A 55953-nucleotide genomic window follows, 5' to 3' on the forward strand; every position below is an offset into this window, starting at 1 on the left:
AGGGGTTGACCCGCGCGGCGGGGAAACGTTCCTGGAGCAGGGCGGCGTAGCGCCAGTGCGTCGTGACCGGGCGGCCGTCGAGCAGCCCGGCGGCGGCCAGCGCGAAGGCGCCGGAGCAGATCGAGACCAGCCGCGCGCCGCGCGCGTGCGCCCGCCGCAGCGCCGCGACGAGGGCGGGCGAGACGGGCCCGCGCACGTCCGCCACGCCGGGGACGATCACGGTGGCGGCCTCGGCCAGCACGTCGAGCCCGTGCTCGGCGCGCATGGTGAAACCGCCGACCACGCGCAGCGGCTCGGCCGTCTCCGCGCACACCGCGAGGTCGTACCAGGGGACGTCGAGCTCGGGCCGGGGCAGCCCGAACAGCTCCACCACGCAGCCCAACTCGAACGGCGCCATGCCGTCGAAGGCCAGCACGGCGACCCGGTGCGGCCGGGCCGGTTCGGGAAGGAGCATGAGCGCATGTTAGCCGGGCCCCTCCAGCGGCAGAGGAGGTATATGCATATTTCGGCGGTACAGACGGTTTTGCCGGATCACCGCTACGAGCAGGCGGAGATCACCGAGGCGTTCGCCCGCCTGACCGACTGTGACGAGGACCTCCTGCGGCACTTCCACAGCGCCACCGGCGTGACCGGCCGAAGCCTGGCGCTGCCCCTGGAGGACTACGCCAAGCTCGACTCCTTCCACCGCGCCAACGACGCCTACGTGGACGTCGCGCTCGACCTCAGCGAGCAGGCCCTGCGGGGCGCGCTCGACCAGGCGGGCGTGGAGCCGGAGAAGGTCGACCACCTGCTGTTCTGCTCGACCACCGGCCTCGCCACGCCCTCGCTGGACGCGCGGCTGGCCAAGCGGGTGGGGCTGCGGCCGGACGTCAAGCGGGTGCCGGTGTTCGGGCTCGGCTGCGCGGCGGGCGCGTCCGGTCTGTCCCGCCTGTACGACTACCTGCGCGGCTGGCCCGACCACGTCGCGGCGCTGGTGTGCGTCGAGCTGTGCTCGCTGACCATCCAGCGGGACGACACCTCGATCGCCAACCTGGTGGCGAGCGGCCTGTTCGGCGACGGCGCGGGAGCCGTCGTGGCGACCGGGCGCGGCCGGGGGCCGGAGGTGGTGGCCACCCGCAGCCGGCTGTACCCCGGCACCGAGCACCTGATGGGCTGGGAGGTCGGCGACCACGGCTTCCGCATCGTGCTCGACGCCGACCTGACCGACTTCGTGGAGCAGGTGCTGGCGGGCGACATCAGGAGCTTCCTCGCCGACTACGGCCTGACCCCCGACCAGGTGGGCACCTGGATCTGCCACCCCGGCGGCCCCAAGGTGATCGAGAAGATCGTGGAGACGCTGGACCTGGCGCCCCAGGCGGTCGAGGTGACCTGGCGGTCGCTGCGCGAGCACGGCAACCTGTCCTCGGTGTCGGTGCTCAACGTGCTCCAGCGGACGCGCGGCCGGCCGGGCTCCCCCGCCGTGCTGATGGCGCTGGGGCCGGGCTTCTCCGCCGAGCTGCTCCTGCTGCACTGGTGAGCGCGTACCTGGTGCTGATCGGGCTGGTCGTCCTGGAACGGCTGGCCGAGCTGGCCGTGGCCCGGCGCAACCTGGCGTGGGCCCGCGCGCGGGGCGGCGTGGAGCACGGCCGCGGCCACTACCCCTTCATCGTCGCCGCCCACGTCGCGCTGCTGGTCGCCGCGCCCGCCGAGGTGTGGCTGCTCGGCCGCCCCTTCGTCCCGGCGCTCGGCTGGCCGATGCTCGCCGTGGTGGTGCTCGCGCAGGCGCTGCGCTGGTGGTGCATCACGACGCTCGGCCGGCAGTGGAACACCCGGGTGGTCGTGGTGCCGGGGCTGCCGCTGGTGAGCGGCGGGCCGTACCGGTGGGTGCGGCACCCCAACTACGTGGCGGTCGTCGCGGAGGGCCTGGCGCTCCCGCTCGTGCACACTGCCTGGCTCACCGCGCTGGTCTTCACCGCCGCCAATGCGGTTCTTCTGATGATTCGGATCACGGTGGAGGACCGCGCGCTGGCATCCTGTAACCCATGAGAGATGAGTTGCTGCCGATGCTGCGCGAGGCCGCCCAGCGCACCGCCGACCTGGTCACCAGCATCCCCGAGGAGGAGTTCGGCCGGCCCACGCCGTGCGCGGAGTACGACGTCAAGGAACTCGTCAACCACCTGGAGTGGGGCGCCTCGCTCTTCGAGTCGGTCGCGGGCGGCGGCCCGTTCCTGCCGCCGAAGGAGTACACCGGCGACTTCCCCGAGCGGGCCGAGCGCATGCTGATCGCCTGGGACAAACCGGAGGCGTGGGAAGGGGTCAGCGAGGCCATGGGCGGCCTGCCGAGGACGGTCCTCGCCCACATGGCGCTGACCGACCTCGTCGCCCACGGCTGGGACCTGTCCAGGGCGACCGGGCGCGGCTACGAGGTGCCGGAGGAGATCGCGGCCAGGCTGCTCGGCTTCGCCAAGGACATGGCGCCGATCGGCCGGGCTCGGGGCGCGTTCGGCGAGGAGGTCGCGGTGCCGGAGGACGCCTCCACGCTGGAGCGGTTCCTCGGCATCATCGGGCGGGATCCGGCCTGGCGACCGTGATCCGTTCCAGGCCCTCGGGCCGCTTGCCGGGGTACAGGCCGGTCAGGAGCGTGCTGACGGTGTAGAGGTGCCAGGCCAGGGCGGGCTTCCTGACCACCGGGTCGGCGAACAGGGCGCGCACCTCGTCGGGGTTCACGATGGGGGCGAGCGCGTCGAGGCCGTCGAGCACCTGCCGGCGCAGCACGTCCGTGAGCACCGGCCCGGGGCTGGTGCGCCAGCTCCAGCCGCCACCGGTCCGCACCGTCGGCAGGTGGGCGGGCGGCACGCGGGTCCAGGGGAGGCGGCGCCGGGTCATCCCCTCCGCGAAGCGCCACGGCTTGCCCTCGATCGGCACGTCCCGCAGGCGGGGCGCGAACCGCAGGACGAGGTGGTAGATCACCTCCTCGGACAGCCGCCAGCCCTGGTCGAGGGCGAGCGCCGCGCGCACCACCCGGTTGTCCAGGAACGGCCGCACCGGGTCGCCGCGCCGCAGCGCCCCCGCCCGCGCGCTGGCCTGCCAGCGGCCGACCTTGTACCAGACGTACATGTGGTCCAGGGCCTCCAGCCGGTCGGCCCGCTCCTGCCAGGGGCGGGCCAGCTCGCGGGCGTGCTCGTTGGCCTCGGCGGTGAACAGCCTCTCGTCCTTGCAGAAGGTCGTGGTGACGCGGCGCAGCAGCGCCTGGTCGGTGAGGTCGGTCTGGAGGAGGTTGAGGCTGCCCGCGCGGAGCGTCTCGCCGCTCTGGCCGGACATGGTGGGCCGGCCCGAGTAGGGCAGGTAGCCGACGATCGACTCGTACGCCGAGGTCATGCCCTCGCAGGTGCGCAGCGTCTCCCAGGCCCGCTCCAGCGGGTGCTCCACCAGCACGGCGTCCTTGGCGGCCGTCTGCGGCGGGGCGATGACGGTGTGCTCCACCTTCAGCTCGGCGGCGATGCGCCGGGCGATGATCACGTCGGGGTGGGTGTCAAGCCCGTTCGTCGTCACCCGGAACGGGACCCGGGCGGCGTGCAGCAGCGCCGCCAGGACGCGGGTGTCGCGCCCGCCGGTGAGGGCCAGGTTGACCGGCTCGGCCAGGTCGCGCAGCGGCGCGACGGTGCCGAGCAGCGCGTCGGCCAGCTCGTCGAGGGCGGCCCGCTTGGCCCGGCGGCTCGCCGGGGCGGGGGCCGCCGCCGGCAGCGGGGTCTCGGTGATCGCGCGCCGGCCCTCGCGCATCTCGATCCGGGCGTTCGGCCGCAGCGCGGAGACCCCCTTGTACGGCGTCTCGTCCGACAGGAAGAACCCCTGCCGGACCATCGACTGCAGCGCCAGAACGTCGTGCTCGACGCGGTCGTGCGGCTGGGCCACCAGGTGCACGAGCAGGGCCCGGCTGCCGATCACGTGCAGGTCCGGCGTCTCGGCGTGGAAGACGGGGCAGACGCGGTTGACGGCGGTGCTCGCGCCCAGCTCGCCGTCGCGCGCCCACCAGGCGGAGAAGCAGCCGCCCACGTCGTCGCCGGGCAGCCGGGTCACGTCGGCGGGGTCGGCGAGGTGGCCGTTCAGCCCGAGGACGCGGCCGCCGTGCTCGGACAGCAGCGGCGGGAGCCGCAGGTCGTCGGGCTCGTTGCTCCACCCGAACAGGGACACGCCCCTGCCGTGCCACTCCCGGCCGCGGATGACCTCCGGAGGCACGGGGAAGGCGAGCTCGATGGCGGAACGGGCCCGGTCCAGGACACGGACGGGTATCTCGCCATGCGTCGCGGCCACACCGAGATAGACGCGCATACCGTTCACATCTATCGCATTCGCCCCAATTGTCACAACTGATCACGCGGTGGTCGCGGTTTGCGCTCGCTTACGTCACCGGCCCGGCGCGCGGCGGGTGCGCGCTCGTCGTAGGGGGCGGAGGTGGTTGAGAGATGAGAATTCGCCCGTCAGCCGTAGGCGCCGGGCTCGTCGCCGTCCTCGTGCTCGCCGGATGCGGGGGCTCCGGCGGCTCCGCGGGCAGCGCGGAGAACGCGCCCAAGTCCCTCACGTCGGACGCCCAGGCCCGGCCGCAGGCGTCGGCGAGCGCACCGGAGCAACAGGACGCGCAGCAACAGGACGAACAGGACACGACCACGGCCCAGATCTCCACGTTCGCCCTCGACGTGGACACCGCCTCGTACGGCTACGCCCGCCGCGCCCTCGGCGAGGGCCGCTGGCCCGAGCCAGGACGGATCCGCCCCGAGGAGTGGGTCAACGCCTTCCGCCAGGACTACGAGCAGCCCCCGGACGACGGGTTCGCCGTGCACGTGGACGGCGCCCTGCTGCCCGGCGGCCGCGACGAGGCCGTCCTGCGGGTCGGCCTGCAGACCCGCGCCTCCGACGCCGCCGCGCGCCGGCCCGTCAACCTCACCTTCGTCGTGGACGTCTCCGGCTCGATGGCCGAGGCCGGCCGCCTGGACCTGGTCAAGTCCGCGCTGGACACGCTGCTCGACCAGCTCGCGCCCGGCGACCAGGTCTCGATCGTGTCGTTCAGCGACCAGGCCGAGGTGCTGGCCTCGATGACCCCGCTCACCGCCCGCGGCGAGCTGAAGGCCGCCGTGGACCGCCTGGTCACCGAGGGCGGCACCAACCTGGAGTCCGGCCTGGTCACCGGCTACCAGGAGGCGTCCAAGGCGTTCCGCCCCGCCGCCACCAACCGCGTCATCCTGCTCTCCGACGGCCTCGCCAACCAGGGCGACACCCAGTGGCAGGGCATCCTCGGCCGGGTCAAGGAGTACGCGGCCCGCCAGGTCGCGCTGCTGACCGTCGGCGTCGGCCGCGAGTACGGCGACGCCCTCATGGAGCAGCTCGCCGACAACGGCGACGGCATGGCCGTGTACGTCAGCTCCCAGGAGGAGGCCGACAAGATCTTCACCACGCAGCTCACCACGACCATCGAGCTGCGCGCCCGCGACGCCAAGGCCCAGGTCGTCTTCAACCCGTCCGTCGTCAGGAGCTACCGGCTCATCGGCTACGAGAACCGCGCCCTGACCACCGAGGAGTTCCGCGACGACAGCCGCGACGGCGGCGAGATCGGCCCCGGCCACGCGGTGACCGCGCTCTACTCGCTCAAGCTCAAGCCGGGGGCGCGCGGGCAGCTCGCCCAGGCCACGGTCCGCTGGCAGGACCCCGACACCCGCGAGGCGTCCGAGGCCGGCAAGGCGCTGCAGTCCGGCGACCTGGCCGAGAACCTGTGGGCCACGGGGACGCCGGTCCGGCTGCAGGTGGACGTGCTGGTGGCGGCGTTCGCCGGGTACCTGCGGGACCGGCAGGGCTTCGGGCTGGACCTGCCGGAGCTGTCCGAGCACGCCGCCCGGCTCGCCTCCCTGGCGGAGGACCCGATGGTGAGCGAGCTGACCACGCTCATCGGCAAGGCGCGCTCGCTCGGCTGAATGGTTTGCGGCTCGGCGGCCGGGCCCAGCAAGGTGTCAGGCATGAACCACCCCGTCCTGATCACCCCGCCGGCCCGGCTCGGCGAGCGGCTTCTCCCTGACGGCCGCCGCCTCGGCCTGGCCGAATGGGGACCGGCCACCGGGGCGCCGGTCGTGCTCTGCCCGGGGGCGGGCACGAGCCGGTGGCTCGGCTTCGGCGCGGAGGTCCTGGACGAGCTCGGCGTCCGCCGCCCTCGGCCTGGACGACCTCCGGGTGGTCGGCTTCTCCCAGGGCGCGCCGTTCGCCCTGGCCTGCACCTTTCTCCGGTCCGTGCGCAGAGTGGCGGTCGTGTCGGGCGCCGACGAGGTCGCCGCCATGCCCGACGTCCTGCCCGACCACTTCAGGAAGCTGGTCAAGACGGTCGCCGCCGACCCGCCTACCGCCGCGCCCTGACCGAGGGTTTCGCCCAGGGCCCGGCCGGCTACGCCCGCGACAGCGTGCTCGCGCCCGCCGCCACCTGATCCCGGACGCGGGCGGCTCCCTCCTGTGGACCCACGCGGAGCCGATCCTGCGGACGCTGCTGTCGTGACGGGTGTCCGCAGTGCTCGCGAAGTCCGATACACTCGTACACGCAGCAAGGGGCTATAGCGCAGTTGGTAGCGCGCCTCCATGGCATGGAGGAGGTCTGGGGTTCGAATCCCCATAGCTCCACAATTCCGAAGGCGGTGTTCTCACGAACGCCGCCTTCGTCGTTCCTATGGGTTCCGGATCGGAAACGATGGACGACGAGGTGTTCATCCGGCCGGTGACGGCCGCTGACGAGACCGAGTTCACCGCTCTCGCCCTCGACAGCGTCGCGCTGCACCGCGGCTGGATCTCGGCCCCCACCACCGCGCCGCGTTTCGCCGGCTATCTGGCCCGGTTCGACGGCGTCACGGCGGTGGGCATGGTGGTCTGCCTGCGGAGCAGCGGCGAGATCGTGGGCCTGGTCAACCTCCGGCAGATCGGCGACGGCCGCGCGACGCTCGGCTTCGGCGCCTTCGCGCGCACCGCCGGGCGCGGCTACCTGCGGCGCGGGGTCGCGCTGGCCCTGACGCACGCCTTCGGCGAGCTGCGGCTGGAGCGGGTCGTGGCCGACGTCCAGCCCGTCAACACGCCCTGCCGGAAACTCATGGAACGGCTGGGCTTCTGCCGGCAGGACGGAATTCGGGTCACCATGGTGATCGACGGGGTCCCCCGCGCGCACGAACGCTGGTTCATCACTCCGGAATTGTTCGCCGGCGCGGTCCGGAACCATTCTCCGGTTGCCGAGGACGGGCTTCGCGGATGAAATAAGGCGGATATCCGAACTCAACCCGCGGAGGCGGATCGTGGGAGAGGAAACCGGGCCGGCCGCCACGGACGGCGGCGTGGAGTGGCCTGCGGATCTCGACGTGGACCGGCTTCTGGAGTCGGGCTGGCGTCCCACGCCGTTCCGGCAGTTCATCCTCAAGCTGCACAGCCGCTGCAACCTCGCCTGCGACTACTGCTACATGTACGAGATGGCCGACCAGGGCTGGCGCAGCCAGCCGCGCCGCATGTCCAAGGCGACCATCGACCGGGTGGCGGCCCGCGTCGAGGAGCACGCGCGGGCCCACGGCCTGGAGACGGCGGACGTCATCCTGCACGGCGGCGAGCCGTTGCTGGCCGGCGTCGAGCACGTGCGTTACGCCGTGACGGCGCTGCGCAAGGCGCTCGACGGCATCGAGCTGACCGTGCGCACGCAGACCAACGGCGTCCTGCTCAACGAGGCGTTCCTGCGCCTGTTCGCGGAGATGGACATCCGCGTCGGCGTCAGCCTCGACGGCGACGAGGAGGGCAACGACCGCCACCGCCGCCGCGCCTCGGGACAGAGCGCCTACGCCCGCGTCACGGCCGGCCTCACGCGGCTGACGCAGCCCGCCTACCGGCACCTGTTCGGCGGCCTGCTGTGCACGATCGACCTGGACAACGACCCGGTGGCCACGTTCGACGCGCTGCTGGAGTTCGAGCCGCCGATGCTGGACTTCCTGCTCCCCCACGGCAACTGGCGCACGCCGCCGCCCGGCTGGACCTCCACCGGCACGCCGTACGGCGACTGGCTCGCCGCCGTCTTCGACCGCTGGTACGCCGCCTCCCAGCGCGAGACGCAGGTGCGCCTGTTCAGCCAGATCATCCGCCTGCTGTGCGGCCTGCCCTCACGCAGCGAGAGCGTGGGCCTGTCGCCGGTGGCGATCGTGGTCGTCGAGACCGACGGCAGCATCGAGCAGGTCGACACGCTCAAGTCCGCCTACGAGGGAGCGGCCGGCACCCGGCTGCACACCTTCCGCGACTCCTTCGACGCGGCCCTGCTGCTGCCCGCCATCGCCGCCCGGCAGATCGGCCCGCTCGCCCTGTCGGACACGTGCGCCGCCTGCGACCTCGCCCGGGTGTGCGGCGGCGGCCTCTACCCGCACCGCTACCGCCCGGGCACCGGCTTCCGCAACCCGTCGGTGTACTGCCGCGACCTGTACCGGCTGATCACCCACATCAGGCGGGCGATCGGCGAGGACGTGGCCCTGCTGACCGGGCCGGCCGGCCGGCCCGCCCAGGCGGCGACGGCCGGCCAGGGCCGGGAGGGTCAGATCGGCGGCGGGTCGAAGTCGCAGTCGAGGTGCCGGTGCTCCTCGGCGACGACGGCGTCGGGGTGCTCGGCGCCCAGCGTCTCCTCGTAGATCGCCCGCGTCTCGGCGAACAGCGCCTCCGCCTCCTCGCGCTGCCCGGACGTCTCCAGGTCGGCGGCCAGGTTGGCGGCGGCGGCCAGCGTGGTCGGGTGCCGCTCGCCGAGCAGGTGGCGCAGGCGCTGGTAGGTGTCCTGGCCCAGCTTGCAGGCCGCCTTGAGGTCGCCGAGCTCGACCAGGTCGGTGGCCAGGTTGACGGCGACCAGCAGCGCGTAGTGGTGGTCGCGGCCGAGCCGCCGCTCGATGCCCTCCAGGGCGCGCTCGTTCAGCTCGCGGGCGGCCTGCGGGTTGCCGCGCACCCGGTGCAGGAGCGCGACGTTGCTGGCGCAGCCGTAGTTGTAGGGGTGGTCGGGGCCGTACATGCCGGGGTAGCGGTCCATGGTGTCGCTGGCCAGACTGAAGGCCTCCTCGATCTCGCCGTTGGCGCGCAGGCAGTTGGCCAGGCAGGTGGCGGCCGCGAGCGTGCCCGGGTTGTCCAGGCCGTACAGGCGGTAGTAGCGGGCGTGCACGTCTCTGGCCAGCTCGAGGGCGTCGGCGCCCTCGCCGGACCGCAGCAGCGCGATGGCCTGGTCCTTCATGGCCAGCAGGATGCGCGGATGGTCGGCGTCGAGGTGCTCGCGGCCGTAGGCCAGCGCGTCCTCGCCGACGTCGCACGCCTCCTGGTAGTCGCCGCACAGCCGGACCGCCCGGCCGAGCCCGGTCCACAGGTTGAGCACGGTGCCGCGGCCCGCCGCGGCGCCCGCGGCCTGCGCCGCGCGCAGCGCCTCCTCCAGCAGGGCGCGCGACCCGCGGTAGTCGCTGGTCAGGCCGTAGTCGAGGGCCAGGTTGTTGACGGCCCGCAGGGTGTAGACGTGCGTGGGGCCGAGGACGTCGCGGTGCAGCCGGACCGACTCCTCGTCGTGCTCGCGCGCCTCCCGGAACAGGCCCTGGGCGCGCAGGTCGGCGCCGATGCCGTTGAGCTGGATCAGGGTGTCGGGGTGCCGGTCGCCGGCGGCGGCGCGCAGGGTGCGCAGCGTCTCCTGGTCGAGCTCGTAGGCGTTCTGGTACTCGCCGAGGTCGCGCAGCAGGTTGCCCTTGATGCGCTGCGCCCGCAGCACGTGCAGGTTGCCGGGGCCGGAGGCGGCCGTCCAGCGGCTGACGAACGTGTCGACCAGGCTGCGCGTGGCCCGGTGGTTGCCGGAGGTGCGGAGGTAGGACAGGATGTCGATGGCGAAGTCGCGGACGTCCTCGCGGGTGCTCTCGGCCACCCTGGCCGAGCCGACGTGGCCGAGCAGCGCGTCGTAGCGCGGCCAGTTGGCCGGCTCGTCCGGCGGCTGCGGCGCGGCCCCGATCAGCAGGGTGTGCACCTCCGAGCGGATCTCCTCCTGCGTCGCGCGGTCCAGCTCCTCGCGCAGCAGCGCCTGGATGAGCCGGTGGACCTGGAGGGTGCGCTCGCCGCTCTCGGCCTCGATGCGGACCAGGGCGTACTTGCCCAGCCGGGCGATGGCCCTGCTCAGCCTGATCGGGTCGGCGAGCAGCTCGGCGATCACCGGGCGGAGGGGGCCCTCGACCGGGTAGAAGACGGCCCGGGGAATGGGCTCGGGGCCGAAGAACGCGCAGGTGCGCAGCAGCTCCATGGCCTCGGGCAGGTTCTCCTTGAGCTTGGAGACCGAAAGGCCCCACGCGGCCGTCATCGACAGCGGGTATTCGCTCGGCTTGCCCTCGCTGAGCAGCCGGCCGGTGCGCTCGTTGAGCAGCTTGAGGTAGTCCTCCGGGGTCATCCCGGTCTCGGTCTGCAGCGCGGCGGCCTGCTCCAGGGCGAGCGGCAGGTCGCCCAGCGCCTCCGCCAGCCGGTCGGCGAGCCGGTCGTCGATGGCGCGGCGCGCCATCCGCCGCCGGAAGAACTGGATGCTCTCCTCGCGGGGGAACACGTCGACCGCCACCGTGTCGACCACGCTCTCCCAGCGGTGGTTGCGGGAGGTGATGAGCACGTGGCCGGGGCCGGGCGGCACGATGTCGGCGAGGTCCTCGGGCTCGTCGGCGTTGTCGAAGATCAGTAACCACCGGCGGTACGGCTGGCCGCGCCGCAGCGCCTCCAGCACGGCGGCCGCGGCGTCGTCGATGCCGGTCGTGGTCGGGCCGGGCACGCCCAGCTTGGACGCCAGCTGCGCCAGGGTGGAGCGCACCAGGCCGGGCTGGTCGGCGGGGATCCACCAGACGAGGTCGTACTCGTCGCGGTAGCGGTAGGCGTACTCGATGGCCATCTGGGTCTTGCCGACGCCGCCGAGGCCGTGCAGGGCGTGCGGGACGACCGCCGTGGGCTGGCCGACGATGCCGCTGCGCAGCCTGCTGAGCAGGCCCTCGCGTCCGGTGAAGTTCTTGTTGCGGGGAGGCACTCTCCACACGTCGGGGAAGTCTCCCGCCGACCGCCCCGTGGCGGGCCGCCGTGGCTCGGTCACGCGTTCCGCCCTCCTGTCCGAGAATTCATCGAGGATGGATTGCGCCCTCGGAAAATGGTGGGGAAATGACAGTCGTCATGCTAGCGGCCGGATTCAGGGGGTGGCACCACCCGTCATTTACGGACTTCCCGCTCTCCTGGTTTATCGCGCACCATAAAGGGAGCGCCGTTCAGAGGGTAGGCGCGGGAGCGTGAATGTGATACATGCCTTTTGAGCCCCGTCCGACGAGGGAGTGGCCCCATGCGACCGCAGTGCGACCCAGTCGACCTCTCCGTTCTCCAGCGCCTCCGTCCTGATGACCTCGGCGGGTCCGTGCTCGCCGCCGAGCTGCGCGATATGTTGCGCGATCTGGGCGAGGAAGGAGTTTATGCCGGATTTGACAACGATTGCGCGTTGCCTCGCGAACGCGCTCGGGCGTAACCGTTCTGCCATACCGGTGGAAGTGGACCCGTCGCCGCCGAGAAGGCATGTCCTATCATGAAGGAACCATGCCGAGAGGTGCGACGCGGTGACGGAGGACGAGCTCCTTCCGGTGCGGGGCGAAAAGGCAAGTGACGCCCCGCTCCTACGCGCGTCTCAAGGTGGACCATTGATTCCGGCTCGCCTGTCACCCGGTTTCGACCCGAACGTGAAACGTGGTCATCCACCATGAGCGAGGTCTAGCCCATGGCAGCTTCCCATCCGCTGACCGGCCCCTTCGTCGGAGCCCGCCCCTTCGACGAGCGCGATGAGGCGCTGTTCTTCGGACGACTCGACGAGGCCGCCGAGTTGGCCGGCCTCTGGCAGCGCAACCGGCTGACGATCCTGCACGCCGACCCGGCCTCGGGCAAGACGTCCCTGCTGCGGGCCGGCGTGATCCCCCGGCTGCGGGCGGAGCGCGCCCGCGTGCTGCCCATGGGGCGCGTCCTCGGCGAGCGCGTCTGGCCCGTCGCGGCCCTGCCCGAGCACAACCCGTACGTGCTCGGGCTGCTGTCCTCGTGGGCCGGCCTGCCCCCCACCGCGGTGGCCGGCCTGTCCGTCGAGGACTTCCTGCGCAAACGGCAGGGCTTCGACCGTTTCGGCGCGCCGGCCCCGACGCTGGCGGTGATCGACCAGGCCGAGCGGTTCCTGCGCCAGTCCCCCGCCGACGAGCACGCCCGGCTCTGCTTCCTCGACGAGCTGTTCGAGGCCGTCGCCCAGCGCCCCGACCTGCACCTGCTGCTGTCGGTGCGCACCGACTACCTCGACGACCTGCTGCGCGTCGTCAAGGGCTACGACGGGCCCGCCTACACCGAGTTCGGGCTGCGGCCCCTCAGCCCGAAGGCCGCCGCCGACGTGGTGCGCCGCTCGATCCAGGCCACCGGCCACCCCACCGACGACGACCGGATCGAGGAGCTGGTCGAGGAGGTGCGCACGGTCAGGGACGACACGGGCCGCGTACGTGAGCGCACCGACGACGTCGACCCCCTCCTGCTGCAGATCGCCGGCCGGGGCTTATGGGGCGACCCGCCCGACCCGCGGCGTTTCGCCGAGGCGTCCCTGCGCGACGAGACCGACCAGGCGCTGCGCGACTTCTGCGGCGCGCGGCTGGCGGAGATCGCCGAGGAGCACGAGCTGCCGCCCGCGCGCTTCGCGGCCTGGATGCGGCGCGCGATCCTGCTCGACCCCGGGGCGCGGCAGGCCGTGCCCGCCCCCGTGACCGCCGCCGCGCTGTACGCGCTGGAGGACGACCACCTCATCGCGGCCCCGCAGCACAACGGCCTGCGCCTGCACCGGCCACGCCACCCGCGGCTGATGGCCCCGCTGCGGCAGCTCGACCCGGCGTTCTGGCCGCGCGAGCCCGCCGGCGCCGCCGCCCACCTGCGGGCGGCGGTGCGGGCCTGCCAGGAGGGTGACACCGGCCGGGCGCTCAGGAGCACCCGCAAGGCCGCCGACGCGTGCCCGCCCACGGCGCTGCGCCTGCGCGGCGACATCGAGACGATGTTCGGCAACATCGCGGCGACGTCGGCCGCGACCGCCCACGAGCGGACGCCCCCGGAGCAGGCGCCGCTGGAGGACGCGGCGCTGCGGGACACGCCGCCGCAGGACGCGCTGGAGAAGGCGCCGCTGCAGGACGCGCCGCTGGAGGAGGCCGTCGCGCACTACCGCGAGGCCGCGCGCATCCACGAGGCGCTGGGCGACAACGCCGCGGTCGGCTGGCTGCTGACCGCGATCGGCCGCATCGCGCTGGACCGGGGCCGGCCCGCCCAGGCCGTGGAGGAGCTGCGCTCGGCCGTCGGCCGGGTGCCCGGCGACCCCATCGTGCAGACGGCGCTCGGGCAGGCGCTGTGGCAGGCCGGGCAGCCGGACGCGGCACTCGCCGTGCTGAGCGACGTGCTCCGCCGGGAGGCCGACACGCCCGAGGCGCGCCGCACGCGCGGCGAGTTCCTGGCCGACCTGGGCGACGCCGAGTCGGCGCTGCGGGACATCGGGCGCCTGCGCAGCCGGCGCGCCGCCCTTCCACCCGCGCGGCCCGCGCGCTGGCGCTGGCCAGCCTGTCGCGGCCCGAGCCGGCGGGCGGCGAGCTGGCCGCGGCCGTGGCGGACGCCGAGGACAACGGGCCGGTGCTGCTGCGGGCCGCCCGCGTGCACGAGCTCAGCGGCGACGTCCACGCGGCGGCCGAACTGGCCGACCGGGCGATCTCCGCGCGGCATCCGCCGCTGCCCGAGCACCAGCGGCGGGCGGCCAGGCAGATCCTGGAGAACGGTTGATCGCCGACACCGCGATGGTGGCGATCATCACCGGCGGGGCGGCCATCGTGGCCGCGCTCTCGGGCGCGGGCTGGACCATGGCGACCGAGCGGCTGAAGGCCCGGCAGGCCGCCAGGGCCGCCGCCGAGCAGCGCGAGGAGGCCCGGGCGGAGAGCCGTGACGCCGCGTTGCGGGCCGCGTTCGCCGACGGCCAGTCGGCGGTGCTGAAGCTCGGGCTCACGGTCGGCATCTCGCTCGACATGCGGCGCGACAGCACCGCCCGGCTCGACGGCGAGGACCTGCCCGCCCAGTTCCGGCAGGCGCGCTCGGACTACTTCGCGGCCAAGGTCGCGCTCGAACGCCTGTGGCCGCTGTGCCCGCAGGAGGCGCACCCCCGGCTGGCCGAGCTGAGCGACGCCGTCACCGCGGCGTTCAGTTACGCCCGATCTGTAGCAGGTCCGCACGCGCGGCCCGAGGACGTGGAGGGCTCGCTGCAGCGGAGCCTGCGCGCGCTGAGCGACCAGATCTTCCCGCCCGTGCCACCGCCCACCACCGGACCGCCCGCCACCGGACCGCCCGCCAACGGGCCGGCGGCTGGGGAAGGCGGCGACCGGCCGGCCTCATCATGAACGACACCATGACGGCGAGCGCCCCGATGACCACGGCGATCAGCGAGACCGCGTCCTCGGTGCCGAGCCGGGCGATGAGGTAGCCGCTGGCCAGGGCGCCGAGCGGCACCGCGCCGCCGGAGAAGAAGCGGCTCGCGCCGGTCACCCGGCCCTGGAGCTCCTTCGGCACCTCGTCGGCCTGGTAGACGGCGAGCGCCACGTTGATGTGCGCGCCGGTGAAGCCGATGCCGCCCCAGGCCAGCGGGAGCACGACGGCGACGTACAGCAGGCCGCCGTGGTCGAGCACGGCCAGCGCGAGGGTCATGGCCAGCCACGACCAGACGCACACCACGATCACCCGGCGGGCGCTCGACGTGCGCTGCAGCCGGGAGGCCGTGACGGAGCCGAGCACGCCGCCGCAGCCGGTGGCCGCGATCAGGCAGCCGATCACCAGGCTCGGCAGGTGCTGCTGGTGGGCCAGCAGCACCAGGACGAGGCCGAGCGTCTGGAAGAAGAAGTTGGCCAGCGCGCAGACCAGCAGCACCCGGATCAGGAAGCGGTCGCGGCGCAGGAACGCGAAGCCGGCGCGCAGCTCGCGCAGCAGCGTGGCGGCCTGCAGCGCGGGCCTGGCCGTGTGGGGCTGCACCCAGTCCTTGCCCATCCTGAGCAGCGCGGTGACCGACAGGGCCGAGACCAGCGCGTCCACGGCGAACGACAGCGAGCGGTGCAGGTCGAACAGGAACCCGCCGAGCGGCCGGCCCAGCAGCGCGGCCACGTGCACGCGGACCTCGTTCCTGCCCATCGCGCCGGGCAGCTCCTCGCGCGGGACGATCCGCGGCACCACGGTCGTCTGGGCCGTGGTGAAGAAGACCAGGCAGACGCCCTGGGCGGCGACGACCAGGGGCAGCAGGACCGTCACGCCGCCCATGGCGAAGACGCCGACGGTCAGCAGCGCGGCCAGCGCCGCCCGCGTCGCGAGGCTGACGATCATGACGCGGCGCCGGTCGAGGTAGTCGACCAGCACGCCCACGGGCAGCGACAGCAGGATGCGCGGCAGGGTGGCCGCCGCGGTGACCCAGCCGGCGAACACCGGCGAGCCCGTCAGCGACAGGGCCAGCAGCGGAGCGGCGAGCAGAGCGTTGACCGACCCGAACTGCGTAGCGGCGGACGCGCTCCACAGCAGGTTGAAATCGCGTCTCCAGGGTGCGCGCCCGCGTGCGGCGGGCGGCCCGCTCTCCGTGCTGCCGGTCACCTCTATCGTTGCTCCCAAGGCGCCCAAGCAGTGTGCGCTGGCCAGGATGGATCGTCGGTGTGCCCTCTCAGGGAACACCCCGGCGCGGGCACCTGGCAGTGCCCATGGACGGTGATCGTACAGGTATTTGGTCCTTGGCACATCGGTGTCTCAGCTCTTGCCGGGTCAAGGTTCTGCCTGGCCGTCGGAGCGGGGCGGCGCCCGTTCCCATGCCCATGACCTGCGCGATCAGTCCTGCCGTCGGCCTCGGCCAGGAACGCCCGTGTAGTCGAAGGTGTAGGAGTGGCCGCCGTCGGGCCCGATGACGATGGACATCTCGCCGCGCAGCCCGGCCAGCTCCCCGGTCGCCGAGTCCGGCACCACCGACACGCGGAGCGACTGCTCGCCCCGGTCGCTGACCGCGTTGTGCTGCACCACGAAGCTGCCCGGCCGGCCGTCCAGGGTGCCCTCGATCCGCTCCAGCGCCACGTACGAGCGCGACTCCTCCACCGGTGTGGAGGCCACCATGAGGGTGACGAGGCTGGTGCCGGTCAGGTCTCCGTGGAAGGTCTTGGTCATGGTCACGAGGCCGAGCGAGACGCCGTCGCGGTCCTCGTAGGGGGCTTTGGCGTCCCAGTTCGCGGTGTCGAAGGTTCCTTTGGCGGTCATGGTGACCATGGTGCGGGAGGTACCTGTCAGATCCCGTCAGGTTCCGGCGAGGAGTTCCACGACCGGCGCGAACGCCTCCAGGTACTGGGCGTTGACCGACACGTACGACACGCCGAGCCGGTCCCGGCGGCGGCGCAGCGTGTCGGCCATCTCGGCGGGCGTGCCGCGCAGCAGGCCGGTGGCGTCGGGGCCGAGCGGGCCGAGCCAGGCGGGCGGCTCGCCGCCGGCGGACACCAGGTTCATGGCCAGCTCCAGGCCGTGGAAGCGGTCGCCGGCCAGCTCGTACAGCTCGTCGAGGCGGGCCGCCACCTGCTCCTCGGTGAAGTGCGGCGGGACGCCGAGCGCGATCGTGGCGGCCTTGGCGGCGGCCAGCCGCAGCAGCCGGGTGCCGGAGGCGGCGATGAGGACCGGCACGTCCTTGGCCGCGGCGGCGACGGCGTCCACGGTGTCCTCCAGCCGCCTGATCCGCTCGCCTGGGGTGCCGAAGGGCAGGCCCAGCTCGGTGGCGTCGTGCTCGGCGTCCGGGCGGCCGGCGCCGAGGCCCAGCTCGAAGCGCCCGCCGGAGAGGGCGTCGAGGGTGGCGGTCTCCCACGCGACGGCGCGCGGCGTGCGGTTGGCGACGCTCAGCACGTACGTCCCGACGCGCAGCCGGGTGGTGGCCGCGGCGGCGGCCGCCGCGGCGCTGAACGGCGAGAACGTGCCGAGCGTGTCCGGCACCAGCAGCGTGGCGTAGCCCAGGGCCTCGGCCCGCCGGGCCAGGCCGCACCAGTCGGGGGCTCGTCCGGCGACCGCGCCGAACCTGAACGGGTGATCGGTCATGCCCCAACGATCGCCGACGGGCGGCCCCGGCACATCGTCCCGGGGACCGGTGACCGGCTACGCCCGCGGACGCAGCCCCGGCCCGCCCCGCTACTCCCCCAGCAGTACGCGGGTGAAGTCGTTGCCGAACTTGCCCGCCGGGTCCAGCCGCCGGACGAGCGATCGGAACCGTTCCGGGCAGGCCGGCCACCGGGTGAACAGCTTGCCCCAGTGCGGCCGCGGCTCGAACGGCGCCAGCGTCTCCTCCACCAGCTCCAGCACCGGCCGCACGGCCTCGGGGTCCTTGACCCAGGTGAAGTGGATGCCGACGCTGTCGCGCCCGTGGAAGGGGCTGAGCCACAGGTCGTCGGCGGCGATCGTGCGCACCTCGGAGATCTGGAGCACCGGCCGGATGCGCTCGCCGATCGCGTACAGCTCGCGCAGCGCCTTGACGGCGTGCTCGCGCGGCAGGATCAGCTCCGACTGCAGTTCGTTCCCCGCGCCGCTGGGCTCGAAGTCGGCGCGGAAGTGCGGCAGCCGCTCGTGCCAGGGGCCGGGCACGCCGAGCTGCTGGGTGCAGGGGTCGGCGGGCATGGTCGGCAGCGGGTGGCGGGGCCGGTCGGCAGGGCGGGTGCCGTACCAGTCGGCCTCGTCCAGCGCGTCGGCGCGCTTGAGCCAGACGCGGGTCTCGCGCCAGTCGGTGAAGAGGCTGACGCTGTGGCCGGCGGCCATGATCTCGTCGAAGTGCGCCAGCGCCTCGACCGGCAGCCCCTCGCGGACGTACTGGCGCAGCTCGAAGGCGGGCACCAGGTCGAGCGTGAGCGAGGTGACGACGCCGAGCGCGCCGAGCGCCACCACCGCGCCCGGGAAGTCGGCGTCGCCGCGCGCGAGGGTGAGGGTCGAGCCGTCGGCGGTGACGAGGTCGAGCGCGGACACGGCGGCGGCGAGGCCCGGGATGCGGTCGCCGGAGCCGTGGGTGCCGGTCGCGACCGAGCCGGCCACGGAGATGTGCGGCAGCGAGGCCATGTTCGCCAGCGCGAAGCCGTGCTCGTTCAGGTGGGCGGCGAGCCGCGCGTACGTCGTGCGCGCCGGCACCCGCACCCGGGCGGCGGCGCTGTCGATCTCGACGGCGTCCGGCATGCGGTCGAGGATCACGAGGTCGCCGGTGGTGTCGGCGACGTCGTTGAAGGAGTGGCCGCTCCCCAGCGCCCGCACCCGGGTGCCGGCGGCGACGAGCCGCCGCAGCTCGTCGAGCGAGGAGGGGTGATGAACAGCACTTGCCCGGAATGCGGTGTTTCCTGCCCAGTTGGTCAGCGTCACGGCCTTACCTTCCCACAGATCACGCTTGTCAGCCCGGCCGGGTGCCGCTAGTTTCGTCTGGCCGCTGACGGAGGTCCGCCATGCTGTACCTGTACGAGGCCATCAGCCTCATCACGCTCGTGCTCTGGCTCTACTGCCTCTTCGACGTGATCACCACGCCCGAGCCGCTGTGCCGCAACCTGCCCAAGATGCTCTGGCTGGTGATCGTGTTCCTGGCGCCGCTGGTGGGCTCGCTCGTGTGGCTGGCCGCCGGCCGCCCCGAGCGGCGCCCGCAGGAGCGGCCCAGCGCCTTCCCCGAGTACGACCGCCCGGGCCGCTTCGCCGCCGCCAACCCCGACGACGACGAGGAGTTCCTGCGCCGCTGCCGCGAACGCGCGGAGGAGCAGCGCAGGAACGCCCCGAAGAGGCCCGCCGAGGAGGGTTAGAAGCCCTGGGCCAGGCGGTAGTACGCCTGGTTCCAGCGCAGCTCCTTGGTGAAGCGCTCGGTGGTGGTCTCGGCGTCGATGACGACCAGCTCCACGCCCAGCATCTCGGCCAGGTCGGTCAGCTCCTCGCGGCTGACGGCCATGGTGAGCACGGTGTGGTGCGGCGCGCCCGCCGTGAGCCACGACTCGGTGGACGTGCGCAGGTTGGGGCGGGGGCTCCAGACCGCGCGGGCCACCGGCAGCTTCGGCAGCGGCTGGGGCGGCGCCACGACGTCGATCTCGTTGGCCACCAGGCGGAACCGGTCGCCCATGTCGGCCAGGCCCACCACGATGCCGGGGCCGGGGGCCGCGTCGAACACCAGCCGCACCGGGTCCTCCCGGCCGCCGATGCCGAGCGGGTGGATCTCGCAGGACGGCGTGTCCGCGGCGATCGACGGGCAGACCTCCAGCATGTGCGCGCCGAGGATCAGCTCGTTGCCGGGCGTCAGGTCGTAGGTGTAGTCCTCCATGAACGACGTGCCGCCCGGCGACATCGACTTGAGCGTGCGCAGCAGCACGGAGGTCTTCCAGTCGCCCTCGCCGCCGAAGCCGTAGCCGTCGGCCATGAGCCGCTGCACGGCCAGGCCGGGGAGCTGGCGCAGGCCGCCGAGGTCCTCGAAGTTCGTGGTGAACGCCCGGTAGCCGCCGGCCTCCAGGAAGCCGCGCAGGCCCAGCTCGATGCGGGCCGCGTAACGCAGCGACTCGGTGCGCTCGCCGAGCAGCTCGGGGGCCACCCGGTACTGCTCCTCGTACTCCTTGACCAGCGCGGAGACGTCCGCGTCGGCCACCTCGTCCACGGCGGCGACCAGGTCGTTGACGCCGTAGGTGTTGACCGAGACGCCGAAGCGGAGCTGCGCCTCGACCTTGTCGCCCTCGGTGACGGCCACGTCGCGCATGTTGTCGCCGAAGCGCACCAGCTTGAGCTGCCGGACCTCGGCCAGGCCCTGGGCGGCGCGCGTCCAGGACAGGATCCGCTCGCCCACCACCGGGTCGCTGACGTGCCCGGCGACGGTCTTGCGCGGCACGCCGAGCCGGGTCTGCACGAACCCGAACTCGCGGTCGCCGTGCGCGGCCTGGTTGAGGTTCATGAAGTCCATGTCGATGGTCGCCCACGGCAGCTCGACGTTGGCCTGCGTGTGCAGGTGCAGCAGCGGCTTGCGCAGCGCGTCGAGGCCGGCGATCCACATCTTGGCCGGGGAGAAGGTGTGCATCCAGGCGATCATGCCGGCGCACGAGTCGTCCGCGTTGGCCTCCAGCATCACGCGCCGGATCGCGGCGGCGTCCGTGAGCACGGGCTTCCACTCGACCGGGACGGGAAGCTGCTCGGCGATGCGCTGGGACTGCTCGGCCACCTGGCGGAGCGTGTCCTCGCCGTACAGCCCCTGGCTGCCGGTCAGAAACCAGATCTTCAACGCGGGCTCCTCTGTCCGTAGACGTTCTGGTAACGGTCGTACAGGCGGTCGATGTCGTCCTGCGCGATGGGCAGCGGCTCGCCGAGCTGGCGGGCCACGTGGACGGTGCGGGCCACGTCCTCGCACATGACGGCGGCCTTCACCGCGGCCTTGGCGTCCTTGCCGATGGTGAACACGCCGTGGTTGCGCATGAGGACCGCCTTGGAGCGGTGTCCCTTGAGCGTCTCGACGATGCCCTGGCCGATCGAGTCGTCGCCGATGAGCGCGAACGGCCCGACCGGGATCTCGCCGCCGAACTCGTCGGCCATCGCGGTCAGCACGCAGGGGATCGCCTCGCCGCGGGCGGCCCAGGCCGAGGCGTACGTCGAGTGGGTGTGCACGACGCCGCCGACCTCGGGCATGTTGCGGTAGACGTAGGCGTGCGCCGCGGTGTCGCTGGACGGGGCGTGCTCGCCCTCCACGAGGTTGCCGTCGAGGTCGCACACCACCATGTTCTCGGGCGTCAGCTCGTCGTAGGAGACGCCGGAGGGCTTGATGACGAACAGGTCCTCGCCGGGGACGCGGCCGGAGACGTTGCCGGCGGTCCACACCACCAGGTTGTAACGCACCAGCTCGGCGTGCAGAGCGGCGACGTGTTCTCTGATGTTCACGCGTGGGCCTCGTTCCTGATCGCGCGGAGGGTGTGCAGCATGCGGCCGTCGCCGAAGAAGTCGTGCAGCCTGCGGTACTCGGCGTAGAGCCGGTCGTAGGCGTCGGCGCGCTCCGGGTCCGGCGTGTACGCCGCCTCGGTGCGCTTGCCCATCGCCGCCGCGGCCTGCTCGATGCCGTCGTAGGCGCCGGCGGCGACCGCCGCGTGGATGGCCGAGCCGAGCGCGGGCCCCTGGTCGGAGCCGATGACCGACAGCGGGCGGCGCAGCACGTCGGCGTAGATCTGCATGAGGAAGGGGTTCTTGAGCAGCCCGCCGGCCACGATGAACTCCTCGACCGGCACGCCGGCCTGCTCGAACGTCTCGACGATCATGCGGGCGCCGTACGCGGTGGACTCGATGAGCGCGCGGTAGACGTCCTCGGGCCTGGTGGCCAGGGTCTGGCCGACGATCACCCCGGAGAGGTTGTGGTCCACCAGCACCGAGCGGTTGCCGCCGAACCAGTCGAGCGCGACCAGGCCGTGCTGGCCGACGGCCTGCTTCTCGGCCAGGGCGGTCAGCTCCTCGTGGCCGCGGCCGCAGGACTCGACGTACCAGGCGAAGATGTCGCCGACCGCCGACTGCCCCGCCTCGTAGCCCCACAGGCCGGGGACGATGCCGTCGCGGACGACGCCGCACATGCCGGGCACCTCGGCGAGCCGGTCGCTGGGCATGATGTGGCAGGTGGAGGTGCCCATGATGGCGACCATCTGGCCGGGCCGGACGGCGTCCGCGGCGGCGGCGGTGACGTGCGCGTCCACGTTGCCGACGGCGACCGCGATGCCCTCGGGCAGGCCGGTCCACTTGGCGGCCTCGGCGCTCAGCCGGCCGGCCAGGCCGCCGAGCGGGGCCAGCGTGACACCGCCGGTGTCGTCGCCGACCCGCCCGGTGGCGAGCTTGTCGACGAAGTCGGCGAAGCCGGGGTTGAGCTCGGCGAGGAACTCCTTCGACGGGTAGGAGCCGTCCTGGAAGACGCCCTTGTAGCCGACGGTGCAGATGTTGCGGCTCTCGACGCCGGTGAGCCGCCAGATGATCCAGTCGGCGGCCTCGATCCAGCGCTCGGCGCGCGCGTAGACGTCGGGGGCCTCCTCCAGCACCTGGAGGGCCTTGGCGAACTCCCACTCGGAGGAGATCTTGCCGCCGTAGCGGGGCAGCCAGCTCTCGCCGCGGCGGGCGGCCAGCTCGTTGATGCGGTCGGCGTGCGGCTGGGCGGCGTGGTGCTTCCACAGCTTGGGCCAGGCGTGCGGCAGCTCGGGCGTCTCGTCCGACAGGGGCGTGCCGTCGGCGGTGGTCGGCATGACGGTGCAGGCGGTGAAGTCGGTGCCGATGCCGACGACCTGCTCGGCCGGGACGCCGGCGGCGGCGAGCGCGGCGGGCACGGCCCTCTTCAGCACCTCCAGCCAGTCCTGCGGCGACTGCAGCGCCCAGTCCGGGCCGAGCCGCACGCCGGAGCCGGGCAGCTCGTGCTCGATGACGCGGTGGGCGTACTCGTGGACGGCGCTGCCCAGCTCGGCGCCGTCGCTGACGCGGACGACGACCGCGCGGCCGGACAGCGTGCCGAAGTCGACGCCGACCACGTAATTGTTAGCGTTCACATTGCTCTCCAGGGGAATTCCGGGGGCATGCCCATCATCTACCGGCGGGGCGTCCAGGGAAGGGGGCAGGGGCGGGGACACGGGCAGAGACGCGGGCAGAGTCACGGGCCGAGTCACGGGCAGGGTCGCGCGCGGGCGCGCTGCTGGACCGCACCACGAAGCCCGGCGGCACGACCAGGCGCTGGTACCCGCCGCGTCCCGAGTCGATCTGCCGCAGCAGCACCTCGATGCAGTGCCGCCCCACCGCGTCGAAGTCCTGCCGGACCGTCGTGAGGGGCGGCGAGAAGAACTCCGACTCGGGGATGTCGTCGAAGCCCACCACGCTGATCTGCTCCGGCACCCGCACGCCCGCCTCGCTGAGCGCCCGCAGCACGCCGAGCGCCATCTGGTCGTTGGCCGCGAAGACGGCGGTGACGCCCTCCATCGCGGCCAGGCTCCGGCCCGCCTCGTAGCCGGCCCGCGGGCTCCAGTCGCCGGCCAGCGGCTCGGGCACGGGCCGGCCCGCCTCCTCCAGCGCGGCGCGCCAGCCCTCGATCCGGCCCTCGGTCTCCATCCAGTCGGACGGCCCGGCCACGTGCCAGACCGTCTCGTGCCCCAGCTCCAGCAGGTGGCGCGTGGCGAGCCGGGCGCCCACGGCCTGGTCGATGCAGACCACCGAGACGCCGGGCCGGTGGTAGGTGCCCTCGACGGCGACCGCCGGCATGCCTGCCGGCAGGCTCTCCAGGGCGCGGGCGGCCGAGCGCTGCGGCGCGACCACCACGACCCCGTCCACGCCCTGCTCGGTCAGGTAGTCGATGGCGTCGCGCACGCTGTCGGCGTCGATCGACTTGAGGCTGACGATGCTGACGAAGTAGCCCGCCGTCCTGGCCGCCTGCTCGATGCCGTACACCGTGCTGGCCGGCCCGTACAGGGTGGTGTCGAAGCTCACCACGCCGAGGGTGCGCGACCGCTTGGTGACCAGGGCGCGGGCGACCAGGTTGCGCCGGTAGCCCAGCCGGGTGATCGCCGCCTCCACCCGGGCCCGGGTGTCGGCCCGGACGTTCGGATGGTCGTTGAGCACCCGGGAGACCGTCTGGTGCGACACGCCCGCCTCCTTGGCCACGTCGGCCATGACCGGAAGGCGGCGCTTCGGCGTCGTCACAGGCGTCTCTCCTCTCGCTGGGCTCCGATGATGATATTCAGCGGGTGGCGCCGGCCCGTCGCTTGGTCCAGACGTCGAACGCGACCGCGGCGAGGAGCACCGCGCCCTTGACGAGCATGACCCGCTCGCTGGGCGAGCCGATCAGGGACATGCCGTTGTTGATGACCGCCATGATCAGGCCACCGGTGATGGCGCCCGCCACCTTGCCGACGCCGCCCTGGACGGCCGCGCCGCCGATGAAGGCCGCCGCGATGGCGTCCAGCTCGAAGCTGTTGCCCGCGGTGGGGCCGGCCTGGTTGAGCCGGCCGGCGAAGATGATGCCGGCGATCGCCGACAGCACGCCCATGTTGACGAAGATCCAGAAGACGACCGACTTGACCTTGACGCCCGACATGATGGCCGCCTGGAGGTTGCCGCCGATGGCGTAGATCTGCCGGCCGAAGACCGTGCGGCCGGCCAGCATCGAGTAGCCGAGCACCAGCACCGCGAGCAGCACGAGCACCCACGGCAGGTTCTTGAACCGGGCGAGCTGCACCACCAGGAAGAGGATCAGCGCCGCGCCGGCCGCCATCTTGAGCACGAACAGGCCCATCGGCTCGACGGCCTGGCCGTAGCCCTTGCGCGCGTTCCTGGTGCGCCACTGCGCGGTCACCATGCCGGCGATCGCGACCAGGCCGATGAGCAGGCTGAACAGGTCGGCGCCGCCGAGCGGGCCGAGGCCGACGTTGCCGAGGTAGCCGTCGGTGAAGCCGTTGGCCAGGGTGCGGACCTGGTCGGGGAACGGGCCGATGCCCTGGTTGCCGAGCACGGTCAGGGTCAGCGCCCGGAACAGCAGCATGCCGGCCAGCGTCACGATGAACGCCGGGATCCCGAAGTAGGCGATCCAGTACCCCTGCCAGGCGCCGATGAGCGCGCCCGCGATCAGCGTGATCAGCAGGGCCAGCGGCCACGGCACGCCCATGTTGACCATGAGCACGGCGGCGAGCGCTCCCGTCACCGCCACCACCGAGCCGACCGACAGGTCGATGTGCCCGGCGATGATGATGAGGATCATCCCGATCGCGAGGATCAGGACGTAGGAGTTCTGGACGATGATGTTCGAGATGTTCTGCGGCTGCAGCAGCGCGCCGTCGGTGAGCACCGAGAACAGCACGATGATCAGCGCGAAGGCGATGTAGATGCCGCTGGAGCGCAGGTTGAGCGACAGGCCGCCGAGCGACACCCTGCCCGGCTGCCGTGGCGCCTCCCCGTCGCCGCCCTTGGCGCCGACCTCCACGTCGGCAGGCGTGATGCTGCTCATGAGAGCTTCTCCTGTCCCTTGGTCATGAGGTACATGAGCCGTTCCTGGGTGGCGTCCTCGCGCGCCACCTCGCCGGTGATGCGACCCTCGGAAAGCGTGTAGATGCGGTCGCACAGGCCCAGCAGCTCAGGCAACTCACTGGAGATCACCAGCACGGCCTTGCCCTGGTCGGCGAGGCTGTTGATGATCGTGTAGATCTCGTACTTGGCGCCGACGTCGATGCCGCGGGTGGGCTCGTCGAGGATGAGCACGTCCGGCTCGGTGAGGATCCACTTCGACAGCACGACCTTCTGCTGGTTCCCGCCGCTCAGCTTCCCGACGATGCTGTTGACGGTGGGCGCCTTGATGTTCATGCTCTTGTGGAAGCCCTCGGCGACCTTGTACTCCTCGTTCTCGTTCACCCAGCCGCGCCTGGCCAGGCCCTTGAGCCCGGCCGCGCTGATGTTGCGCTTGATGTCCTCGATGAGGTTGAGGCCGTACCGCTTGCGGTCCTCGGTGGCGTAGGCGATGCCGTGCCTGATCGCGTCCTGCACGTTGCGGATCTCGATCGGCTTGCCGTCCTTGAAGACCTTGCCGGAGATGTGCACGCCGTACGTGCGCCCGAACACGCTCATCGCGAGCTCGGTGCGGCCCGCGCCCATGAGGCCGGCCAGGCCGACGATCTCGCCGCGGCGCAGGGTGAGCGCGGCGCCGTCGACGACCTTGCGGCCGGGCTGGCTCGGGCTGTAGACCGTCCAGTCCTCGATGCGCAGCACCTCCTCGCCGATCGTCGGCTCGTGCGGCGGGAAGCGGTTGTCCAGCGCGCGGCCGACCATGCCGGAGATGATGCGGTCCTCGGTCACGTGGTCGTTCGCCATGTCGAGGGTCTCGATCGTGCGCCCGTCGCGGATGATCGTGACGGAGTCGGCGATCGCGGTGACCTCGTTGAGCTTGTGGGAGATGATCACGCAGGTGATGCCCTCGTCCCGCAGGCCGCGCAGCAGGTCCAGCAGGTGGGCCGAGTCGTCGTCGTTGAGCGCCGCGGTCGGCTCGTCGAGAATGAGGAGCTTGACCTCCTTCGACAGCGCCTTGGCGATCTCCACGAGCTGCTGCTTGCCCACGCCGATGTCGGCGATCGGAGTGGTCGGGTTCTCCCGCAGGCCGACGCGCTTCATCAGCTCGGCGGCCTCGTAGTTGGTGCGGTTCCAGTCGATGACGCCGCGCTTGGCCCGTTCGTTGCCGAGGAAGATGTTCTCCGCGATCGACAGCTGCGGGGAGAGCGCCAGCTCCTGGTGGATGATGACGATGCCGGCGTGCTCGCTGTCGCGGATACCGCCGAACTCGACCCGCTTGCCCTCGAAGACGATCTCGCCTTCGTAAGTGCCGTGGGGGTAGACCCCGGACAGCACCTTCATCAGCGTCGACTTGCCGGCGCCGTTCTCGCCGCAGATGGCGTGGATCTCGCCCCGCCGGACGGACAGGTTGACGTCCTGCAGCGCCTTGACGCCGGGGAACGTCTTGGTGATCCCGATCATCCGCAAGATGTGCTCGGTCATATGCCCCTCGCTCAGCTCAGGGAAGCCCCCGGGGACCGCGCGGGTCCCCGGGGGCGAAGCCCTTACTTGAGCTGGTCCTCGGTGTAGTAGTTGCCGCCGATGATGATCTCCTTGTAGTTCGACTTGTCGACGATCACCGGGTCGAGCAGGTACGACGGGACGACCTTGTTGCCGTTGTCGTAGTCCTTGGTGTTGTTGACCTCCGGCTGGCCGCCCTTCAGCACGGCGTCGGCCATCTTCACCGTCTGGTCGGCGAGCTTGCGGGTGTCCTTGAAGATCGTGGAGTACTGCTCACCGGCGATGATCGACTTGACCGAGGCGAGCTCGGCGTCCTGGCCGGTCACGATCGGGTAGGGCTGGCCGCTGGTGCCGTAGCCGGAGCTCTTCAGCGCCGACAGGATGCCGATGGACAGGCCGTCGTACGGGGAGAGCACGCCGTCGACCTTGGCGCTGCCGTAGGTGCTGGTGAGGATGTCCTCCATGCGCTTCTGGGCCGTCGCGGGGTCCCAGCGCAGGATGGCGGCCTGCTTGAAGTCGGTCTGCTTGCTCTTGACGACGATGGTGCCGTCGTCGATCTTCGGCTTCAGCACCGACATGGCGCCGTTCCAGAAGAACGTGGCGTTGTTGTCGTCGGGCGAGCCGCCGAACAGCTCGACGTTGAACGGGCCCTTCTTGCCGTCCTCGACGCCGAGGCCCTTGAGCAGCGAGGTGGCCTGCTGGACGCCGACCTTGAAGTTGTCGAAGGTGGCGTAGTAGTCCACGTTCGGGCTGTTGCGGATCAGCCGGTCGTAGGCGATGACCGGGATCTTGTTGTCGGCGGCCTGCTGGAGCTGCGAGGTGATCGCGGTGCCGTCGATCGAGGCGATGATCAGGAGCTTGGCGCCCTTGGTGATCTGGTTCTCGATCTGGTTGGCCTGGGTGGGGATGTCGTTCTCCGCGTACTGGAGGTCGACCTTGTAACCCAGCTTCTCCAGAGCCGACTTGACGTTGTCGCCGTCGTGGATCCAGCGCTCCGACGACTTGGTCGGCATCGTCACGCCGATCAGCGCGCCGGCGTTGCCGGCGGCGGAGGACGCGGAGGCTTCGGTGTCGACCGTCTTCTGACTGGAGCCGCAGGCCGTCATGGTCGCGGCGAGCGCGATGGCCGAGACCACGCCACCGATTCGTCCCAACCTCATGTCATCTCCTTGCGATGGGGGTCGCGGCAGCGCTGGACGCGGCGGCTGCCGATGTAGCGACAGATTCGATCACTGAACGTGACGAATCAGAACAAAGTTCGCGTTCGTATCCGCCGATTGTTATCGCTAACAAAGACTATGTCAACGGCGGGGGATAACCTGTCGGAAACTTTCAGGTAACTTTCATCCAGGGTATCTCCCCTAGTCAGCGCCTCGAACGGGCCGAGAACAGGCGCTGCAGGAGGATGAAGACGAAGAGCAACAGTCCAATAAAGATCTTGGTCCACCAGGAGCTGAGCGTCCCCTCGAAGCTGATGACCGTCTGGATCAGGCCGAGCACCAGAACCCCGAGGACGGTGCCGAGCAGGAAGCCGGTGCCGCCGGTGAGCAGCGTGCCGCCGATCACCACCGCCGCGATCGCGTCCAGCTCCATGCCCACGGCGTGCAGCCCGTAGCCGGAGAGCATGTAGAACGACAGCAGCACGCCGCCGAGCGCCGAGCAGAAGCCGCTCACCGTGTAGACGGTGATCTTCGTCCGGGCCACGGGCAGCCCCATCAGCAGCGCCGACTGCTCGCTGCCGCCGGTCGCGTACACCGACCGGCCGAAGCGGGTGTAGTGCAGCACGTACGCCGCCACCGCCACGACCACCACGGCGATGATCACGCTCGGCGAGATCCACAGATCCGCGAACAGGTCGATCCTGGTCTGCGCGAAGGCCACGAACGTCGGGTCGTCGATCGGGATCGAGTCGGTCCCGATCGTGTAGCACAGCCCGCGCGCCAGGAACATGCCCGCCAGCGTCACGATGAACGGCTGGATGTCGAAGGCCTGGATGATCCAGCCCATCACCAGCCCGAGCCCCGACCCGATGAGCAGCACCAGCGGCACCACCACGTACGGCGGCCACCCCGGCCCCTCCATCAGGCTCGCCGCGATCATCGTCGACAGCGCCACCACCGACCCCACCGACAGGTCGATGCCCCCGGTCAGGATCACGAACGTCATCCCCACGGCCACGACCAGCAGGAACGCGTTGTCGATGAACACGTTGAGAATGATCTGCCCGCTCGCGAAGCCCTCGTAGCGGAACCCGCCCGCCACGAACATCGCCACGAACAGGACCCCCGTCACCAGGACAGGCAGGTACTTGGCCGGCACGGAGGCCCGGCCGACGGTCAGCGCCGTCACGCTGTCACCCGCACTTTCTCCTCCGGAGCAGGGCTCGGAGGCGTGGTCCGGCCACGGCGGCGGAACGCCTTGGCCCGGAAGGACGGCGACTGGATGAGGCAGACCGCCGTCACGACCAGCGCCTTGAACAGCAGCGTCGTCTCCGGCGGCACGCCGATCGAGTAGATCGTGGTGGTCAGCGTCTGGATGATCAGCGCGCCGAGCACCGTGCCCGACAGCGAGAACCGGCCCCCGGCCAGCGAGGTGCCGCCGATCACCACGGCCAGGATGGCGTCCAGCTCGATCCACAGGCCGGCGTTGTTGCCGTCGGCGCTGGAGACGTTCGAGCTGATCATCAGCCCGGCCACGCCCGCGCACAGGGCGGCGAAGGCGTAGACCATGATGACGATCCCGCGCGACCGGATGCCGGCCAGCCGGCTCGCCTCGGCGTTGCCGCCCACCGACTCGATGAGCATGCCGAGCGCCAGCCGCCGGGTCAGGAACGCGGTGATCGCCAGCACCGCGAGCACCACGAGGATGCCGAACGGCACCGTCAGCCAGTAGCCGCCGCCGATCACCTTGTACGCCGGGCTGTTGACCGTGATGATCTGCCCGTCGGTGATGAGCTGCGCCAGACCGCGCCCGGCCACCATGAGGATGAGCGTGGCGATGATCGGCTGGATGCCGACGGCGGCCACCAGGAACCCGTTCCAGGCCCCCAGCACCAGGCACAGCCCCAGCGCCGCCGCCACGGCGGTGAACAGCCCGGCGTCCTCGCTGATCTGCAGGCAGGCGAGCGCGCCCGAGATCGCCACCACCGAGCCGACCGACAGGTCGATGCCGCCGGTGGCGATGACCAGGGTCATGCCGATCGAGACCAGGATGAGCGGCGCGCCGAAGCGCAGGATGTCGATCAGGCTGCCGTACAGGTGACCGTCCCTGACCTGGACGGAGAAGAAGCTCGGGGTGAAGAACAGGTTGAGTGCCAGCAGCAGCACGAGGACCACCACCGGCCACAGCAGGCGTCTCATGACTCACGGCCTCCGCTGGCGATCGTCTCCATCAGCACGTCGGTGGTCAAGCTCTCGTCGTTGGGCAGCTCGGCCACCAGGCGGCGGTCGCGCAGCACCTCGACCTTGTGGCTGAGCCGCAGCACCTCCTCCAGCTCGGCGGAGATGAACAGCACCGCCATGCCGCCGTCGGACAGCTCGGCCACCAGCCGCTGGATCTCGGTCTTGGCCCCGACGTCGATGCCGCGGGTGGGCTCGTCCAGGATGAGCAGCCGGGGCTCGAGGATGAGCCAGCGGGCCAGCACCACCTTCTGCTGGTTGCCGCCGCTGAGGTTGCGCACCGGGATCTCGGGGTCGGGCGGGCTGATCCGCAGCGCCTTGACGTACCTGCCGACCAGGTCGTCCTGCTGCTCGCGGGGCACCGGGCGGGTCCAGCCGCGGACCGCCTGGAGCGCCAGCACGATGTTCTCGCGGACCGTGAGGTCGGGGATGAGCCCGTCCTCCTTGCGGTTCTCCGAGCAGAAGGCGATCTTGTGCGTCATGGCCGCGCGCGGGGTGCGCAGCGACACGGGCGCGCCGCCGATCGTGATCTCCCCGCTCCCGGCGTGGTCGGCGCCGAACAGCAGCCGGGCGACCTCGGTGCGGCCCGAGCCGAGCAGCCCCGCCAGGCCCACCACCTCACCCTCGTGGATCGTCAGGCTGAACGGCTCGATCGCCCCCGCCCGGCCGAGCCCGCGCGCCTCGACCAGGGGGCGGTCGAAGACCTTGTGCTCGCCCTGGAGGCGTTCCAGCGCGGCCAGCTCCTGGCCGATCATCTTGGCCACGAGCTGGACCTGGCTGAGCTCGCGGGTGAGGTACTCGCCGACCAGGCGGCCGTTGCGCAGGATCGTCATGCGGTCGGAGATCTCGTAGATCTGGTCGAGGAAGTGCGAGACGAACAGGATCGCGATGCCCTCCTCCTTCAGCCGCCGCATGACCCGGAAGAGCTGCTCGACCTCGCCGGCGTCCAGGCTGGAGGTGGGCTCGTCGAGGATGAGCACGCGCGCCTCGACGTCCACGGCCCGCGCGATCGCCACCATCTGCTGGATCGCCAGCGAGTACGCCGACAGCGGCGCCGACACGTCGAGCGCGATGTCCAGCCGGGCCAGCACCTCCCGCGCCCGCGCCCGCATGCGCTTCCAGTGGATGCGGCCCCGGCGGCGCGGCTCGCGGCCGAGCAGGATGTTCTCGGCCACCGAGAGGTTCGTGCAGAGGTTGACCTCCTGGTAGACCGTGCTGATGCCGGCCTGCTGCGCCTCCAGCGGGCTGGCGAACGCGACGGGCCGGCCGTCCAGCTCGATCGTGCCCGCGTCGGCGGGGTGGACGCCGGTCAGCACCTTGATCAGGGTGGACTTGCCCGCGCCGTTCTCGCCCATGAGCGCGTGCACCTCGCCGGGGAGCAGCCGCAGGTCCACGCCGTCCAGGGCCCTCACCCCCGGGAACAGTTTGCCGATCCCGCTCATCGTCAGGACCGGCGCGGGTGTTGCCATGAAGCCTCCATCAGGGCAGGCCGGGCCGGCGCGGAGCCGGCCCGGCGACTGCGGGTCGTGCGTCGATCAGTACTGCGTCGATCAGTACCGGGTCGATCAGTACCGGGTCGATCAGTACTGGCGGCTGGAGAGGGCCTGCTTGGCCTGCTCCTGCGTGAACGTGGTCTCCTCGGTGACCACGCGAGGGGGCACCTGCTCGCCCTTGACGACCTTCTTGGCCAGGTCCATGAGCTGCGGGCCGAGCAGCGGCGAGCACTCCACGATGTAGTTGATCTTGCCGTCGGCGAGGGCCTGCATGCCGTCCTTCACCGCGTCCACGGTGATGATCTTGATGTCCTTGCCCGGCACCTTGCCCGCGCCCTCGATCGCCTCGATGGCGCCGAGGCCCATGTCGTCGTTGTGCGCGTACAGCACGTCGATGTCCGGCTGCGCCTTGAGGAAGGCCTCCATGACCTCCTTGCCCTTGGCCCGGGTGAAGTCACCGGTCTGCGAGGCGATGATCTGGAACTTCGAGTCCGCGCTGATGACCTGCTGGAAGCCGGCCTTGCGGTCGTTGGCCGGGGCCGAGCCGGTGGTGCCCTGGAGCTCGACGATCTTCACCGGGTCCTTGCTGTCCTTGTACTCCTCGACCAGCCACTGGCCGGCCTTCTTGCCCTCCTCCACGAAGTCCGAGCCGAGGAACGTCTTGTACAGGGAGGTGTCCTTGGAGTCCACCGCGCGGTCGGTCAGGATGACCGGGATCTTGGCGTTCTTCGCCTCGTTCAGCACCGGGTCCCAGCCCGACTCCACCACCGGCGAGAAGGCGATCACGTCCACCTTCTGCTGGATGTAGGAGCGGATGGCCTTGATCTGGTTCTCCTGCTTCTGCTGGGCGTCGGAGAACTTCAGCGTGATGCCCGCGTTCTTCGCCGCGTCCTGGATGGACTTGGTGTTCGCGGTGCGCCAGCCGCTCTCCGCGCCGACCTGGGCGAAGCCCATGGTGATCGAGTCGCCGCCGCCACCGCCGGTGCCGGCGCTGGTGGTGCCGCCGCCGCTGCCGCCGCAGGCCGTCACCGACATCGCGGTGAGCCCGGCGAGGACCAAGGCCGAGATCCTCTTGAACACTTGGGGGGTTCCCTTCTGATGTGAACGCTAACAACCCTGGTCGGAGCCCAGGGTCCGCGGCCGACCTGGACGGCCGCTAGCGACCTTCCGGAGGCCGGGCCGTACTGGCCCGGAGCACGAACTCCGGCGGCACCACAAGCCGCTCCCGCTCCTCGGGACCGTCTTCCAGCAGCCGTACCAGCACCTCGATGCTGTGTCTGCCGACCGCGTCGAAGTTCTGCCTGATGGTCGTGAGCGGCGGCGAGAAGAACTCCGACTCGGGGATGTCGTCGAAACCGACGACGCTCACCTGGCCGGGCACCCTCACCCCCTGCTCGGTGAACGCCCGCAGCACCCCGAGCGCCATCTGGTCGTTGGCGACGAAGACCGCGGTCACGTCCGTCATGCGCGCCAGGCTGCGGCCCGCCTCGTATCCCGAGCGCGGGCTCCAGTCCCCGGCGAGCGGTTGCGGGGCCTCGCGGCCCGCCTGCTCCAGCGCGGCCCGCCACCCGGCCACGCGCCCTTCCGCCTCCAGCCAGTCGGAGGGACCGCTGATGTGCCAGACCGTCTCGTGTCCCAGGGAGAGCAGGTGCTCGGTGGCGAGCCTGCCCCCCGCGAACTGGTCCACGCTGACCACCGACACCTCGCCCGCCTCGCCGCCCTCGACGGCGACGGTGGGGATGCCGGGCGGCAGCTCGGCCAGGGCCTGCGCGGCCGAGCGCTGCGGCGCGACCACCACGGCCCCGTCCACGCCCTGGTCGGCGAGGTAGTCGAGAGCGTCGCGGACGCCCCCCGTGTCGATGGACTTCAGGCTGACGATGCTGACGAAGTAGCCGGCCGACCTGGCGGCCTGCTCGATGCCGTACACCGTGCTGGCCGGCCCGTACAGCGTGGTGTCGAAGCTCACCACGCCGAGCGTGCGCGACCGCTTGGTCACCAGGGCGCGGGCGACGAGGTTACGGCGGTAGCCGAGCTTGTCGATCGCCTGGAGCACCCGGGCGCGGGTCTCGCTGCGCACGTTCGGGTGATCATTGAGGACGCGGGACACGGTCTGGTGCGACACGCCGGCCTCTCTGGCCACGTCGGCCATGACCGGCAGGCGGCGCCCCAGGCTGGGTCCCACAGCCGTGCTCCTTCCTTGGCTTGGCACCGACTGTGAGCGCTAACAAGGGTCGCCGTCAAGAGGTGACGGGATTACGGTCGGGTCACGCGAGAAGGCCCTTGACGGGCAGCTCAGGTGGACTTAACGTGACGCGGATCGTAGTTGTTAGCGCTCACCTACCTGTTAGCGCTAACACAACGTGAGGAGCCCCCGTCGTCCATGACACGCATCGCCCTGTCGGCCCTGCTGACGCCCGTTCCACGGCCGGCTGGTTCTTCGCCGAGCTCACGAAGCGGTGACCACCCGGTAGTGCGTGGTCATCCGGCCCTCGTCGTCGAGCACGTGGAAGGCGAACGACGGGGGCAGCGCGTAGTCGACGCAGGTCTCCCACGTGGTGCCGCCCTCCCACGGCAGCAGGGCCGTGGAGACCACGCCGGGGGCGACCAGAAGCGGCCGGCCGGCGAACGTGGTGGCGGCGGCCGTGTGCGCGTGGCCCACCAGCACCGCCGCGACATTCGGATGCCCGGCCACCAGCTCCTCCAGGCGGGCGCTGGCGCGCAGCCGGATGCCGTCCACCAGCGGGACGTGCAGCGTCACCGGCGGATGATGGAAGGCCACGAACACCGGGCGGTCGCTGCCCGCCAGCACGCCCTCCAGCCAGTCGAGGGTCTCCTCGTCGAGGTGGCCGGGGTTCTGGCGGGGCGGGATCGAGGAGTCGCACATCGCGTAGATCGCGGAGGGGGTGCGCAGCACCTGGTTGACCGGGCCTGGGCCGGGGTCCTCGTCGCCGAGCAGGACGCGGCGGAACTCCTCGCGCACGTCGTGGTTGCCGGGGCCGATCAGCACCGGGTGGCGGGAGGTGAGCAGCTTGCGGGCCTCCTCGTACTCCTCGGCGGTGCCGTGGTCGGCGATGTCGCCGGTCACCAGCACGGCGTCGAGGTCGGCGGGCAGCGCGTCGAGGTGGCGCATGACGGCCCGGGTGCGGCCGGCGCTCTCGGGCGTGGCGCCGAGGTGCACGTCGCTCAGGTGCGCGATCACGATCATGCCGGGGTCCTTTCCTGGTGGCGGTCCCCTCACCGTATCCGGGGGGACCGGACCAGCCGTAAGATCCGGTCACGTGCGCGAACATTGGGCCGGTCGCGGAGTCGACCTGCTGCTGGAGGTGCCCGCGCGGGGCGGGCGGCGGCGGGCGCTGGAGGAGGCGCTGCGCGCGGCCGTCCGTGACGGGCGGCTGCCGCCCGGGGCGCGGGTGCCCTCGACCCGGGCGCTCGCCGCCGAGCTGGGCCTGGCCCGCGGCACGGTCGCCGCCGCCTACGACCAGCTCGTCGAGGAGGGCTACCTCACCGCTCACCCCGGCGCCCACACCCAGGTCGCCCCCCAGCCCCCGCCGCCTGCCGGTCCCACCCTCGGCCCCGCCCTCGGCCCCACCCTCGGCCCCACCCTCGGCCCCACCGCCGCGACGACCGCCGCCGCCGAACCCGCCCCCTTCGAGCCCGCGACCCCCGAACCCACCGCCCCCGAGCCCACCGGCCCTTACGGCCCCGGGACGGGGGTGGCCGCCGGCTACGGAAGCGCGGCCGGGGCGGACGCGGACGTGCCGCGGCACGATCTGCGGCCCGGGCGGCCGGACCTGGCGGCGTTCCCCGCGCGGGCCTGGCTGCGCGCCGTGCGGCACGTGTTCGCCACCGCGCCCGCCCACGTCCTCGGCTCGTGCGACCCGCGCGGCCGGATCGAGCTGCGCGCCGCCCTGGCCGCCTACCTGGGCCGCACCCGAGGCGTGCGCACCACGCCGGAGCAGGTGATCGTGACGACGGGCTTCGCGCAGACCCTCGGCCTCCTCGCCGCCGTGCTCCCTCCTGGCCCGTTCGCCATGGAGGACCCCGGCCACGACTTCTACCGCGAGGTCGTGCGCCGGGCCGGCCGCGCGGTCGTGCCGCTGCCGGTGGACGAGCTCGGCGCCCGCGTCGACACGCTCACCCCGGACGTGGCCGCCGCCGTTGTCACCCCCGCCCACCAGTACCCGACCGGCGTCCCCCTCGACCCCGCCCGCCGCCGGGCCCTGCGCGCCTGGGCGGCGGCCCACGACCGGCTGGTCGTGGAGGACGACTACGACGGCGAGTTCCGCTACGACCGCCGCCCGATCGGCGCGCTCCAGGCCACCGCCCCCGGCCACGTGCTCTACGCCGGCACCACGTCCGAGTCGCTGGCCCCCGGCCTGCGCCTGGCCTGGGCGGCGGTGCCCCCGGCCTGGCTGGGCCCGCTGGCGGAGGCCAAGCTGTACGCCGACGCGCACACCGAGGTGCCCGGCCAGCTCGCGCTGGCCCGGATGATCGAGGCCCACGACTACGACCGGCACGTCCGCGCCGCCCGCCTGCGCTACCGCCGCCGCCGCGACCTCCTGGTGGCCCGGCTGGCCGGCCCCGGCCGGCCGCTCCCCGGCCTCACCCTGCCCGGCGTGCCGGCCGGGCTCCGCGCCCTGCTCCTCCTGCCCGGCGACGGGTTCAGCGGCGGGCCCAGCGGCGGGCCGGGCGACGGGCCGGGCGAGGCCGAGGCGCTGGCGGCGTGCGCGCGCCGGGGCGTCGCGCTGCGGCCCGCGTCGCCGCTGTGGCATTCGCCCGGCCGCGCGGCGGGCCTGCTGATCGGTTACGCCGCCCCGTCCGAACGCGGCTACCCGCCCGCCCTGGACGCCCTCTGCGCGGCACTGGCGGAACTCCGCCGTCCCCCCGCTCGTTCAACCGGCTGAACACCGGAGGAGGAACCTTGGGCTGGCAGTACCACAAGTCGATCAAAGTAGGACCGTTCCGGATCAACCTCTCGCGGCACGGCGTCAGCCACAGCTTCGGCAACCGGCGCTTCCACGTCAGCACCACCCCCGACGGCCGCCGGCACGTCTCCGTACGCCTGCCCGGCGGCTTCCACGTCGGCAAGACGTTCGGTGGCCGCCGATACCACGGACATTACTGAACCCTGATACAACACGCGCTTTGCGGGTAGTTGACGGTCCTCGCGATCTCAATGGAGGAGTTCGATGGGCTGGAGCTACCGTAAGTCGATCAAAGTGGGCCCCTTACGGCTGAACCTGTCCCGCGGCGGTGTCGGGCACAGCTGGGGCAACCGGATGTTCCGGGTGACGAAGACGGCGGACGGACGCCGCACGCTGTCGGTCAACCTGCCCGGCGGCTTCCACTGGCGCAAGACCCTCAGCGGTCGCTGACCGCTTCGCCATAGCACGGACCGGAGGCCGGCGGCCTCCGGTCCGTGCTCTTTCCGGCGCCGCCCGCGCTTGCCAGAGTGGGCGGATGAGCGCTCACATGAGCCCGGAGGAGTTCCGCCGGCACGGCAGGCAGGTCGTCGACTGGATCGCGGACTACCTGGCCGAGGTCGAGTCCCACCCGGTCAGGTCGCGGGCCGAGCCGGGCGAGGTCCGGCGCGCGCTGCCGGACGCCGCGCCCGAGCACGGCGAGCCGTTCGAGGCGGTGCTCGCGGACGTGGAGCGGATCATCCTGCCCGGCCTCACCCACTGGCAGCATCCCTCCTTCTTCGGCTACTTCCCGGCCAACACCAGCGGCCCGGCCATCCTCGGCGACCTGCTGTCCGCCGGGCTCGGCGTGCAGGGCATGATGTGGGTGACCAGCCCGGCCTGCACCGAGCTGGAGACCGTCGTGGTCGACTGGCTGGCGGGCCTGCTGGGCCTGCCCGGCCGCTTCCGCACCGACGGCCCCGGCGGCGGCGTGATCCAGGATTCCGCGTCGAGCGCGAGCCTGATCGCTCTCCTGGCCGCGCTGCACCGGGCGAGCGGCGGCCGGGTGGCGGCGGAGGGCCTGCGCGGGCGGCACACGTTGTACGTGTCGTCGCAGACGCACTCGGCGCTGGAGAAGGCGGCGCGCATCGCGGGGCTGGGCAGCGCGAACGTCCGGGTGGTGGACGTCGATCCCGGCACGCTCGCCATGGACCCGGCCGCCCTGCGCGCGCTGCTGGCCCGCGACCGCGCGGAGGGCGCGGTCCCCGCGATGGTGTGCGCCACGGTCGGCACCACCGCGACCACGGCCGTCGACCCGGTGGCGGCGATCGGCGAGGTGTGCCGCGAGCACGGGGTGTGGCTGCACGTGGACGCCGCCTACGCGGGCGTGGCCGCGATCTGCCCCGAGTTGCGTGGGCTGAACGACGGCGTCGCCGAGTACGCCGACTCCTACGCCACGAACCCGCACAAGTGGCTGCTCACCACCTTCGACTGCGGCCTGCTGTGGGTCGGCGACCGGGCCCCGCTGCTCGGCGCGCTGTCGGTCCTGCCGGAGTTCCTGCGGAACGCGGCCTCGGCCGGCGGCTCGGTCGTGGACTACCGCGACTGGCAGGTGCCGCTCGGCCGGCGCTTCCGCGCGCTGAAACTGTGGGCGGTGCTGCGCTGGTACGGCGCGGAGGGGCTGCGCGCGCACATCCGCGCGGGCGTGGCGCTGGCCGCGGAGCTGGCGGACCGCGTCGCGGCCGACCCGGAGTTCGTCCTGTTCGAACGCCCGCGCCTCGGTCTGGTGTGCTTCCGCCCGGCCTGGCCCGGCCTGCCCGCCGAGGACGCCGACCGGGCCACGCTGCGGCTCATGGAGACGCTGAACGCCGGCGGCGCGCTGTTCCTGACGCACGCGCGCGCCGGCGGCCGGGTGGTGCTGCGGATGGCGATCGGTGGGACGGCCACCGAGCGGCGGCACGTGGAGCAGGCGTGGGATCACGTCCGCCGCGAGCACTCCGCGCTGAAAGTGCTCATGAGATGAGCACTTTGCCGAGCAGAATCCTTGGTGTCCGCAGGAACGAGAAGGGACCGGACATGCTGCGAGGATTCGCCACGCTCACCCTGTACGCCGCCGACCTGGAGGCCGCCGAGCGCTGGTACGCCGACCTGCTCGGCGTCGAGCCGTACTACGAGATCCCGGGGGCCTACGCCGAGTTCCGGGTGGGCGACTACCGGCACGAGCTGGGCCTCATCGACGCCTGCTTCGCCCCGGGCGGCGCGCCCGGCGGCCCCGGCGGCGCGATCATGTACTGGCACGTGGACGACCTGCGGGCCACGGTGGACCGGCTGCTCGCCATGGGGGCGCGCGAGCACGAGCCGATCACCGCGCGCGGCGAGGGCACCGGGTTCGTCACCGCCTCCGTGGTGGACCCGTTCGGCAACGTGCTCGGCGTCATGAGCAACCCGCACTACCTGGAGGTGCTGACGGGGAAAGATCGGGCATAGGGTACGCGTCCGGAACGCGGGAGCGGGAGGGGTCGTGGGCGAGGGACGCGCGCTGGAGGTGCTGCGGCGGCTGCGCGCCGGGCGGGAGGCGTTCACTCCGGGCCCGGCGCTGCCCATCGTGGACCAGGTGGTCGCGACGGTCCTGTCCCAGGCCACCTCCGACGTCAACTCCGGCCGCGCCTTCGCCCGGCTGAAGGAGCGCTTCCCGGTGTGGGAGCAGGTGGCGGACGCGCCGCCCGAGGAGGTGGCCGACGCCATCCGCTGCGGCGGCATCGCCGACATCAAGGCCCGCCGCATCCAGGACATCCTGACCGCCGTGGAGGAGCGCGAGGGCGCGATCGACCTTGACCGGCTGAACGGGCTCGACGACGAGGCGGCGGAGGCGTACCTGACCTCGCTGCCCGGCGTCGGCCCGAAGACGGCCGCCTGCGTGCTGGTCTTCTCCATGGGCCGGGCGGCCTTCCCCGTGGACACCCACGTGCACCGCGTCACCACCCGGCTCGGCTGGATCCCGCCGGGCACCTCGGCCGCCGAGGCCCACCGCCTGCTCGCGCCGATGGTGCCGCCGGAGCTCCGGCACGAGCTGCACGTCGCGCTGATCAGGCACGGGCGCGCGGTCTGCCAGGCGCGGCGGCCGCGCTGCGAGGAGTGCGTGCTGCGCGAGGTCTGCGCGTACGGGAGCGCGATCGCGGGCGACGTCAGCCGAAGAAGCGGCCGACGGTGAACCGGCGCACCCGCAGCGGCACGGCGTACCGGCCGACCACCTTGATCTTCCTGATCCACGTCCTGTGGTCCATCGTGACCCGCACGCACCGCAGCAGCACGTCGTGGTCGCCGGGCAGCGCGTAGTACGAGACGGACACGGCGTCGCGGCCGAGGCCGCGGTCGGAGAGCGAGACCCCGACCTCGCGGTAGAGCCGCCGCGACCCCTTGAGCGCGAAGGCGGTGGAGCCGACGATCGCGTGGTTCGCCGCGGGCGGGCAGTGCACGAAGAGGCGCACGAAGTCGTTCTGCCGGGGCCGGTCGGGCACCACGCGCAGGGACGTGCGGTGTTTCCAGGCAGGCGGGATGTGGTCGCCGCCGAAGGCCGGTGCGGCCACGGCGACCTGCCCGATCACGAGAGCGGTGATCGCTCCCGCGCTGATGGCGGCACGCACGTCCGCCACGTTAGGCGGAGGTGGCGGGGAGCGGCGGAAGCCACGCCGGGTGGCTCGCGGAGAGGGGTGGAGCTATGGGGATTCGAACCCCAGACCTCCTCCATGCCATGGAGGCGCGCTACCAACTGCGCTATAGCCCCTTGCGATCAGCAAGTGTATCGGACTTCAGGGGCGCGCGCGTCACACCAGACCTTTGTGCTACGTCTATACGTCATGTCCACTTTCGAGGAGCACCGCGCCCTGCTGCTGGGCGTCGCCTACCGCATCCTGGGCACCGTGGCGGACGCCGAGGACGTCGTGCAGGAGGCGTGGCTGCGCTGGTCCGGGGTGGACGAGGCCACCGTGGCGGACCCGAAGGCGTACCTGATCAGGGTGACCTCGCGGCTGGCCATCGACCGGCTGCGCTGGGCGAAGTCGCGGCGCGAGGCGTACGTGGGGCCGTGGCTGCCCGAGCCGCTGAGCACCGAGCCGGACGTCGCCGAGCGGGCCGAGCTGGCCGACACGGTGGAGCTGGCGCTGCTGGTGGTGCTGGAGACGTTGTCGCCGCTGGAGCGGGCGGTGTTCGTGCTGCGGGAGGCGTTCGACCTGCCGTTCGCGGAGATCGGCGAGATCGTCGGGCGCAGCGAGGCCGCCGCCAGGCAGCTCGCCCGGCGCGCCCGCGACCACGTGCGCGACCGGCGGCCCCGCTTCGACGTGGACCGCGCCGAGCGCCGCCGGATCACCGAGCGCTTCGCCGAGGCCGCGATGAAGGGCGACCTGGACGGGCTGATCGAGCTGCTGTCGGCCGAGGTCGAGCTGGTCAGCGACGGCGGCGGCAAGGCCAGGGCGCCGCTGCGGGTGCTCACCGGCGCCGCCGACGTCAGCCGGTTCCTCACCTCGATCGCCACCCCGGCGAACATCGCCAAGTTCCTGGTCTCGGTCGGCCAGGCGGGGACGGCGGGCCTGTCGGTCGGGCTGGCGGAGCTGAACAACGCGCCCGCCATGGTGATCTCGGCGGAGGGCCGGGTGGTCAGCGTGGCCTCCCTGCTCGTCGCCGACGGCCGGATCCAGGCCGTCTACCTGATGGCGAACCCGGACAAGCTGGCCCGCCTGACCCCGGCCTGACCCGCGCGCGGGCGCGGGTCAGGCGCGCTCGTCCTCCAGGTAGCGCTCGCGGCCGGCGTACAGGCCGGTGGCGAGCTGGGCGGCGAGCACGACGAAGATCAGCGCGTACGGCAGCGACCAGCCGCCCGAGACGTCCCGCAGCACGCCGACCAGCAGCGGCCCGCCGCCGGCGATGAGGTAGCCGGCGCTCTGCCCGAAGGCCGACAGCCCGGCGGTCACCTCCGGCGTGCGGGTGCGCAGGCCCAGCATCATCAGCGCCAGCGGGAACGAGCCCATCCCGACGGCGATGAGCGTCACCCACACCAGCGCCCAGGACGCCGGCCCGATCCAGAGGCCGGCGAAGCCGACGGCGTAGAAGGCGACCAGGCCGACCACGACGGGCCGCTGGTCGCGGAAGCGCGCGGCGATGATCGGGACGGCGACCGAGACCGGGATGTTCAGCGCGGTGAACACGCCGAGGAGCAGCCCGGCCTCGGAGGTGCTGTAGCCCCCGTCGGTGAGGATGGTGGCGAGCCAGCCGAACATGATGTACGCGATCATCGACTGGGTGCCGAAGTAGATCGCGATCATCCAGGCCAGGCGGCTGCCCAGCAGGCGGCGGATGCCCGCGTCCCGGCCTCCCGTGTCCCGCTCCGGCTCACTGCGCAGCAGCGCAAGCCACGGAATGGCGGCCACGGCGGCCAGGGCCGCCCACACGCCGAGCGCGACGTGCCAGTCCCCCGAGGCGCGCTCGATCGGCACGGTCGCGGCGGCGGCCAGCATCGTGCCCGCCGCCAGGGCCGTGGTGTAGACGGTGGTCATGATCCCGGTCCTGGCCGGGAAGTGCCGCTTGATCAGCGTCGGGATCAGCACGTTGCCCACGGCGCCGCCGGACAGCGCGACCGCGCTGCTCAGCAGGAACACGGGGGCCGAGCCGACCAGCGACCGGACCAGCAGGCCGACGCCCAGCGTGACCAGGGCCAGCAGGAGCAGCCGGTGTTCGCCGACGCGCCGGGCGAGTGTCGGCGTGATCGCGCCGACGCCGGCGAAGGCCAGCACCGGGAGGGTGGTGAGCAGGCCGGTGCCGACGCTCGACATGCCGAGGGCCGCGGCGAGCTGGTCGAGGAGGGGGCCGACGCTGGTGACGGCGGTACGGAGGTTGAGTGCGGCGAGGACGATTCCCAGCACGAGGAGCCAGGCGAGGGGGGTCGTTCTGCCTCTGGACTCTGAAGCCAGCACGCTCATGCCGGGTCGGGCCTCCACTCATCAAATCATGGGACGAATCACCACCTTAACAGGACCGAAATGCCGCTTTATTCCGGCCACTACTCCCCGGACGCGCGACAGCGGCCACCCTCATGGGCGGCCGCTGTCGCGCTGAAACGGATCCGGTCGGGGGTCAGAGGACCGGACGGGGACCCTGCGGGGGCTCGTCCGGAGGGGGCAGCGGGCCGCCGGGCGGGACCGCGCCGGGCGCGGGCAGGCCGCCGGCCGGCGGCAGGGTGGGGTCGTTGCCGCCGATCGTGCCGGGCGGGACCTGCTGGGCGCCGCCGTAGGTGGAGCCGTGCTCGTGCGTGCCGGTGCCGACCGTGTCGTCGCGCTGGTGGGGGCCGGGCACCTCGCCGCGCCAGCCGCCGGTCTCGGCGCCGCGTGACTCGATGAACTCCTTGAAGCGGCCGAGGTCGCCGTTGACCCGCAGCCGGACGATCTGGAGCCAGTCGCCCACGGTCTCGACGAAGCCCTCGGGGTCGTACTCCATCTGGAGCGTGACCTTGGTGCGGTCGTTGTCGATGCGGTGGAAGGTGACGACGCCCGCCTGGTTCGGCTTGTCCAGGCTGCGCCAGGCGACCCGCTCGTCCGGGTGCTGCTCGGTGATCTCGGCGTCGAACTCGCGCTTGACCCCGGCGATCTCCGTCACCCAATGGGTGCGGGTGTCGGTGACCTGCTTGACCGACTCCACGCCCTCCATGAACTCGGGGAAGCTCTCGAACTGCGTCCACTGGTTGTAGGCCACCCGGATGGGGACCTCGACGTCTACAGAGTGCTCGATCGTGCTCATGGGTTCAGCCACTTCCCGGGCGGGCCGGAGGTTAACGCCTCCGCCGGAGCAGCCAGTAGAGGCCGACGAAGGGAAGCACGAGCGGGATGAACAGATATCCCCTGCCGTAGGCGGACCACACGGTCTCGTCGGGGAAGGCCGCCGGGTCGACGACGCTGGCGGTGCCGACGATCAGCACGCCGGCCAGTTCGACGCCGAGCGCGACCAGCGCGAGCCGCCGCGCGCCGCGCCACAGCGCGACCGTGAGCAGGATGTAGACGGCCGCCGCGAACGCCGACAGCGCGTACGCCAGCGGCGCCTCGGCGAACCTCGTGGCGATCTGCACCCCGGCCCGCGCGCCCGCGGCCAGCGAGAACAGGCCGTACACGGCGATCAGCGCCCGCCCCGGCCCGCTGCCGATGGCGCGGGAGGCGTCGCCGCTCATGCCCCGCCCTGCCAGATCTGCAGCAGCCGGGCGTTCATGACGGCGATCGCGAACCCGGCGAGGACCAGGATCGCCGACCCCCACCGGGACCGCTCGGCCAGCGCGAGGAACACCCCCGCGGGCGGGATGACGACCTCGCCGGCGAGGTAGCCCCACAGCGTCGCCTTCTCCTGCGGCCCCGCGCCCCCGGACAGCGCCGCGATGACGAAGCCGACCTGCACCAGGATCGCGACCTCCAGCGCGGCGAAGCCGATCAGCAGCACCATGCCCATGGGCCGGTCGCGGAACGCGTTGACCAGGCTCGCCAGCATGAGCAGCAGCGCGCCGGTGATGACGATCGCGGAGACGGTGGTGTTCATCGGGGGTAAGGCTATCGCCCGGGTGCGGCGCCCCCTACTCCGGCGACAGCTCCCGCTCGATGCCGTCGAACAACCAGCGCAGGCCCTGCTCGAAGGTGTCGCCCGCGCCGGCCACCCCCTGCTCCAGCAGGGGCGCGAGGTGCGGCAGCGCGCCCTCGCCGATCAGCTCCCTGACGTACGGCTCGGCCAGCGCGGCCCGCTCGGCGTCGCTGACCCCCTCGTGCCGGGGCGCGCCCCGCTCCTGCGCCTCGCGCACCAGGAACCCGGTCATGTAGTCGGTGTAGGCGGCCAGCACCCGCCAGGCGGCCTCCGGCGCGGCGCCGAGCCGGGCGAGGACGGCGAGCTTGCGCTCCACGTGGCGCAGCGCGTTGGGCCCGACGGCGACGCCCTGCGAGAGGAGGTCCACCCGCCACGGGTGGCGGCGGACGAGGTCGCGCTCGCGGCGGGCGATGTCGAGCAGCGCCTCGCGCCAGTCGTCCGGCGGGGGCCCGGCCGGGCGCAGCTCGCCGGCGATCTCGTCGAGCATGAGCGCGAGCAGGTCCTCCTTGCGCTCGATGTAGGAGTAGAGCGTCATCGTGCGGGCGCCGAGCTCGGCGGCCACGCGCCTGATGGAGACGGCGGCCAGGCCCTCGGCGTCGGCGAGCGCGATGGCCGCGGCCACGATGGCCTCCCTGGTCAGGGCCGGGCGGCGGGGCGGCGCGGGCCGCGACCAGACGGAACTGCTCACGCCTCCGATCCTAAGGCAGCCGCTACACCGTACGAGGGTGATACGGTGTACGACATGCGATACGCCGTACGAACCCCGCTCGCGGCCACCGGCCTGGTGGTCCTGCTCGGCGGCGTCATGACGATGCTCGACTCGACGATCGTCAACGTGGCGCTCACCACGCTCGCCCACGACTTCCACACCACCCCCGCCACCGTCCAGCAGGCGGTCACCGGCTACCTGCTGGCCATGTCGATGACGGTCCCGGTCACCGGCTGGGCGGTCGGCCGCTTCGGCGCGCGCCGGGTCTGGCTGGTCTCGCTCGCGCTGTTCGCGGCCGGCTCGGCGCTCTGCGCCGTCGCCTGGTCGGCCGGCAGCCTGGTCGCCTTCCGCGCCGCGCAGGGCCTCGGCGGCGGCCTGCTCATGCCGGTCGGCCAGGCGATGCTGGCCCAGGCGGCGGGCAAGGAGCGCATGGGCCGGGCGATGGCGCTGATCTCGGTGCCCGCCATGCTGGTGCCGGTGCTCGGGCCGCCGCTCGGCGGGGTGATCGTGCAGACCCTCGGCTGGCGCTGGCTGTTCCTGGTCAACCTGCCCCTCAGCGTGGTGGCGCTGGCCGCGGCGGTCCTGCTGCTGCCGCGCGCGGCGGCCGGCGGGACGGCCCGGCAGCCGCTCGACGTGCTCGGCCTGGCGCTGCTCTCCCCCGGGCTGGGCGCGCTGGTGCACGGCCTGTCGGCGGTCGGCGACGGCGCCTCGCCGCTGCACCCGGCGCTCTGGATCGGGCTCGCGCTGGTCGCGGCGTTCGTGGTGCGGGCGCTGCGGATGCCGGGGGCGCTGGTGGACCTGCGGCTGTTCGGCGACCGCGTGTTCGCCGTGTCCGTGGGGGCGATGATCTGCTACTCGGCGGCCATGCTCGGCTTCACCGTGCTGGTGCCGCTCTACAGCCAGCTCGCCCGGGGCGGCAGCCCGCTGGACGCCGGCCTGCTGCTGGCCCCGCTGGGGATCGGCGCGGCGCTCACGCTGCCGATCGCGGGCCGGCTCACCGACAGCCGGGGCGCCCGCGGGGTCGCCGCGGCCGGCGTGACGGGCGTGGTGGCGGGCATGGCGGCGTTCGCGGCCTTCCCCGGGCCGCTGCCCGTCCTCGTGGTCGGGCTCGGGCACGGGCTGGTGTCCACGTCGGTGCTGGCGGCGGCGTACGCGACGCTGGAGCGCGCGGCCATCCCGGCGGCGACCACGCTGAGCACGATCTCGCTGCGGCTGGGCTCGTCGTTCGGCGTGGCGGTGCTCGCGGTGCTGCTGCAACTGGTCACCGCGGCGGGCGCGGCGCGGCCCTTCACCGTCGTCTTCTGCTGCGCGGTCGGGCTGGCCGCCGTCACGCTGGTGCCGGTCGCGCTCCTAGGATCGAAGGCGTGGAGAAGATCCTCGTCAGCGCCTGCCTGATGGGCCGCCGGGTCCGCTTCGACGGCGGCGCGAAGACCAGCCAGTCCGCCCTGCTCGCCGGGTGGCGCGAGGAGGGGCGGCTGGTGCCGTTCTGTCCCGAGGTGAGCGGCGGGCTGCCGGTGCCGCGCCCGGCCGCCGAGATCGAGGGCGGCGCGGGCGGGGCCGCGGTGCTCGCGGGCGAGGCCCGGGTGGTCACCGCCGACGGCTCCGACGTGACCGAGGCGTTCGTGGAGGGGGCGCGGGCGGCGCTGGAGGCGGCCCGGTCGGCCGGGGTCCGGCTGGCCGTGCTCAAGGAGGGCAGCCCGTCGTGCGGCTCGCTCGCCGTCCACGACGGCGGCTTCCAGGGCCGCCGGGTGCCCGGCCAGGGCGTCACCACGGCGCTGCTGGAGCGGCACGGCATCCGCGTGTTCAGCGAGGAGCGCCTCGCCGAGGCGGCCGGCTACCTCCGCACCCTGGAGACGTAGAAGGCCGCGGCCAGCCCGGCGGCGAGGAAGGCCGCGATCGTGCCGTGGTACCACACGAGCCCCGTCCCTGCCGGCGCCCCCGGCACGAACGCCACCGCCAGGATCCCGAGCAGCACCCCGGACAGCGCGCCGGCGTGCGTGTAGATCAGCCCGTCCCAGGCCCAGGGGCGGGCGCTCAGCGCGCCGTACGCGCCGGCCAGCATCGCCGCGCAGCACAGCGACTCCACGACCACGGCCGGCACCGTCACCGGCTGGCGCAGCGGGCCGAGCACGACCCCGGCGTGCAGCAGGCAGGCCACCAGGAAGACCAGCGCGTACAGCAGGGAGAGCCCGCCCAGGGCTCTGCGGAGTGCGTCGTCCATGCGCCCACGGTCTCACCGGAGCGGCCGCGGGCCATCGTCCCCCGGGAGGCCGTCAGCGTACGTCCTGGGCGGTAGTGCCGGTCAGCATGCGGCGCACCAGGCGGATCACCTCGTCGATGGTCTCCTTGGCCTCCTCCTCCGACTCGCACACCGCGACCTCGCGGCCCGCCTCGCCCATCATCGTCGTGAGCAGGAGCACGAGCACGTGGCTCGCCCGGGTGTCGGCGAGGCCGAGCAGCTTCTTGTTGCCGCCGATCCAGTCCCAGCCGCGCTGCCTGCGCAGCGCGGTGAACTCGGCCGGGCCGTCGCTCTCCAGGAACAGCCTGGCCACCTCGCGCTGCTCCCACGAGCCCTCCAGGTAGGCGCGCGCCCCGGCGAGGAACCGCTCGGGCGCGCCCGCGGCGACCGCCTTGGCCGCGCGCGAGGTGCGTTCCTCCTGACCGCGCATGAACTGCTCCCACAACGCCAGGAACAGCCCCGGTTTGCCGCCGAAGTGGTGGTACAGGCTGCCGACGCTGATGCCGGAGGCCCCGACGAGGTCGGCGACCGTGGCCTCGGCGTACCCCTTGGCGAGGAACACCTCGCGGGCGGCGCGCAGCAGCGCGTCCCTGGTGTCGCCCGACCTTCCCCAACGGCGGCTCTTCACTCAGTGCTCCCAGGTGTCGGCGCGCTGCTCGTGGGCAATTATGTACGGCCGACGCTGACGGGAAACTTTCTCCGCCTCCCAGGAGTCCTAGACATGGGGGCTCGGAACTTCATTTCCGACGGGGAAAGGGACTCGGCCATGCCAGTCGACCTGAACAACGCACGACCCCTGGCCTGGGACTCGGCCACGCTCGACGCGGACACCAAGGCGATGCTGGACAACCTCCAGCCGAACATCCTGCGCGCGCACGTACGCGAGCACCTGTCCGTCCTGTTCGTCCGGTTCAACGACGCGGCCGAGGGCAAGGCGTTCCTCCGGCACGTGGCGACGACGCACATGAAGTCGGCGCGCAAGCACCTGGAGGAGGTGCGCGACTTCGCCACGCGGGGCCGGCGCGGCACGCCGTACGTGGGGATCGGCATCAGCAAGGCCGGCTACCGCGACCTCGGGCACACCGTCCAGGACGTGCGCAAGTTCGGCGACCAGGTGTTCCGCGACGGCATGAAGCAGCGCGTCGCCGAGGTCGACGACCCGCCCGTCGACCAGTGGGACCGCACCTACCAGCGGGAGATCCACGCGGTCGTCCTGATCGGCGACGACCGGCCCGAGCCGGTGGCGAAGCTGCGCCAGGAGATCCGCGCCGCGCTGCCGGCCAGCGCCAGGGTGCTCGGCGAGGAGACCGGCCAGGGCATGCGCAACCCGGCCGGCGACGGCATCGAGCACTTCGGCTACGTGGACGGCCGCAGCCAGCCGCTGTTCCTCAAGGACGAGGTGGACCGCGAGCCGAAGAAGCGCTGGGACCCGGCCTTCCCGCTGTCCAACGTGCTCGTGCCGGACCCCTTCGCGCCCGACCCGCGCCGGCACCACGGCAGCTACCTGGTCTTCAGGAAGCTGGAGCAGAACGTGCGGGCGTTCAAGGAGATCGAGCAGCACCTGGCCGACGCGTTAGGGCTCAAGGGCGCCGACCGCGACCGGGCGGGCGCGATGCTCATCGGCCGCTTCAAGGACGGCACGCCGCTGACCAGCAAGGGCAAGGCGGGCGGCGGCCCGGTCTCCAACGACTTCACCTTCGACGGCGACGAGGGCGGCAAGTGCCCCTTCAGCGGGCACGTCCGCAAGACCAACCCGCGCTCGTTCGGGCGCGAGGTGCTCATGGCCCGGCGCGGGCAGACCTACGGGCGGCGCACCGACCACCCGTGGGACGACGCGCCGCCCGAGACGCGGCCCAGCGGCGAGGTCGGGCTGCTGTTCATGGCGTTCAACGCCAGCCTGGAGAACCAGTTCGAGTTCACCCAGCGCACCTGGGCGAACAACGAGGACTTCCAGAACCCGGCGACCGGCCACGACCCGGTGATCGGCCAGGGCCGGCGCGAGATCAAGGTGACCTTCCCCAAGGTGTGGGGCAAGCCCGAGCTCTCGCCCCCGCAGGCCCAGGTGGCGCAGACGATCACGATGAGGGGCGGCGAGTACTTCTTCGCGCCCTCCCTCGCCTACCTGCGTGGCCTCTAGCGGGCCGGCCGGCCTGCATCGAAGGATGTACGCCTGATTCGGCCCGGTGGAGGAGGCGGCGAGCCGCCGCTGACCAGCAGGATCGTCCTATGACGCTCGCTCTGGCGCTCACGCTCGCCGCCCTCGCGCTGGTCGACAGCACCAGCTTCGGGACACTGGTGATCCCCGTGTACCTGCTGCTGTCCGGCGGCCGGTCCAGGACGTCCGGGCTGCTCGTCTACCTGGCCACGATCGCGGCGTTCTACTTCCTCGTCGGGGTCGCGCTCATGCTGGGCCTGTCGGCGGCCCTGGACGGCTTCGGCGAGGCGCTGAGCAGCCCGGCGGCGTACTGGACGCAGCTCGTGCTGGGCGCGGGCCTGTTCGCGCTGAGCTTCCCGCTCGGCAGGAGGCCGCCGCGCCGCTCCGCGCCCCGCACCGGCGGCCCGGGGACGATGGTGCTGCTCGGGCTCACCGCCGGGGCCGTCGAGGTGGCCACGATGGTGCCCTACCTCGCGGCCGTCGGCCTGATGACCACCTCCGGGCTGCCGGCCGCGCAGTGGCTGCCGCTGCTGGCCGGGTACGTGCTCGTCATGATCGCGCCGCCGCTGGCGCTCATGGCGCTGCGCGGCGTCGCCGGCGCCTGGCTGGAGCCCCGGCTGGAGCGGCTGCGGGCCTGGCTGACCCGGCACTCGGCGTCGATGGTGAGCTGGGCGGTCGGCATCATCGGGTTCCTGCTCGCCCGCGACGCGGCGGCCCACCTGTTCTTCGGGGCCTGAGCCTTCCCCGCCTCCCGCGCGTCCCGGACGCCCCTCTAGGATCGGAGTCTCCGCGGGGGAGGAGTTCCGGACCGATGTTGCGTGCCTTCTTCAGGACCGAGGCAGGCAGTACCAGCGTGTTGCTGGTCGCCACCGCCGTGGCCCTGCTGTGGGCGAACTCGCCCTGGGGCGGCGCCTACGAGGCGTTCTGGCACACGCCCATGGGCCTGTCGTTCGGCTCCGCCGACTTCTCGCTCGACCTGCGGCACTGGGTCAACGACGGGCTGATGACGGTGTTCTTCTTCGTCATCGGCCTGGAGGTCTCCTACGAGGTGCGGCTCGGGCAGCTCCGCGACCGGCGGCTGATCGCGGTGCCCGCGGTCGCGGCGTTCGGCGGCATGCTGGTGCCCGCCGGCATCTACCTGCTGCTCAACGCGGGCGGGCCGGGCGCGGCCGGGTGGGGCGTGCCGATCGCCACCGACACCGCGTTCGTGCTCGGCGTGCTCGCGATCGTCGGCGCGCGGTGCCCCGACCCGCTGCGGGCGTTCCTGCTGACGCTGGCGATCGTCGACGACGTCCTCGCGATCATCATCATCGCCCTGTTCTACACCGCCGAGCTGTCGGTGCCCGCGCTCGTCACGGCGGCGCTGCTGCTGGCGGCCATCGCGACGTTGCGGCGGCTGCGGATCTGGCGGGCGCCGGCGTACATCGTGCTGGGGTTCGCGCTGTGGGTGGCCACGCTGGAGAGCGGCATCCACCCCACGCTGATCGGCATCGCGCTCGGCGTGCTGGTCTTCGTCTACGCCCCCTCCGACCAGAAGCTGCTGCTGGCCGGCGAGGCCGTGCAGGAGTTCACCCAGGAGCCGAGCGCCCGCGCCGCCCGCGAGGCCACCCGGCGGCTCCAGCACGCCGTGTCCGTCAACGAGCGGCTGCAGCTCCGCCTGCACCCGTGGAGCAGCTACGTCATCGTGCCGGTGTTCGCGCTGGCCAACGCGGGGGTGCGGCTGGACGGCGAGACCCTGCGGGCCGCGCTCACCTCGCCCGTGTCGATCGGGGTGGCGGCGGGCCTGCTGGCCGGCAAGTTCATCGGCATCTCGCTCGGCACGTGGCTGCCGCTCCGCCTGAAGTGGGGCATCCTGCCCGGCAACCTGGTGTGGGGTCAGCTGCTCGGCGGCGCGGCGGTGTCCGGCATCGGGTTCACGGTGGCGCTGTTCATCGTCGACCTCGCCTTCCCCGACCCGGCGGTGCGCGCCGAGGCGAAGATCGGCATCCTGGCCGGGTCGCTGCTGGCCGCCGCGCTGGGCTGGGTGGTCTTCCGGCTGGCGTGGGACCGGGGCGGCGTCTGCGCCCCGCCCGAGGCCGAGCCGGACGAGGAGCTGCCCGAGCTGCTGTCGGTGCCCGTGGGGCCGGACGACCACGTGCGCGGCCCGGCCGGCGCCCCGATCACCATCGTCGAGTACGGCGACTTCGAGTGCCCGTACTGCGGCCGCCTGCACCCCGTGCTGGAGGAACTGCTCAGGAAGAACCCGGACGTCCGGCTCGTCTTCCGCCACTACCCGCTGCGCACCCTGCACCCGCGCGCCGCCCCCGCCGCGATCGTCGCCGAGGCCGCGGCCGACCGGGGCCGCTTCTGGGAGATGCACGACGTCCTCTACGACAACCAGCGCTTCCTCACCGACGCCGACCTGGAGCACTACGCCGCCCAGCTCGACGTGCCGCCGTGGGACGACGTCCCCCGGCACGTCTCCAGGATCGCCCTGGACGAGGCGTCCGGACGCGACAGCGGCGTGCGCGGCACCCCCACCCTGTTCCTGAACGGCGTCCGCTACCAGGGGCGGCTCGACCAGGAGTCGATCAGCCGGGCGATAGCGGATCTCCGCCGATCCCCGTAGCCTTCTTGACCAATGTCCGTCAACCCCGCCGGAGTCCTGCCTTGGTAAGCAGCTCGCTCACCGTCATCAGCCTGATCACCGCGTTCCTGAACGTCATCCTCCTGATCGGCGGCGTCGTCCTCATCGCGATGCGCCGGCGCGAGCAGGGGCGCGGCGCCGTGCTCGGGATCTCCGGCTGCGTCGTGCTCCTGCTCGGGGCGGTCTTCAGCCTGCTGCAGGGTTTCCTGCAGTCGGCCCTGGTCGACGTGCTGGGCATCGGCGGCGCGGTCGGCCTGTCGGTCCTGGTCTCCTCGATCTTCCACCTGATCGGCGTGGCCCTGCTGATCGGCGGCGTGGTCGCCCGGCGTGACCCGCCGCGGCCCGCCGGTCCGCAGGGCTGGCCGCAACAGCAGCCGCCGGCGGCGCCGTGGGAGCAGCAGCAGGGCTGGAACCAGCCGCCGCAGCAGCCGCCGTACCCGCAGCAGCAGCCGGGCTGGCAGAACCCGCCGCAGCCCCCCTTCGGCCAGGGCCCGCAAGCCTGACGCGCGTCGACCGGGACCCGCGCACCTGAACCGGCCTTCGACCAGCGCCCGCGCCTGACGCCCGCGTCTTCGCTACTCGCCGCGCAGGTACCGCGCCCACGTGATCTCGCCGGCCGGCTCGGCGGTCGTGACCAGGCCGCCGGCGCGGCAGGCGCGGCCGAGCCCGCCCGGCACCCGCAGCCGCAGCACCGGCCGGCGCAGCCCGCGCGCCCGCAGCCACGTCCCGGCGGCCTCGGCCATGGTCAGCACCTCGGGCCCGCCGAGCTCCACGATCTCCTGCCGGGGCCCGTCCTCGATCAGGTCCGTCAGGCGGCGGGCGACGTCCCTGACGTCCACGGTCTGCACCGTGATGCCCGGATCGGCCACCACCGCGCCGAGCCGGGCCATGCCGCGCAGCGCCAGCTCGACGAACTCGTGGAACTGCGTGGCGCGCAGCACCGTCCACGGCACCCCGCCGTCCCGGACCAGCCGCTCGGCCCGCGTCTTGAGGCGGAAGTAGCCCCAGGGCACCCGGTCCGCGCCGACGATCGAGACGTACACCAGGTGTCCCACGCCGGCCGCCCGGGCCGCCGCGAGCAGCGCCGCCGTGCCGTCCAGCTCCACCCGGCGGCTGTAGCGGCCCCGGTACGGCGCGGTGGCCAGGTGGACGACCGCGTCCACGCCGGCCACCGCCTCCTCCAGGCCGCGCCCGGTGGCCAGGTCCGCGGCGAACCAGCGCACGCCGTCCGTGGAGGGGCGGGCGGAGCGGCTGGTCGCCCGCGCCTCGTACCCCTCGTCCGCCAGCCTCTCCAGCAGCGCGCGGCCGGCCCGGCCGCTGCCTCCCGTCACCAGTACACGTGTCATGCGATCTGGACGGGGCAGCAGGCGTAAGTGTGACAATGTCGGCGGAAAACCCCGACACTCCGCAGCGCCGCCACGAGGGACCCATGACTTCGCACCACTCCGGACGCCAGGAACCGGACCCCGAGCAGACCGTCCAGCACCGTTCACCCCACCCTCGCCCGTCCACCGACCCACCGGTGACGCGGCGGCTGGAGTACACCCCTGACATGCTCCCCGACGTGCAGCTCTACGAGGCCAAGCCGGCCCGGTCGGGCTGGTGGTGGGTGATCCTGGTGGGCGGGCTGGTGCTGCTGATCGCCGCGCTGGCGGTGGCCGCCGTCCTGTGGGTGCGGAGCACGCAGTCCACGGCGAAGGCCCTGCCCGTCCCGGCCTCGGCGGTCGTCACGCCCGGGTGAGCTCCATGACCCAGTTCGTCTCCCAGTCCTCCTCGCGCTCCCCCGCGCCCGCCTCGGCGAACGCCTGCTCCCACCGGGCGCGGCCGGGGCCGGGCACCGTCCAGACGAACCGGCAGCGGACCGTCCGCCCCTCCACCGTCTCCTCCCCGTAGAACAGCCCCCGGTCCCCCTCGAAGGCGCCCACCATGGGCCGGGTGTCGAGCTCGCCGCGCGCGCTGCTGGCCCAGTAGATGGACCACTGGCGGGTGCCGGGGTGGTAGACGCGCACGGTGAGGCCGTTCCAGCCCTTGGTCGGGAACGTGATCTCGTCGACGCTGGCCGCCCCGTCGAAGTGGCGGGTGGCGACCGAGCGGCCGGGGAACTCCTCCCATTCGGCGGCGCCGGACAGGGGCCCGGACAGAGGCCCGGACAGAGGCCCGGACAGTGGCTCGGTCAGCCGGCGGTTGGCGACGTTCCAGTGACCGGCGAGAAAGTCGAAGTCGTTCATGCGCGAGAACCTACGGCCGGGTCACTGACAGGTAGTGTCAGTGGTCGTGCGCGCCTCCCGCCTGGTCTCGATCCTGTTGCTGCTCCAGACCCGGGGCCGGATGACCGCGCGCGAGCTGGCCGGCCGTCTGGAGGTCTCGGTCCGCACGATCTACCGCGACGTCGAGTCGCTGCACGCCGCCGGCATCCCCCTGTACGGCGACGCCGGCCCGCGCGGCGGCTACCAGCTCCTCGACGGCTACCGCACCCGGCTGACCGGCCTGACCCAGGACGAGGCCGAGTCGCTGTTCCTCGCCGGGCTGCCCGGCCCGGCGGCCGAGCTGGGCCTCGGCGCCGTGGTGACGGCGGCGCAGCTCAAGCTCATGGCCGCGCTGCCGGCCGAGCTGCGCGACCGCGCCGGGCGGCTCCAGGAGCGTTTCCACCTCGACGCGCCGACCTGGTACCGGGACCGGGAGCCGGTGCCGTACCTGCCGGACGTGGCCGACGCCGTGTGGAACGAGCGGCGGGTCCAGGTCACCTACCGGCGGTGGAAGGAGCCGCAGGAGGTGGAGCGGCTGCTGGATCCGTACGGGCTGGTGGTCAAGGCGGGCCGCTGGTACCTGGTGGCCGGCGCGGACGGCGGCGCGCGGACCTACCGGGTCTCGCAGATCCTCGCCCTGCGTGTGCTGGAGGAGGGGTTCGCCCGGCCCGAGGGGTTCGACCTGGCGGCGTACTGGGCGGAGCACCTGGCCGCGTTCGAGGCCGGGCTGAGGAGGGGCGAGGCGGTGGTGCGGCTGTCGCCGCGCGGGCTGGAGCGGCTGCCCGACCTGATGACGCCGGGCGTGGTGGAGGCGGCCAGGCGGACGGCCGGGCCGCCGGACGCGGAGGGCTGGACGCGGGTCACGGTGCCGATCGAGTCGGTCGAGCACGCGCTGGCCGAGTTCCTGCGGCTCGGGGTGGACGCCGAGGTGGTGTCGCCGTCCGAGCTGCGGGCCCGCCTCGCCGCCACCGTCACCGCCCTGGCCGCCCGCTACTCCGAAAGTTTCACGGAGCCGTCGCCCTAGTACACGCTTGTTCCCAGCTCAAAGCACTCGGTCTTGACCCGATCAACCTGGCCCATTGCAGGGCTGAAACTTTCTCAACACACTCGCAATGTTTCAGGCGATCGAGAGGAGCCCGGATGAAAGTGACAGCTCGCCTAGCCAGTGCCGCGGTCGCCGCGGTGACGCTCGTCGTCGCGATGCTGATCTCGGCGCCCCCTGCCGCCTCGGCCCAGCTGACCGAGGTGACCGGCTTCGGCACGAACCCCACCAACCTGCGCATGCACCTCTACGTGCCCGACGGCGTCGGCTCCCGCCCGGCGCTGCTCGTGGCCGTCCACTACTGCACCGGCTCGGGCCCGGCGTTCTACTCCGGCACCGAGTTCGCCTCGCTGGCCGACCGGTACAAGTTCATCGTCATCTACCCGTCGGCGACGCGGAGCGGCTCCTGCTTCGACGTCTCCTCGCCGCAGGCGCTGCGCCACGACGGCGGCAGCGATCCGGTCGGCATCGTGTCCATGGTCCGGTACGTGCAGCAACGCTACGCCGCCGATCCTGATCGCACGTACGTCACCGGCGCCTCCTCGGGCGCGATGATGACGAACGTGCTGCTCGGCGACTACCCCGACGTGTTCAAGGCGGGGGCGGCGTTCATGGGCGTGCCGTTCGGCTGCTTCGCCACCACCGACGGGTCGAGCTGGAACAGCACCTGCGCCAACGGCCAGCTCATCAAGACCCCGCAGCAGTGGGGCGACCTGGTGCGCGGCGCCTACCCCGGCTACAGCGGCCCGCGTCCGCGCATGCAGGTGTGGCACGGCACCGAGGACACGACGCTGCGCTACCCGAACTTCGGCGAGGAGATCAAGCAGTGGACGAACGTCCACGGCCTGAGCCAGACGCCGACCACCACCGACCAGCCCCGCTCGGGCTGGACCCGGACCCGTTACGGCGGCACCGGCACGACCGTCGCGGTCGAGGGCATCAGCATCCAGGGC

The 55953-nt window shown here is 72.6% G+C and carries 55 protein-coding genes and 2 tRNA genes (2 of these 57 running past the window's edge); 26 read left to right on the plus strand and 31 right to left on the minus strand.

The window, feature by feature from the left end; all coding sequences use genetic code 11:
* Positions 1-454: the 5' end (the start) of a helix-turn-helix domain-containing protein gene (locus MF672_RS29165; protein ID WP_242374438.1), read on the minus strand. 533 nt of this gene lie to the left of the window's left edge; the window shows 454 of its 987 coding nt (coding positions 1-454); the start codon lies at positions 452-454; its stop codon lies beyond the left edge, outside the window.
* A gap of 42 nt (positions 455-496) precedes the next feature.
* Between MF672_RS29165 and MF672_RS29170 the strand changes: the two genes are divergently transcribed.
* Genes MF672_RS29170 through MF672_RS29180 form a run of 3 tightly spaced genes read left to right on the plus strand, consistent with a single transcriptional unit; the run spans position 497 to position 2570 of the window.
* Complete coding sequence (locus MF672_RS29170) at positions 497-1516, plus strand: type III polyketide synthase (RefSeq protein WP_242374439.1); 1020 nt, start codon at positions 497-499, stop codon at positions 1514-1516.
* Positions 1513-2025, plus strand: a complete 513-nt coding sequence (locus tag MF672_RS29175) for an isoprenylcysteine carboxyl methyltransferase family protein (RefSeq protein WP_242374440.1) — start codon at positions 1513-1515, stop codon at positions 2023-2025. Before MF672_RS29170 ends, MF672_RS29175 begins: the two co-directional genes overlap by 4 nt.
* Positions 2022-2570: a TIGR03086 family metal-binding protein gene (locus tag MF672_RS29180; RefSeq protein WP_242374441.1), complete on the plus strand. Its 549-nt coding sequence runs from the start codon at positions 2022-2024 to the stop codon at positions 2568-2570. Before MF672_RS29175 ends, MF672_RS29180 begins: the two co-directional genes overlap by 4 nt.
* On the opposite strand, the gene MF672_RS29185 is transcribed toward MF672_RS29180, so the two are convergent.
* The gene (locus MF672_RS29185) at positions 2539-4308 is read right to left on the minus strand and encodes an asparagine synthase-related protein (RefSeq protein WP_242374442.1); all 1770 of its coding nucleotides are present in this window, start codon (positions 4306-4308) and stop codon (positions 2539-2541) included. The genes MF672_RS29180 and MF672_RS29185 overlap by 32 nt on opposite strands.
* 134 nt (positions 4309-4442) lie before the next feature.
* Here MF672_RS29185 and MF672_RS29190 point away from each other — a divergent pair, with 134 nt between their 5' ends.
* The 5 genes from MF672_RS29190 to MF672_RS29205 all read left to right on the plus strand — a co-directional run bounded on the left by MF672_RS29190 (position 4443) and on the right by MF672_RS29205 (position 8654).
* The gene (locus MF672_RS29190) at positions 4443-5942 is read left to right on the plus strand and encodes a vWA domain-containing protein (protein ID WP_242374443.1); all 1500 of its coding nucleotides are present in this window, start codon (positions 4443-4445) and stop codon (positions 5940-5942) included.
* A 310-nt stretch (positions 5943-6252) separates the two neighbouring features.
* On the plus strand, positions 6253-6375 hold the full coding sequence (locus MF672_RS51510) for a hypothetical protein (protein WP_302893274.1): 123 nt from the start codon (positions 6253-6255) through the stop codon (positions 6373-6375).
* A 185-nt stretch (positions 6376-6560) separates the two neighbouring features.
* A tRNA-Ala gene (locus MF672_RS29195) sits at positions 6561-6633 on the plus strand.
* A gap of 67 nt (positions 6634-6700) precedes the next feature.
* Complete coding sequence (locus MF672_RS29200; protein ID WP_242374444.1) at positions 6701-7252, plus strand: GNAT family N-acetyltransferase; 552 nt, start codon at positions 6701-6703, stop codon at positions 7250-7252.
* Between the two features lie 40 nt (positions 7253-7292).
* Positions 7293-8654, plus strand: a complete 1362-nt coding sequence (locus MF672_RS29205; protein WP_242374445.1) for an FxsB family cyclophane-forming radical SAM/SPASM peptide maturase — start codon at positions 7293-7295, stop codon at positions 8652-8654.
* Here MF672_RS29205 and fxsT read toward each other — a convergent pair.
* Positions 8561-11098 carry an FxSxx-COOH system tetratricopeptide repeat protein gene (gene fxsT, locus MF672_RS29210; protein WP_242374446.1) on the minus strand — a complete coding sequence of 846 codons (2538 nt, stop codon included), beginning with the start codon at positions 11096-11098 and terminating at the stop codon, positions 8561-8563. The genes MF672_RS29205 and fxsT overlap by 94 nt on opposite strands.
* A 666-nt stretch (positions 11099-11764) precedes the next feature.
* Between fxsT and MF672_RS29215 the strand changes: the two genes are divergently transcribed.
* Positions 11765-13987, plus strand: coding sequence for an nSTAND1 domain-containing NTPase (locus MF672_RS29215; protein ID WP_247815476.1), 2223 nt, complete (start codon positions 11765-11767; stop codon positions 13985-13987).
* Between the two features lie 251 nt (positions 13988-14238).
* Here the strand turns inward: MF672_RS29215 and MF672_RS29220 are convergent, their stop codons facing one another.
* The 4 genes from MF672_RS29220 to MF672_RS29235 all read right to left on the minus strand — a co-directional run bounded on the left by MF672_RS29220 (position 14239) and on the right by MF672_RS29235 (position 18432).
* Positions 14239-15666 carry an MFS transporter gene (locus MF672_RS29220; protein ID WP_242377014.1) on the minus strand — a complete coding sequence of 476 codons (1428 nt, stop codon included), beginning with the start codon at positions 15664-15666 and terminating at the stop codon, positions 14239-14241.
* Positions 15667-15894: 228 nt separating this feature from the next.
* A complete protein-coding gene (locus MF672_RS29225) occupies positions 15895-16314 on the minus strand; it encodes a DUF3224 domain-containing protein (RefSeq protein WP_242377012.1) in 420 nt (139 codons plus the stop codon).
* A 36-nt stretch (positions 16315-16350) separates the two neighbouring features.
* Positions 16351-17133 carry an LLM class flavin-dependent oxidoreductase gene (locus MF672_RS29230; RefSeq protein WP_242377010.1) on the minus strand — a complete coding sequence of 261 codons (783 nt, stop codon included), beginning with the start codon at positions 17131-17133 and terminating at the stop codon, positions 16351-16353.
* A gap of 90 nt (positions 17134-17223) precedes the next feature.
* Positions 17224-18432 carry an FAD-binding protein gene (locus tag MF672_RS29235; protein WP_242377008.1) on the minus strand — a complete coding sequence of 403 codons (1209 nt, stop codon included), beginning with the start codon at positions 18430-18432 and terminating at the stop codon, positions 17224-17226.
* 80 nt (positions 18433-18512) lie between these two features.
* Here MF672_RS29235 and MF672_RS29240 point away from each other — a divergent pair, with 80 nt between their 5' ends.
* Positions 18513-18857 carry a PLDc N-terminal domain-containing protein gene (locus MF672_RS29240; RefSeq protein WP_242377005.1) on the plus strand — a complete coding sequence of 115 codons (345 nt, stop codon included), beginning with the start codon at positions 18513-18515 and terminating at the stop codon, positions 18855-18857.
* Here MF672_RS29240 and araA read toward each other — a convergent pair.
* The 13 genes from araA to MF672_RS29305 all read right to left on the minus strand — a co-directional run bounded on the left by araA (position 18854) and on the right by MF672_RS29305 (position 34679).
* Positions 18854-20308, minus strand: coding sequence for an L-arabinose isomerase (gene araA, locus MF672_RS29245; RefSeq protein ID WP_242377002.1), 1455 nt, complete (start codon positions 20306-20308; stop codon positions 18854-18856). The two genes, MF672_RS29240 and araA, sit on opposite strands and share 4 nt — an antisense overlap.
* Positions 20305-20952: an L-ribulose-5-phosphate 4-epimerase gene (locus tag MF672_RS29250; RefSeq protein WP_242377026.1), complete on the minus strand. Its 648-nt coding sequence runs from the start codon at positions 20950-20952 to the stop codon at positions 20305-20307. Before MF672_RS29250 ends, araA begins: the two co-directional genes overlap by 4 nt.
* Before the next feature lie 2 nt (positions 20953-20954).
* Positions 20955-22571 (minus strand): ribulokinase, encoded by a 1617-nt coding sequence (araB, locus tag MF672_RS29255; RefSeq protein ID WP_242377023.1) that lies wholly within the window; start codon positions 22569-22571, stop codon positions 20955-20957.
* A gap of 52 nt (positions 22572-22623) precedes the next feature.
* Entirely contained in the window at positions 22624-23730 is a 1107-nt protein-coding gene (locus MF672_RS29260) for a LacI family DNA-binding transcriptional regulator (RefSeq protein WP_242377000.1), read from the minus strand.
* 37 nt (positions 23731-23767) lie between these two features.
* Positions 23768-25030, minus strand: a complete 1263-nt coding sequence (gene mmsB / locus MF672_RS29265) for a multiple monosaccharide ABC transporter permease (RefSeq protein ID WP_242376997.1) — start codon at positions 25028-25030, stop codon at positions 23768-23770.
* On the minus strand, positions 25027-26565 hold the full coding sequence (gene mmsA / locus MF672_RS29270) for a multiple monosaccharide ABC transporter ATP-binding protein (RefSeq protein ID WP_242376995.1): 1539 nt from the start codon (positions 26563-26565) through the stop codon (positions 25027-25029). The genes mmsB and mmsA overlap by 4 nt, the downstream gene beginning before the upstream one ends.
* A 62-nt stretch (positions 26566-26627) precedes the next feature.
* Entirely contained in the window at positions 26628-27743 is a 1116-nt protein-coding gene (gene chvE / locus MF672_RS29275) for a multiple monosaccharide ABC transporter substrate-binding protein (protein WP_242376993.1), read from the minus strand.
* Between the two features lie 205 nt (positions 27744-27948).
* Complete coding sequence (gene yjfF / locus MF672_RS29280) at positions 27949-28932, minus strand: galactofuranose ABC transporter, permease protein YjfF (RefSeq protein ID WP_242376991.1); 984 nt, start codon at positions 28930-28932, stop codon at positions 27949-27951.
* On the minus strand, positions 28929-29942 hold the full coding sequence (locus MF672_RS29285) for an ABC transporter permease (RefSeq protein ID WP_242376989.1): 1014 nt from the start codon (positions 29940-29942) through the stop codon (positions 28929-28931). The genes yjfF and MF672_RS29285 overlap by 4 nt, the downstream gene beginning before the upstream one ends.
* A complete protein-coding gene (locus tag MF672_RS29290) occupies positions 29939-31450 on the minus strand; it encodes a sugar ABC transporter ATP-binding protein (protein WP_242376987.1) in 1512 nt (503 codons plus the stop codon). The genes MF672_RS29285 and MF672_RS29290 overlap by 4 nt, the downstream gene beginning before the upstream one ends.
* Before the next feature lie 111 nt (positions 31451-31561).
* Entirely contained in the window at positions 31562-32554 is a 993-nt protein-coding gene (locus MF672_RS29295) for an ABC transporter substrate-binding protein (protein WP_242376984.1), read from the minus strand.
* Between the two features lie 76 nt (positions 32555-32630).
* Complete coding sequence (locus tag MF672_RS29300) at positions 32631-33623, minus strand: LacI family DNA-binding transcriptional regulator (RefSeq protein WP_242377021.1); 993 nt, start codon at positions 33621-33623, stop codon at positions 32631-32633.
* A gap of 297 nt (positions 33624-33920) precedes the next feature.
* Positions 33921-34679 (minus strand): metallophosphoesterase, encoded by a 759-nt coding sequence (locus MF672_RS29305; RefSeq protein WP_242376982.1) that lies wholly within the window; start codon positions 34677-34679, stop codon positions 33921-33923.
* Between the two features lie 73 nt (positions 34680-34752).
* On the opposite strand from MF672_RS29305, the gene pdxR reads away from it, so the two are divergent.
* From pdxR to MF672_RS29335, 6 genes are all read left to right on the plus strand, one after another.
* On the plus strand, positions 34753-36378 hold the full coding sequence (pdxR, locus tag MF672_RS29310; RefSeq protein ID WP_242376980.1) for a MocR-like pyridoxine biosynthesis transcription factor PdxR: 1626 nt from the start codon (positions 34753-34755) through the stop codon (positions 36376-36378).
* 17 nt (positions 36379-36395) lie between these two features.
* Positions 36396-36599 carry a DUF4236 domain-containing protein gene (locus tag MF672_RS29315; protein ID WP_242376978.1) on the plus strand — a complete coding sequence of 68 codons (204 nt, stop codon included), beginning with the start codon at positions 36396-36398 and terminating at the stop codon, positions 36597-36599.
* Between the two features lie 64 nt (positions 36600-36663).
* A complete protein-coding gene (locus tag MF672_RS29320) occupies positions 36664-36849 on the plus strand; it encodes a DUF4236 domain-containing protein (protein ID WP_242376976.1) in 186 nt (61 codons plus the stop codon).
* 85 nt (positions 36850-36934) lie between these two features.
* On the plus strand, positions 36935-38398 hold the full coding sequence (locus MF672_RS29325) for an aminotransferase class V-fold PLP-dependent enzyme (RefSeq protein ID WP_242376974.1): 1464 nt from the start codon (positions 36935-36937) through the stop codon (positions 38396-38398).
* Between the two features lie 53 nt (positions 38399-38451).
* Positions 38452-38862: a VOC family protein gene (locus MF672_RS29330; RefSeq protein WP_242376972.1), complete on the plus strand. Its 411-nt coding sequence runs from the start codon at positions 38452-38454 to the stop codon at positions 38860-38862.
* 34 nt (positions 38863-38896) lie between these two features.
* Entirely contained in the window at positions 38897-39586 is a 690-nt protein-coding gene (locus MF672_RS29335) for an endonuclease III domain-containing protein (RefSeq protein ID WP_242376969.1), read from the plus strand.
* Here MF672_RS29335 and MF672_RS29340 read toward each other — a convergent pair.
* Both MF672_RS29340 and MF672_RS29345 read right to left on the minus strand, forming a co-directional pair.
* A complete protein-coding gene (locus MF672_RS29340) occupies positions 39561-40019 on the minus strand; it encodes a hypothetical protein (protein ID WP_242376967.1) in 459 nt (152 codons plus the stop codon). The two genes, MF672_RS29335 and MF672_RS29340, sit on opposite strands and share 26 nt — an antisense overlap.
* 67 nt (positions 40020-40086) lie before the next feature.
* Positions 40087-40159 (minus strand) — tRNA-Ala (locus tag MF672_RS29345).
* A 73-nt stretch (positions 40160-40232) separates the two neighbouring features.
* On the opposite strand from MF672_RS29345, the gene MF672_RS29350 reads away from it, so the two are divergent.
* Positions 40233-41123 (plus strand): RNA polymerase sigma-70 factor, encoded by an 891-nt coding sequence (locus MF672_RS29350; protein WP_242376965.1) that lies wholly within the window; start codon positions 40233-40235, stop codon positions 41121-41123.
* Between the two features lie 18 nt (positions 41124-41141).
* Here MF672_RS29350 and MF672_RS29355 read toward each other — a convergent pair whose 3' ends face one another.
* The 5 genes from MF672_RS29355 to MF672_RS29375 form a co-directional block, all read right to left on the minus strand.
* On the minus strand, positions 41142-42290 hold the full coding sequence (locus MF672_RS29355; protein ID WP_242376963.1) for a CynX/NimT family MFS transporter: 1149 nt from the start codon (positions 42288-42290) through the stop codon (positions 41142-41144).
* 211 nt (positions 42291-42501) lie between these two features.
* Positions 42502-43161, minus strand: coding sequence for an SRPBCC family protein (locus tag MF672_RS29360; RefSeq protein WP_242376961.1), 660 nt, complete (start codon positions 43159-43161; stop codon positions 42502-42504).
* Positions 43162-43192: 31 nt separating this feature from the next.
* On the minus strand, positions 43193-43585 hold the full coding sequence (locus MF672_RS29365) for a hypothetical protein (protein ID WP_242376959.1): 393 nt from the start codon (positions 43583-43585) through the stop codon (positions 43193-43195).
* Entirely contained in the window at positions 43582-43944 is a 363-nt protein-coding gene (locus tag MF672_RS29370; protein WP_242376957.1) for a hypothetical protein, read from the minus strand. Before MF672_RS29370 ends, MF672_RS29365 begins: the two co-directional genes overlap by 4 nt.
* Before the next feature lie 34 nt (positions 43945-43978).
* Positions 43979-44671 carry a TetR/AcrR family transcriptional regulator gene (locus MF672_RS29375; protein WP_242376955.1) on the minus strand — a complete coding sequence of 231 codons (693 nt, stop codon included), beginning with the start codon at positions 44669-44671 and terminating at the stop codon, positions 43979-43981.
* A gap of 54 nt (positions 44672-44725) precedes the next feature.
* Here MF672_RS29375 and MF672_RS29380 point away from each other — a divergent pair, with 54 nt between their 5' ends.
* Positions 44726-46087 carry a DHA2 family efflux MFS transporter permease subunit gene (locus MF672_RS29380; RefSeq protein ID WP_242376953.1) on the plus strand — a complete coding sequence of 454 codons (1362 nt, stop codon included), beginning with the start codon at positions 44726-44728 and terminating at the stop codon, positions 46085-46087.
* The gene (locus MF672_RS29385; protein ID WP_242376950.1) at positions 46057-46551 is read left to right on the plus strand and encodes a 2-thiouracil desulfurase family protein; all 495 of its coding nucleotides are present in this window, start codon (positions 46057-46059) and stop codon (positions 46549-46551) included. Before MF672_RS29380 ends, MF672_RS29385 begins: the two co-directional genes overlap by 31 nt.
* Here the strand turns inward: MF672_RS29385 and MF672_RS29390 are convergent.
* A complete protein-coding gene (locus MF672_RS29390; protein ID WP_242376948.1) occupies positions 46527-46913 on the minus strand; it encodes a hypothetical protein in 387 nt (128 codons plus the stop codon). The genes MF672_RS29385 and MF672_RS29390 overlap by 25 nt on opposite strands.
* Before the next feature lie 52 nt (positions 46914-46965).
* Positions 46966-47559: a TetR/AcrR family transcriptional regulator gene (locus MF672_RS29395; RefSeq protein WP_242376946.1), complete on the minus strand. Its 594-nt coding sequence runs from the start codon at positions 47557-47559 to the stop codon at positions 46966-46968.
* Between the two features lie 138 nt (positions 47560-47697).
* On the opposite strand from MF672_RS29395, the gene MF672_RS29400 reads away from it, so the two are divergent.
* From MF672_RS29400 to MF672_RS29415, 4 genes are all read left to right on the plus strand, one after another.
* Entirely contained in the window at positions 47698-49068 is a 1371-nt protein-coding gene (locus tag MF672_RS29400; RefSeq protein WP_242376944.1) for a Dyp-type peroxidase, read from the plus strand.
* 89 nt (positions 49069-49157) lie between these two features.
* Positions 49158-49823 carry a GAP family protein gene (locus MF672_RS29405; RefSeq protein ID WP_242376942.1) on the plus strand — a complete coding sequence of 222 codons (666 nt, stop codon included), beginning with the start codon at positions 49158-49160 and terminating at the stop codon, positions 49821-49823.
* Between the two features lie 74 nt (positions 49824-49897).
* Positions 49898-51694 (plus strand): Na+/H+ antiporter NhaA, encoded by a 1797-nt coding sequence (gene nhaA / locus MF672_RS29410; protein ID WP_242376940.1) that lies wholly within the window; start codon positions 49898-49900, stop codon positions 51692-51694.
* Between the two features lie 41 nt (positions 51695-51735).
* Complete coding sequence (locus tag MF672_RS29415) at positions 51736-52215, plus strand: hypothetical protein (RefSeq protein WP_242376937.1); 480 nt, start codon at positions 51736-51738, stop codon at positions 52213-52215.
* 72 nt (positions 52216-52287) lie between these two features.
* Here the strand turns inward: MF672_RS29415 and MF672_RS29420 are convergent, their stop codons facing one another.
* On the minus strand, positions 52288-53058 hold the full coding sequence (locus MF672_RS29420; protein ID WP_242376935.1) for an SDR family oxidoreductase: 771 nt from the start codon (positions 53056-53058) through the stop codon (positions 52288-52290).
* An 83-nt stretch (positions 53059-53141) separates the two neighbouring features.
* Between MF672_RS29420 and MF672_RS29425 the strand changes: the two genes are divergently transcribed.
* Positions 53142-53453, plus strand: coding sequence for a hypothetical protein (locus MF672_RS29425; RefSeq protein ID WP_242376933.1), 312 nt, complete (start codon positions 53142-53144; stop codon positions 53451-53453).
* Here MF672_RS29425 and MF672_RS29430 read toward each other — a convergent pair.
* Entirely contained in the window at positions 53440-53940 is a 501-nt protein-coding gene (locus tag MF672_RS29430; protein WP_242376931.1) for a hypothetical protein, read from the minus strand. The two genes, MF672_RS29425 and MF672_RS29430, sit on opposite strands and share 14 nt — an antisense overlap.
* 46 nt (positions 53941-53986) lie before the next feature.
* Here MF672_RS29430 and MF672_RS29435 point away from each other — a divergent pair, with 46 nt between their 5' ends.
* The gene (locus MF672_RS29435; RefSeq protein ID WP_242376929.1) at positions 53987-54982 is read left to right on the plus strand and encodes a helix-turn-helix transcriptional regulator; all 996 of its coding nucleotides are present in this window, start codon (positions 53987-53989) and stop codon (positions 54980-54982) included.
* 116 nt (positions 54983-55098) lie between these two features.
* Positions 55099-55953, plus strand: partial view of an extracellular catalytic domain type 1 short-chain-length polyhydroxyalkanoate depolymerase gene (locus MF672_RS29440; protein WP_242376927.1) — the 5' portion only. The gene runs 462 nt beyond the window's last position; the window shows 855 of its 1317 coding nt (coding positions 1-855); it begins with the start codon at positions 55099-55101; its stop codon lies off the right edge, out of view.

Source organism: Actinomadura luzonensis (assembly GCF_022664455.2).
Lineage (GTDB): Bacteria > Actinomycetota > Actinomycetes > Streptosporangiales > Streptosporangiaceae > Nonomuraea > Nonomuraea luzonensis.

What these genes read in the sequence shown, in the direction of transcription:
- mmsB (WP_242376997.1), bottom strand. Translation starts at nt 25,030, where the DNA reads ATGAGCAGCATCACGCCTGCCGACGTGGAGGTCGGCGCCAAGGGCGGC.
- MF672_RS29420 (WP_242376935.1), bottom strand. Translation starts at nt 53,058, where the DNA reads ATGACACGTGTACTGGTGACGGGAGGCAGCGGCCGGGCCGGCCGCGCG.
- nhaA (WP_242376940.1), top strand. Translation starts at nt 49,898, where the DNA reads ATGTTGCGTGCCTTCTTCAGGACCGAGGCAGGCAGTACCAGCGTGTTG.
- MF672_RS29330 (WP_242376972.1), top strand. Translation starts at nt 38,452, where the DNA reads ATGCTGCGAGGATTCGCCACGCTCACCCTGTACGCCGCCGACCTGGAG.
- MF672_RS29360 (WP_242376961.1), bottom strand. Translation starts at nt 43,161, where the DNA reads ATGAGCACGATCGAGCACTCTGTAGACGTCGAGGTCCCCATCCGGGTG.
- MF672_RS29180 (WP_242374441.1), top strand. Translation starts at nt 2,022, where the DNA reads ATGAGAGATGAGTTGCTGCCGATGCTGCGCGAGGCCGCCCAGCGCACC.
- MF672_RS29225 (WP_242377012.1), bottom strand. Translation starts at nt 16,314, where the DNA reads ATGACCGCCAAAGGAACCTTCGACACCGCGAACTGGGACGCCAAAGCC.
- MF672_RS29430 (WP_242376931.1), bottom strand. Translation starts at nt 53,940, where the DNA reads ATGAACGACTTCGACTTTCTCGCCGGTCACTGGAACGTCGCCAACCGC.
- chvE (WP_242376993.1), bottom strand. Translation starts at nt 27,743, where the DNA reads ATGAGGTTGGGACGAATCGGTGGCGTGGTCTCGGCCATCGCGCTCGCC.
- MF672_RS29215 (WP_247815476.1), top strand. Translation starts at nt 11,765, where the DNA reads ATGGCAGCTTCCCATCCGCTGACCGGCCCCTTCGTCGGAGCCCGCCCC.
- MF672_RS29390 (WP_242376948.1), bottom strand. Translation starts at nt 46,913, where the DNA reads ATGGACGACGCACTCCGCAGAGCCCTGGGCGGGCTCTCCCTGCTGTAC.
- mmsA (WP_242376995.1), bottom strand. Translation starts at nt 26,565, where the DNA reads ATGACCGAGCACATCTTGCGGATGATCGGGATCACCAAGACGTTCCCC.
- MF672_RS29240 (WP_242377005.1), top strand. Translation starts at nt 18,513, where the DNA reads ATGCTGTACCTGTACGAGGCCATCAGCCTCATCACGCTCGTGCTCTGG.
- MF672_RS29380 (WP_242376953.1), top strand. Translation starts at nt 44,726, where the DNA reads ATGCGATACGCCGTACGAACCCCGCTCGCGGCCACCGGCCTGGTGGTC.
- MF672_RS29425 (WP_242376933.1), top strand. Translation starts at nt 53,142, where the DNA reads ATGACTTCGCACCACTCCGGACGCCAGGAACCGGACCCCGAGCAGACC.
- MF672_RS29200 (WP_242374444.1), top strand. Translation starts at nt 6,701, where the DNA reads ATGGACGACGAGGTGTTCATCCGGCCGGTGACGGCCGCTGACGAGACC.
- MF672_RS29370 (WP_242376957.1), bottom strand. Translation starts at nt 43,944, where the DNA reads ATGAACACCACCGTCTCCGCGATCGTCATCACCGGCGCGCTGCTGCTC.
- MF672_RS29305 (WP_242376982.1), bottom strand. Translation starts at nt 34,679, where the DNA reads ATGATCGTGATCGCGCACCTGAGCGACGTGCACCTCGGCGCCACGCCC.
- MF672_RS29300 (WP_242377021.1), bottom strand. Translation starts at nt 33,623, where the DNA reads ATGGCCGACGTGGCCAGAGAGGCCGGCGTGTCGCACCAGACCGTGTCC.
- MF672_RS29290 (WP_242376987.1), bottom strand. Translation starts at nt 31,450, where the DNA reads ATGGCAACACCCGCGCCGGTCCTGACGATGAGCGGGATCGGCAAACTG.
- MF672_RS29170 (WP_242374439.1), top strand. Translation starts at nt 497, where the DNA reads ATGCATATTTCGGCGGTACAGACGGTTTTGCCGGATCACCGCTACGAG.
- MF672_RS29405 (WP_242376942.1), top strand. Translation starts at nt 49,158, where the DNA reads ATGACGCTCGCTCTGGCGCTCACGCTCGCCGCCCTCGCGCTGGTCGAC.
- MF672_RS29230 (WP_242377010.1), bottom strand. Translation starts at nt 17,133, where the DNA reads ATGACCGATCACCCGTTCAGGTTCGGCGCGGTCGCCGGACGAGCCCCC.
- MF672_RS29190 (WP_242374443.1), top strand. Translation starts at nt 4,443, where the DNA reads ATGAGAATTCGCCCGTCAGCCGTAGGCGCCGGGCTCGTCGCCGTCCTC.
- MF672_RS29185 (WP_242374442.1), bottom strand. Translation starts at nt 4,308, where the DNA reads ATGCGCGTCTATCTCGGTGTGGCCGCGACGCATGGCGAGATACCCGTC.
- MF672_RS29325 (WP_242376974.1), top strand. Translation starts at nt 36,935, where the DNA reads ATGAGCGCTCACATGAGCCCGGAGGAGTTCCGCCGGCACGGCAGGCAG.
- MF672_RS29350 (WP_242376965.1), top strand. Translation starts at nt 40,233, where the DNA reads ATGTCCACTTTCGAGGAGCACCGCGCCCTGCTGCTGGGCGTCGCCTAC.
- MF672_RS29400 (WP_242376944.1), top strand. Translation starts at nt 47,698, where the DNA reads ATGCCAGTCGACCTGAACAACGCACGACCCCTGGCCTGGGACTCGGCC.
- MF672_RS29365 (WP_242376959.1), bottom strand. Translation starts at nt 43,585, where the DNA reads ATGAGCGGCGACGCCTCCCGCGCCATCGGCAGCGGGCCGGGGCGGGCG.
- MF672_RS29285 (WP_242376989.1), bottom strand. Translation starts at nt 29,942, where the DNA reads ATGAGACGCCTGCTGTGGCCGGTGGTGGTCCTCGTGCTGCTGCTGGCA.
- MF672_RS29320 (WP_242376976.1), top strand. Translation starts at nt 36,664, where the DNA reads ATGGGCTGGAGCTACCGTAAGTCGATCAAAGTGGGCCCCTTACGGCTG.